58 protein-coding genes and 1 tRNA gene (2 of these 59 running past the window's edge) are annotated in these 54,693 nt (G+C 67.5%); 31 read left to right on the top strand and 28 right to left on the bottom strand.

Translation table 11 applies throughout. The annotated features are described in order from the left end of the window. A protein-coding gene (locus tag QZ814_RS06425) for a hypothetical protein (protein ID WP_294330305.1) crosses the window boundary here: on the bottom strand, window positions 1–432 show its 5' portion. It extends 123 nt beyond the left edge of the window; the window shows 432 of its 555 coding nt (coding positions 1–432); its start codon is at window positions 430–432; the stop codon falls past the left edge of the window. A 481-nt stretch (window positions 433–913) separates the two neighbouring features. Between QZ814_RS06425 and QZ814_RS06420 the strand changes: the two genes are divergently transcribed. The 3 genes from QZ814_RS06420 to QZ814_RS06410 are packed head-to-tail and all read left to right on the top strand — an operon-like array spanning window position 914 to window position 2,850. Further along, a complete protein-coding gene (locus tag QZ814_RS06420; protein ID WP_294330304.1) occupies window positions 914–1,648 on the top strand; it encodes a bacteriorhodopsin-like in 735 nt (244 codons plus the stop codon). Between the two features lie 6 nt (window positions 1,649–1,654). Then, entirely contained in the window at window positions 1,655–2,614 is a 960-nt protein-coding gene (locus tag QZ814_RS06415; protein WP_294330303.1) for a beta-carotene 15,15'-dioxygenase, Brp/Blh family, read from the top strand. An 8-nt stretch (window positions 2,615–2,622) separates the two neighbouring features. Further along, entirely contained in the window at window positions 2,623–2,850 is a 228-nt protein-coding gene (locus tag QZ814_RS06410) for a hypothetical protein (RefSeq protein ID WP_294330302.1), read from the top strand. Between the two features lie 6 nt (window positions 2,851–2,856). Here the strand turns inward: QZ814_RS06410 and lepA are convergent, their stop codons facing one another. Continuing rightward, on the bottom strand, window positions 2,857–4,665 hold the full coding sequence (gene lepA / locus QZ814_RS06405) for a translation elongation factor 4 (RefSeq protein ID WP_294330301.1): 1,809 nt from the start codon (window positions 4,663–4,665) through the stop codon (window positions 2,857–2,859). Between the two features lie 163 nt (window positions 4,666–4,828). Here lepA and QZ814_RS06400 point away from each other — a divergent pair, with 163 nt between their 5' ends. Next, window positions 4,829–5,791 carry a CsgG/HfaB family protein gene (locus tag QZ814_RS06400; RefSeq protein ID WP_294330300.1) on the top strand — a complete coding sequence of 321 codons (963 nt, stop codon included), beginning with the start codon at window positions 4,829–4,831 and terminating at the stop codon, window positions 5,789–5,791. A gap of 100 nt (window positions 5,792–5,891) precedes the next feature. Here the strand turns inward: QZ814_RS06400 and QZ814_RS06395 are convergent, their stop codons facing one another. From QZ814_RS06395 to pnuC, 3 genes are all read right to left on the bottom strand, one after another. Then, window positions 5,892–8,186: a TonB-dependent receptor gene (locus QZ814_RS06395; RefSeq protein ID WP_294330299.1), complete on the bottom strand. Its 2,295-nt coding sequence runs from the start codon at window positions 8,184–8,186 to the stop codon at window positions 5,892–5,894. A gap of 186 nt (window positions 8,187–8,372) precedes the next feature. Continuing rightward, window positions 8,373–8,897 carry an ATP-binding protein gene (locus QZ814_RS06390; RefSeq protein ID WP_294330298.1) on the bottom strand — a complete coding sequence of 175 codons (525 nt, stop codon included), beginning with the start codon at window positions 8,895–8,897 and terminating at the stop codon, window positions 8,373–8,375. Continuing rightward, complete coding sequence (gene pnuC / locus QZ814_RS06385; RefSeq protein ID WP_294330297.1) at window positions 8,894–9,448, bottom strand: nicotinamide riboside transporter PnuC; 555 nt, start codon at window positions 9,446–9,448, stop codon at window positions 8,894–8,896. Before pnuC ends, QZ814_RS06390 begins: the two co-directional genes overlap by 4 nt. Window positions 9,449–9,635: 187 nt before the next feature. Between pnuC and QZ814_RS06380 the strand changes: the two genes are divergently transcribed. Continuing rightward, window positions 9,636–9,712, top strand: a tRNA-Pro gene (locus tag QZ814_RS06380). A gap of 112 nt (window positions 9,713–9,824) precedes the next feature. On the opposite strand, the gene QZ814_RS06375 is transcribed toward QZ814_RS06380, so the two are convergent. The 4 genes from QZ814_RS06375 to QZ814_RS06360 all read right to left on the bottom strand — a co-directional run bounded on the left by QZ814_RS06375 (window position 9,825) and on the right by QZ814_RS06360 (window position 13,375). Next, on the bottom strand, window positions 9,825–10,607 hold the full coding sequence (locus QZ814_RS06375) for an IclR family transcriptional regulator (protein WP_294330296.1): 783 nt from the start codon (window positions 10,605–10,607) through the stop codon (window positions 9,825–9,827). A 154-nt stretch (window positions 10,608–10,761) separates the two neighbouring features. Continuing rightward, window positions 10,762–12,042, bottom strand: a complete 1,281-nt coding sequence (locus QZ814_RS06370) for an outer membrane protein transport protein (protein ID WP_294330493.1) — start codon at window positions 12,040–12,042, stop codon at window positions 10,762–10,764. Between the two features lie 56 nt (window positions 12,043–12,098). Continuing rightward, window positions 12,099–12,500 (bottom strand): DUF2147 domain-containing protein, encoded by a 402-nt coding sequence (locus QZ814_RS06365; RefSeq protein ID WP_294330295.1) that lies wholly within the window; start codon window positions 12,498–12,500, stop codon window positions 12,099–12,101. Window positions 12,501–12,652: 152 nt separating this feature from the next. Then, window positions 12,653–13,375: a S8/S53 family peptidase gene (locus QZ814_RS06360; protein WP_294330294.1), complete on the bottom strand. Its 723-nt coding sequence runs from the start codon at window positions 13,373–13,375 to the stop codon at window positions 12,653–12,655. A 138-nt stretch (window positions 13,376–13,513) separates the two neighbouring features. Between QZ814_RS06360 and ybaK the strand changes: the two genes are divergently transcribed. Further along, entirely contained in the window at window positions 13,514–13,987 is a 474-nt protein-coding gene (ybaK, locus tag QZ814_RS06355) for a Cys-tRNA(Pro) deacylase (protein ID WP_294330293.1), read from the top strand. A 3-nt stretch (window positions 13,988–13,990) separates the two neighbouring features. On the opposite strand, the gene QZ814_RS06350 is transcribed toward ybaK, so the two are convergent. The 4 genes from QZ814_RS06350 to QZ814_RS06335 form a co-directional block, all read right to left on the bottom strand. Then, on the bottom strand, window positions 13,991–14,575 hold the full coding sequence (locus QZ814_RS06350; RefSeq protein ID WP_294330492.1) for a hypothetical protein: 585 nt from the start codon (window positions 14,573–14,575) through the stop codon (window positions 13,991–13,993). 70 nt (window positions 14,576–14,645) lie between these two features. Beyond that, window positions 14,646–15,530, bottom strand: a complete 885-nt coding sequence (locus QZ814_RS06345) for a type II secretion system protein GspK (protein ID WP_294330292.1) — start codon at window positions 15,528–15,530, stop codon at window positions 14,646–14,648. Then, window positions 15,527–16,081, bottom strand: a complete 555-nt coding sequence (locus tag QZ814_RS06340) for a prepilin-type N-terminal cleavage/methylation domain-containing protein (protein ID WP_294330291.1) — start codon at window positions 16,079–16,081, stop codon at window positions 15,527–15,529. The genes QZ814_RS06345 and QZ814_RS06340 overlap by 4 nt, the downstream gene beginning before the upstream one ends. Next, window positions 16,078–17,112: an ABC transporter substrate-binding protein gene (locus QZ814_RS06335; protein ID WP_294330290.1), complete on the bottom strand. Its 1,035-nt coding sequence runs from the start codon at window positions 17,110–17,112 to the stop codon at window positions 16,078–16,080. Before QZ814_RS06335 ends, QZ814_RS06340 begins: the two co-directional genes overlap by 4 nt. An 83-nt stretch (window positions 17,113–17,195) precedes the next feature. Between QZ814_RS06335 and QZ814_RS06330 the strand changes: the two genes are divergently transcribed. Beyond that, the gene (locus tag QZ814_RS06330; RefSeq protein WP_294330287.1) at window positions 17,196–17,828 is read left to right on the top strand and encodes a hypothetical protein; all 633 of its coding nucleotides are present in this window, start codon (window positions 17,196–17,198) and stop codon (window positions 17,826–17,828) included. 45 nt (window positions 17,829–17,873) lie between these two features. Here QZ814_RS06330 and QZ814_RS06325 read toward each other — a convergent pair whose 3' ends face one another. From QZ814_RS06325 to gspL, 4 genes are all read right to left on the bottom strand, one after another. Beyond that, window positions 17,874–19,100 (bottom strand): type II secretion system F family protein, encoded by a 1,227-nt coding sequence (locus QZ814_RS06325; RefSeq protein WP_294330285.1) that lies wholly within the window; start codon window positions 19,098–19,100, stop codon window positions 17,874–17,876. A gap of 149 nt (window positions 19,101–19,249) precedes the next feature. After that, entirely contained in the window at window positions 19,250–20,716 is a 1,467-nt protein-coding gene (gene gspE / locus QZ814_RS06320) for a type II secretion system ATPase GspE (RefSeq protein ID WP_294330282.1), read from the bottom strand. Then, window positions 20,713–21,213, bottom strand: coding sequence for a type II secretion system protein GspM (gene gspM, locus QZ814_RS06315; protein WP_294330281.1), 501 nt, complete (start codon window positions 21,211–21,213; stop codon window positions 20,713–20,715). Before gspM ends, gspE begins: the two co-directional genes overlap by 4 nt. Continuing rightward, window positions 21,210–22,325, bottom strand: a complete 1,116-nt coding sequence (gene gspL / locus QZ814_RS06310) for a type II secretion system protein GspL (RefSeq protein WP_294330280.1) — start codon at window positions 22,323–22,325, stop codon at window positions 21,210–21,212. Before gspL ends, gspM begins: the two co-directional genes overlap by 4 nt. 33 nt (window positions 22,326–22,358) lie before the next feature. Between gspL and gspG the strand changes: the two genes are divergently transcribed. From gspG to gspD, 5 genes are read left to right on the top strand one after another with little or no spacing between them, the layout of a single operon-like run. After that, window positions 22,359–22,841 (top strand): type II secretion system major pseudopilin GspG, encoded by a 483-nt coding sequence (gspG, locus tag QZ814_RS06305; protein ID WP_294330278.1) that lies wholly within the window; start codon window positions 22,359–22,361, stop codon window positions 22,839–22,841. Then, complete coding sequence (locus QZ814_RS06300; RefSeq protein ID WP_294330276.1) at window positions 22,841–23,326, top strand: GspH/FimT family pseudopilin; 486 nt, start codon at window positions 22,841–22,843, stop codon at window positions 23,324–23,326. Before gspG ends, QZ814_RS06300 begins: the two co-directional genes overlap by 1 nt. Beyond that, the gene (gene gspI, locus QZ814_RS06295; RefSeq protein WP_294330275.1) at window positions 23,326–23,679 is read left to right on the top strand and encodes a type II secretion system minor pseudopilin GspI; all 354 of its coding nucleotides are present in this window, start codon (window positions 23,326–23,328) and stop codon (window positions 23,677–23,679) included. Before QZ814_RS06300 ends, gspI begins: the two co-directional genes overlap by 1 nt. After that, window positions 23,676–24,467 (top strand): type II secretion system protein N, encoded by a 792-nt coding sequence (locus QZ814_RS06290; protein WP_294330274.1) that lies wholly within the window; start codon window positions 23,676–23,678, stop codon window positions 24,465–24,467. The genes gspI and QZ814_RS06290 overlap by 4 nt, the downstream gene beginning before the upstream one ends. Before the next feature lie 16 nt (window positions 24,468–24,483). Then, window positions 24,484–26,583, top strand: a complete 2,100-nt coding sequence (gene gspD / locus QZ814_RS06285) for a type II secretion system secretin GspD (RefSeq protein ID WP_294330271.1) — start codon at window positions 24,484–24,486, stop codon at window positions 26,581–26,583. Here gspD and QZ814_RS06280 read toward each other — a convergent pair. From QZ814_RS06280 to QZ814_RS06270, 3 genes are read right to left on the bottom strand one after another with little or no spacing between them, the layout of a single operon-like run. After that, a complete protein-coding gene (locus tag QZ814_RS06280; protein WP_294330491.1) occupies window positions 26,577–26,999 on the bottom strand; it encodes a hypothetical protein in 423 nt (140 codons plus the stop codon). The genes gspD and QZ814_RS06280 overlap by 7 nt on opposite strands. Continuing rightward, window positions 26,999–27,454 carry a hypothetical protein gene (locus QZ814_RS06275; protein ID WP_294330269.1) on the bottom strand — a complete coding sequence of 152 codons (456 nt, stop codon included), beginning with the start codon at window positions 27,452–27,454 and terminating at the stop codon, window positions 26,999–27,001. Before QZ814_RS06275 ends, QZ814_RS06280 begins: the two co-directional genes overlap by 1 nt. Continuing rightward, window positions 27,451–27,996 (bottom strand): hypothetical protein, encoded by a 546-nt coding sequence (locus QZ814_RS06270; RefSeq protein ID WP_294330267.1) that lies wholly within the window; start codon window positions 27,994–27,996, stop codon window positions 27,451–27,453. The genes QZ814_RS06275 and QZ814_RS06270 overlap by 4 nt, the downstream gene beginning before the upstream one ends. A 131-nt stretch (window positions 27,997–28,127) precedes the next feature. Here QZ814_RS06270 and QZ814_RS06265 point away from each other — a divergent pair, with 131 nt between their 5' ends. Next, a complete protein-coding gene (locus QZ814_RS06265) occupies window positions 28,128–28,757 on the top strand; it encodes a DJ-1/PfpI family protein (protein WP_294330266.1) in 630 nt (209 codons plus the stop codon). On the opposite strand, the gene QZ814_RS06260 is transcribed toward QZ814_RS06265, so the two are convergent. From QZ814_RS06260 to QZ814_RS06250, 3 genes are all read right to left on the bottom strand, one after another. After that, window positions 28,738–29,106: a hypothetical protein gene (locus QZ814_RS06260; protein WP_294330265.1), complete on the bottom strand. Its 369-nt coding sequence runs from the start codon at window positions 29,104–29,106 to the stop codon at window positions 28,738–28,740. The genes QZ814_RS06265 and QZ814_RS06260 overlap by 20 nt on opposite strands. A 105-nt stretch (window positions 29,107–29,211) precedes the next feature. Next, window positions 29,212–30,522 (bottom strand): amidohydrolase family protein, encoded by a 1,311-nt coding sequence (locus tag QZ814_RS06255; protein ID WP_294330264.1) that lies wholly within the window; start codon window positions 30,520–30,522, stop codon window positions 29,212–29,214. Further along, window positions 30,519–31,922 carry an amidohydrolase gene (locus QZ814_RS06250; RefSeq protein ID WP_294330490.1) on the bottom strand — a complete coding sequence of 468 codons (1,404 nt, stop codon included), beginning with the start codon at window positions 31,920–31,922 and terminating at the stop codon, window positions 30,519–30,521. The genes QZ814_RS06255 and QZ814_RS06250 overlap by 4 nt, the downstream gene beginning before the upstream one ends. 344 nt (window positions 31,923–32,266) lie before the next feature. Here QZ814_RS06250 and QZ814_RS06245 point away from each other — a divergent pair, with 344 nt between their 5' ends. Together QZ814_RS06245 and QZ814_RS06240 are read left to right on the top strand one after the other, a co-directional pair. Further along, window positions 32,267–34,852 carry a PAS domain-containing sensor histidine kinase gene (locus QZ814_RS06245; protein WP_294330262.1) on the top strand — a complete coding sequence of 862 codons (2,586 nt, stop codon included), beginning with the start codon at window positions 32,267–32,269 and terminating at the stop codon, window positions 34,850–34,852. Then, window positions 34,852–35,466: a response regulator gene (locus QZ814_RS06240; protein ID WP_294330260.1), complete on the top strand. Its 615-nt coding sequence runs from the start codon at window positions 34,852–34,854 to the stop codon at window positions 35,464–35,466. Before QZ814_RS06245 ends, QZ814_RS06240 begins: the two co-directional genes overlap by 1 nt. Before the next feature lie 158 nt (window positions 35,467–35,624). Here the strand turns inward: QZ814_RS06240 and QZ814_RS06235 are convergent, their stop codons facing one another. Then, complete coding sequence (locus QZ814_RS06235) at window positions 35,625–35,960, bottom strand: hypothetical protein (RefSeq protein WP_294330489.1); 336 nt, start codon at window positions 35,958–35,960, stop codon at window positions 35,625–35,627. Between the two features lie 96 nt (window positions 35,961–36,056). Continuing rightward, window positions 36,057–37,448 carry an alginate export family protein gene (locus tag QZ814_RS06230; RefSeq protein WP_294330257.1) on the bottom strand — a complete coding sequence of 464 codons (1,392 nt, stop codon included), beginning with the start codon at window positions 37,446–37,448 and terminating at the stop codon, window positions 36,057–36,059. A 226-nt stretch (window positions 37,449–37,674) separates the two neighbouring features. Here QZ814_RS06230 and QZ814_RS06225 point away from each other — a divergent pair, with 226 nt between their 5' ends. Continuing rightward, complete coding sequence (locus QZ814_RS06225; RefSeq protein ID WP_294330256.1) at window positions 37,675–39,537, top strand: methyl-accepting chemotaxis protein; 1,863 nt, start codon at window positions 37,675–37,677, stop codon at window positions 39,535–39,537. A gap of 267 nt (window positions 39,538–39,804) precedes the next feature. Here QZ814_RS06225 and QZ814_RS06220 read toward each other — a convergent pair whose 3' ends face one another. After that, window positions 39,805–40,194, bottom strand: coding sequence for a flagellar biosynthesis regulator FlaF (locus QZ814_RS06220; RefSeq protein ID WP_294330255.1), 390 nt, complete (start codon window positions 40,192–40,194; stop codon window positions 39,805–39,807). A 113-nt stretch (window positions 40,195–40,307) separates the two neighbouring features. On the opposite strand from QZ814_RS06220, the gene QZ814_RS06215 reads away from it, so the two are divergent. From QZ814_RS06215 to QZ814_RS06150, 14 genes are all read left to right on the top strand, one after another. Then, a complete protein-coding gene (locus tag QZ814_RS06215; protein ID WP_294330254.1) occupies window positions 40,308–42,725 on the top strand; it encodes an HAD family hydrolase in 2,418 nt (805 codons plus the stop codon). A gap of 93 nt (window positions 42,726–42,818) precedes the next feature. Next, on the top strand, window positions 42,819–43,703 hold the full coding sequence (gene motA / locus QZ814_RS06210) for a flagellar motor stator protein MotA (RefSeq protein WP_294330253.1): 885 nt from the start codon (window positions 42,819–42,821) through the stop codon (window positions 43,701–43,703). After that, the gene (locus QZ814_RS06205) at window positions 43,678–43,992 is read left to right on the top strand and encodes an STAS domain-containing protein (RefSeq protein ID WP_294330252.1); all 315 of its coding nucleotides are present in this window, start codon (window positions 43,678–43,680) and stop codon (window positions 43,990–43,992) included. Before motA ends, QZ814_RS06205 begins: the two co-directional genes overlap by 26 nt. Beyond that, window positions 43,989–44,354, top strand: a complete 366-nt coding sequence (locus QZ814_RS06200; RefSeq protein WP_121078538.1) for a response regulator — start codon at window positions 43,989–43,991, stop codon at window positions 44,352–44,354. Before QZ814_RS06205 ends, QZ814_RS06200 begins: the two co-directional genes overlap by 4 nt. After that, window positions 44,351–46,624, top strand: coding sequence for a chemotaxis protein CheA (locus QZ814_RS06195; RefSeq protein ID WP_294330251.1), 2,274 nt, complete (start codon window positions 44,351–44,353; stop codon window positions 46,622–46,624). The genes QZ814_RS06200 and QZ814_RS06195 overlap by 4 nt, the downstream gene beginning before the upstream one ends. Beyond that, complete coding sequence (locus QZ814_RS06190; RefSeq protein ID WP_294330250.1) at window positions 46,621–47,115, top strand: chemotaxis protein CheW; 495 nt, start codon at window positions 46,621–46,623, stop codon at window positions 47,113–47,115. The genes QZ814_RS06195 and QZ814_RS06190 overlap by 4 nt, the downstream gene beginning before the upstream one ends. Further along, complete coding sequence (locus tag QZ814_RS06185) at window positions 47,112–47,999, top strand: protein-glutamate O-methyltransferase CheR (RefSeq protein WP_294330249.1); 888 nt, start codon at window positions 47,112–47,114, stop codon at window positions 47,997–47,999. The genes QZ814_RS06190 and QZ814_RS06185 overlap by 4 nt, the downstream gene beginning before the upstream one ends. Further along, window positions 47,996–49,042 (top strand): chemotaxis response regulator protein-glutamate methylesterase, encoded by a 1,047-nt coding sequence (locus tag QZ814_RS06180; protein ID WP_294330248.1) that lies wholly within the window; start codon window positions 47,996–47,998, stop codon window positions 49,040–49,042. The genes QZ814_RS06185 and QZ814_RS06180 overlap by 4 nt, the downstream gene beginning before the upstream one ends. A 2-nt stretch (window positions 49,043–49,044) precedes the next feature. Next, window positions 49,045–49,434: a response regulator gene (locus tag QZ814_RS06175; protein ID WP_064314002.1), complete on the top strand. Its 390-nt coding sequence runs from the start codon at window positions 49,045–49,047 to the stop codon at window positions 49,432–49,434. A gap of 1 nt (window position 49,435) precedes the next feature. After that, entirely contained in the window at window positions 49,436–49,960 is a 525-nt protein-coding gene (locus QZ814_RS06170; protein ID WP_294330247.1) for a chemotaxis protein CheD, read from the top strand. Continuing rightward, window positions 49,960–50,292, top strand: a complete 333-nt coding sequence (locus QZ814_RS06165; protein WP_294330246.1) for a hypothetical protein — start codon at window positions 49,960–49,962, stop codon at window positions 50,290–50,292. Before QZ814_RS06170 ends, QZ814_RS06165 begins: the two co-directional genes overlap by 1 nt. Window position 50,293: 1 nt before the next feature. Continuing rightward, window positions 50,294–51,139 (top strand): flagellar motor protein MotB, encoded by an 846-nt coding sequence (locus QZ814_RS06160; RefSeq protein ID WP_294330245.1) that lies wholly within the window; start codon window positions 50,294–50,296, stop codon window positions 51,137–51,139. 18 nt (window positions 51,140–51,157) lie between these two features. Next, window positions 51,158–51,601, top strand: a complete 444-nt coding sequence (locus QZ814_RS06155) for a hypothetical protein (RefSeq protein WP_365898285.1) — start codon at window positions 51,158–51,160, stop codon at window positions 51,599–51,601. Window positions 51,602–51,694: 93 nt separating this feature from the next. After that, window positions 51,695–52,336 carry a PilZ domain-containing protein gene (locus QZ814_RS06150; protein WP_294330243.1) on the top strand — a complete coding sequence of 214 codons (642 nt, stop codon included), beginning with the start codon at window positions 51,695–51,697 and terminating at the stop codon, window positions 52,334–52,336. Between the two features lie 24 nt (window positions 52,337–52,360). On the opposite strand, the gene QZ814_RS06145 is transcribed toward QZ814_RS06150, so the two are convergent. Together QZ814_RS06145 and QZ814_RS06140 are read right to left on the bottom strand one after the other, a co-directional pair. After that, complete coding sequence (locus QZ814_RS06145) at window positions 52,361–53,362, bottom strand: SGNH/GDSL hydrolase family protein (RefSeq protein ID WP_294330242.1); 1,002 nt, start codon at window positions 53,360–53,362, stop codon at window positions 52,361–52,363. Window positions 53,363–53,512: 150 nt separating this feature from the next. Then, window positions 53,513–53,929 carry a flagellar assembly protein FliX gene (locus tag QZ814_RS06140; protein ID WP_294330241.1) on the bottom strand — a complete coding sequence of 139 codons (417 nt, stop codon included), beginning with the start codon at window positions 53,927–53,929 and terminating at the stop codon, window positions 53,513–53,515. A gap of 84 nt (window positions 53,930–54,013) precedes the next feature. Here QZ814_RS06140 and QZ814_RS06135 point away from each other — a divergent pair, with 84 nt between their 5' ends. After that, on the top strand, window positions 54,014–54,693 hold the 5' portion of the coding sequence (locus QZ814_RS06135) for a flagellar basal body P-ring protein FlgI (protein WP_294330240.1). The gene runs 427 nt beyond the window's last position; the window shows 680 of its 1,107 coding nt (coding positions 1–680); its start codon is at window positions 54,014–54,016; its stop codon lies beyond the right edge, outside the window.

Here is a 54,693-nt window from a genome sequence, read left to right as displayed (position 1 = left end):
CGCGGCACCGCTGCCGTCGAGCGGCAGGCGCTCCACCGGCGTATCGCCGCGATCGATGTGGAGCGCCTTCGATCCGGCAAAGGCGGTGGGGAAACCGGCATCGAATGCCGCGACGAAGCCCTGCTTGCCGTCCGCGACGATGCCCACCGCGGCATGGTTGGGATAACCGCCCTGGCTCAGCTTGTAGGTGAGCTTCAGCCGGTCCTGCGGGCGGATCGACCAGTTTTCGTTGAGCACCGAGAAATGGTTGCTGCCGTCGCGGCCGAGCCCGAGCAGCACGCTGGTATGCCCCGGGCGATCATAGTCACGGCTGATGAAACACCCCGATCCGTCCTTGCTGGGCGCAATCGTCCAGTCGCCGAGCTGGCGGGCGGGATAGTCCTGCGCGAGGGCCGGTGCGGCGATCAGCAGTGCGACAACGGCACTTGCCACGCTGCGGCAGCGGAAGCGCGCCGACGAGGCTGACAGGAAGGGCAAGGCTGATCTCTGCACGCTCGCGACCATTGTAAAGGACGGCGCGATAACGTTCGGCTGCCGGAATGGTTCACAAGCCGCCGCTGCGGCACTCCCGCAACGGCGCGCAAGACGCTTGCCGAGTATACAAACCGCGCGCCCTACGGCCCGCCAAAGTTGCAGTTTTCACCACCCCAATGGACATATCGATCGTGTCACAAAACATTGTAGTGGTGTAGGCAGGGTTGTGGAAGAACGCACCCGGTGTCGTATAGGAAGCACTATACGGCATCGTCAAAACGTTCACCATACCCTTGTGCTTCTCGCGCCGTATCCGCGACAATAACTAGCCTTTCGTCACGGATGCCCAGCAGCTTCGGGCATTGCCCCAATGACGCTTAGGCAATACGATGGAGAGTCACCGATGGAAAACGCGATCGTTTCACCCTTTCAGTATTCGTTGATCTACAACGCATTCTCCTTCACCTTCGCGACGATGGCAGCCGCCACCATCTATCTTTGGTTCGGGCGATCCCAGGTCTCCTCGGCGTACAAGAATGCGGTGACGATCTCCGGCCTGGTCACGGCGATCGCGGCCTATCACTATTTCCGCATCTTCGAGAGCTGGGAATCCGCCTATCACTATGTGAACGGCACCGTCACGGCCACCGGCGTCGCCTTCAACGATGCCTATCGCTATGTCGATTGGCTGCTCACCGTGCCGCTGCTGCTGATCGAGCTGGTACTGGTGATGCGCCTGTCGCGGGAAGAAACCGTGTCCAAGGGCTGGCGCCTCGGTCTTGCCGCCGCTCTCATGATCATTCTCGGCTATCCGGGCGAGATCGCCGCCGACATTCCCACCCGCGCTTTGTGGGGCACGCTTTCGGCCATTCCGTTCGTCTACATCGTCTGGGAACTGTTCAGCGGCCTCGGCAAGTCGATCGACCGCCAGCCGGAAGCGGTGCGCGGCCTGGTGAAGCAGGCGCGCCTGCTGACCTTCGCCTCGTGGGGCTTCTACCCGATCGTCTACATGGCGCCCTACGCCCACCTCACCGGGCCGGACGTGACGACCGTGATCCAGATCGGCTACACGATCGCGGATCTCGTGGCGAAGGCCGGCGTCGGCCTGCTGATCTTCGCGATCGCCCAGCGCAAGTCCGAAGTCGAAGGCCACGGTACGCCGCACGCGGCCTGATCGGCGATGCGCGCCGGTACCTCCCTCCCCTTACCGGCCGCCATCGGCACCGCCCGGTCTTCTGCGCTCGCGCAGGACCGGGCGGTGCCTTGGCTATTCTGGCTCGGCGCCGTCCTGCTCGGCCTGGCGCTGATCGCCAGGATCGACCTCCATACCGCCGCGGCAACACAGGCCGGCATGCTGCTGATGCTCGTAGGCGGACTGCCGCATGGCGGGCACGACCTGCTGGTCGCAAAGCGGCGGTGGGGGATGAAGGGCAGCGCCCTCGCCCTGTTTCTCGCCGCCTACAGCGCGGTCGCAGCGGCGATGGCGCTCACCTGGTGGATCGCCCCCTTGCTGGCGCTGCTCGCCTTTCTGGGGCTGGCTGCCTGGCATTTCTCCGAAGACTGGGACGTGCCACAGGATGGATTGCTGCGCAGCGCTGCGGGCCTTGCGCCAATCGCCGCAGCCGTGCTGGGCCAACCGCGCGCCGTATCGGCCCTGTTCGCTGCGATGACCGATCCGCCTACCGCCCGGCACGCGGTCGCACTGGTCACCTTGGTCGCGCCGGTCGCGCTGTTGGTGGCGGCGGTGGCCATCGCCACGGCCTGGCAGACCGGATCGCGCCGCTGGGCCGCCGCACAGGGGACCGCGCTGGTGCTGCTCGCCACTGCACCGCCGACGATCGCCTTCCCGCTCTATTTCGCGCTGCTCCATTCGCGCCGGCACATTGTCGCGATTTTCGACGAGTTCGGCACCAGCGCCGTGGGGCACGGCCCGCCCGCCCTGCTCGCGGCAGCGCTCGCCGGCATTGCCTGCGCGGGCTGGGCGGCGTTCAGCCCGGGCTTCGTCGATCTGGCGCACGGGATCGACCCGGCACTCGCCTTCCAGTTGTTCTCGGTCGTCGCCGCGCCGCATCTGCTGTTCGAGGCGATGGGCACGCGGCTCCGCGCCGACATGGGAGACAGGGGAGCGCACGCGGCGTAAAAGGCGCCATGTCCAACGTCCTGACCCGCCCCGAAGCCGCGCCAAACCAGCACGGCGCCCACGCCTCGGTCCGCGTCGGCAATGCCGTCGTGTTGGAGGCCCGCATCAGCACGAAAGGGCTGCTCGCAGTTGCAGCGATCGTCACGAGCGCGGTGCTGGGATCGGCAGCGATCGTGTTGGCGGCACGGCACGGCCGCGATGCCCCCCGCCCCCTGCCGGACGACCGGCAGAGGTAAGCGGGCTTATTCCTCGCCCATCCGGAGCGCGGCGATAAAAGCCTCCTGCGGGATCTGCACGCTGCCGTACTCGCGCATCCTCTTCTTGCCTTCCTTCTGCTTGTCCAGCAGCTTGCGCTTGCGGCTGGCGTCGCCGCCATAGCATTTCGCGGTCACGTCCTTGCGCAGCGCGGCGATCGTCTCGCGGGCGATCACCTTGCCGCCGATCGCCGCCTGGATCGGGATCTTGAACAGATGGCGCGGGATCAGGTCCTTCAGCCGCTCGCACATGCCGCGGCCGCGGCTCTCGGCGGTCGAGCGGTGGACGATCATGCTCAGCGCGTCGACCGGCTCGTTGTTGACGAGGATGCTCATCTTGACGAGGTCGCCGGCGCGGTGGCCGATCTGCTCATAGTCGAAGCTCGCATAGCCGCGGCTGATCGACTTGAGGCGATCGTAGAAGTCGAACACCACTTCGTTGAGTGGCAGCTCATAGGTCACCTGGGCGCGGCCGCCGACATAGGTGAGGTTCTTCTGGATGCCGCGGCGGTCCTGGCAGAGCTTGAGGATGGGCCCGAGATATTCGTCGGGCACGTAGATCACCGCCTGGATCCACGGCTCCTCGATTTCCTCGATCCGGTTGGGATCGGGCATGTCGGCGGGGTTGTGGAGCTCGATTTCCTTGGCCTCGGCCTCGCCTGCCGCCTTGGTGAGGCGCATCTTGTAGACGACGCTCGGCGCGGTGGTGATGAGGTCGAGGTCATACTCGCGCATCAGCCGCTCCTGGATGATCTCCAGGTGCAACAGGCCGAGGAAGCCGCAGCGGAAGCCGAAGCCGAGCGCGGCCGAGGTTTCCATCTCGAAGCTGAACGACGCGTCGTTGAGGCGCAGCTTGGAGATGCTCTCGCGCAGCTTCTCGAAGTCCGCCGCGTCGACCGGGAACAGGCCGCAGAAGACGACCGGCTGGACTTCCTTGAAGCCCGGCAGCGCCTCGGCGGCGGGCTTCTTGGCGTCGGTCAGCGTGTCGCCGACGCGGGCTTGCGCCACTTCCTTGATCTGCGCGGTGATGAAGCCGATCTCGCCCGGACCGAGGTCGGGCAGCTGCTCGATCTTAGGGCGGAAGGCGCCGACGCGGTCGACCAGATGGGTCGTGCCGGTCTGCATGAACTTGACCTGCTGGCCCTTCTTGATCGACCCGTCGATGATGCGGACGAGGATGACGACGCCGAGATACGGATCGTACCAGCTGTCGACCAGCATCGCCTTGAGCGGCGCATCGGGATCGCCCTTGGGCGCCGGGATGCGCTCGACGATTGCGTCGAGGATCTCGTCGATGCCGATGCCGCTCTTCGCGCTGGCGAGCACGGCGTTCGAGGCGTCGAGACCGATCACGTCCTCGATCTCGGCGCGGACCTTTTCGGGCTCGGCCGAGGGCAGGTCGATCTTGTTGATCACGGGAATGATCTCGTGGTCGTGCTCGATCGACTGGTAGACATTGGCGAGCGTCTGCGCTTCCACGCCTTGCGCGGCGTCGACCACCAGCAGCGCACCCTCGCAGGCCGCGAGGCTGCGGCTCACCTCATAGGCGAAGTCGACATGGCCCGGCGTGTCCATCAGGTTGAGGACATGGCCCTTCCACTCCAGGCGCACGGTCTGCGCCTTGATGGTGATGCCGCGTTCCTTCTCGATGTCCATGTTGTCAAGGACTTGCTCGGACATCTCGCGGTCGGCCAGGCCGCCGGTGCGCTGGATCAACCGGTCGGCAAGGGTCGACTTGCCGTGGTCGATATGAGCGATAATGGAGAAATTGCGGATCTTGGTGATGTCGGTGGCCATGATTCCGCGCGCGATAGCAGGTGGCGCGCAAAAGCCAAAGTACCCGATTGTACGGTGATGCAAGGTCGCTAGGCCGCGGCGCCTCCTTCTGGTACGTCCGCGGCCGGGGTGCGGTCCCCTTCTTCGTGCGGGGCCGCGGTTAGTACAGGGAGGTTTCAGTACGATGATCAAGCAGTTGCTCGGCGCCGCCGGGGCGATGGCACTGTGCGTGGGCGCGGCGCCCGCGCTCGCCCAGAGCAAGCCGACCAAGACGCAGCGGAGCCAGGACCAGGCGGTGCAGGACGTGCCGCACTGCGCGCGCAAGCTCGGCACCCTTTCGATCGTCGATGGCGACGATCCCCGCGGCTGGACGCAATATTCGCTGGCGCCGCCGCAGAAGCTGCTCAAGGTGCTGGTGCAGCGCTCGGGCTGCTTCAATCTCGTCGATCGCGGCTCGGGGCTGCAGGCGGCGGAGAAGGAGCGCAACATCGGCGGCAATCTGGGCCTGCAGCGCGGCTCGAATGTCGGTCAGGGCCAGATCAAGGCGGCGGACTATGTGCTGGTTGCCGAGGTGCAGGCGTCCAATCGCAACGCGGCGGGCAGCGGCGTGGCCGGTGCCGCCGGCGGCGTGATCGGCGGCCCGATCGGCGGCCTTCTCGGCGGCATCAAGTCGCGCAAGATGGAGGCGAACACCGTCCTCTCGCTCACCAATGTCCGCACGACCGAGACGATCGCGACGCAGGACGGCTATGCTTCCAAGAACAGCGTCTCCTGGGGCGCAGGCGGTGGTGTCGGCTTCCTTGGCGGCGGCGTCGGCGCAGTCGGCGGCGGCTATGACAATACCGATATCGGTCGCGTCGTGACGCTCGCCTTCATCGACGCCTATTCGAAGATGGTCACCGAACTCGGTCTGGTCCGTCCGGGCGACGCCGGCACGGCGCAGGCGGCGCCCACCAAGACGTTCACCGCCCAGGCACCCGTGGCACTGCGCTCGGCGCCGAATGCGACCGGCAAGGTGCTCCGCACGCTCGCACCGGGCGCGATCGTCTACCCGACCGGCAACAAGGACGGCCTGTGGTGGGAAGTCGCCGACGAGAACGACAATGTCGGCTGGGTGCTGAACACCAAGCTCGCGCCGTCGAACTGATCGGACGATACCAACCAGAAGGGCCGCCGCGGAGGGATCCGCGACGGCCCTTTTCTTTTGGCTGCCGCACCTCTCCGAGGACAGGTGCGGCTGGCCGGTCTTACTTGAACTTGCCGCTCAGCGAGACGCCGAACACCCGCGGCTCGTTGAGCACGGCGGCGCGGTAGTTCTCGATCACGCCCTTCAGGTTCTTCTCGGCGGTGATGTTGCGGACGAAGCCGGCGATTTCCCACGCGTTGTTCGGCGCAGTGTAGCCGATCTTCAGGCCACCCTCGAAGTTGCCGTTCGAGGTGAACTCCTTCGTCTCGTAGAGCACGAAGTTGGTATAGCCTTGGACGTTCCAGTCCGTGGAGATGAACACGCGGCCATCGTTCGAGAACGGGATGTCGTAGCGCGCGGCGACGTTGAAGTTATATTCCGGCGCGTTCGGCAGCGGATTGCCGTCGATCTTCGCCAGGAACACCGATCCCTGCTTGCGCAGCGGATCGAGCACGGTGCAGGTGACCGCCCCGGCAAAGGCGCAGACCTGGGCCTCGACATTCTTGTCGTCGATCTCGCTGTGCAGCAGGCTGAGGCCCATCTGCATCGAGAAGTTGCGCGACGGGCGCCAGTCCAACTCGGCCTCGGCGCCGTACGCCTTGGCCTTCTTCGCGTTGAGCAGCACGCCGTTGCCATTGGCATCGTTGCCGTTCAGCTGGATGTCGTCGAGCGTGTAGTAGAAGCCCGACAGGTTGAAGCGCACGGTGCGATCCAGCTGCGTCTTGATGCCGGCTTCCCACGACAGGATCTTTTCCGAATTCGCGGTGGTGAAGTCGGAGTTGAACACCGCCGAACGGCCCTGGATCGTCGGACCGCGGAAGCCCTTGGCGACGCGGGCATAGACGCTGACGTCCGGGTTGAACTCATAGCGCGCGCTCACGTCCCAGCTGGGCTGGGTGTCGGACAGGCGAACGTGGCGACGTCCGGTATAGGTGACGACACCGGCCGCGGTGTCGGCGGTCTTCAGCAGGTCGGTGGTCTTGGTGTCCTGCGTCACGCGCGCGCCGGCGGTAAGCGTCAGCTTCGGCGCGATCTCATAGCTCGCCTGGCCGAACACCGCCCAGCTGGTGTTCATGTTGTGCAGCCGCACCCAGTTGTTCGGGTTGTTGGCGGTGCCGCTCAGGAAATAGGCGCGCTGGTAGAAATCGGTGATGTCGCGCGAATCGAAATAGAGGCCGCCGAACTGCCACTTGAGCGGGCCGGCAGCGTTGCTGGCGAGGCGCACTTCCTGGGTCCACTGGTCGAGGCCCTTCACGCGGCCCATCGATTCGCCGAAGCCCGCATTGCCGAAATCGGCAGCCGCGCCGCCATCGGTGTCGCCGCGGCTGCGGCCCGACAGCGTCTCGTAGCCGGTGATCGAAGTGAGCGTAACGCCGCCCAGCGTCCAGTTGAGGTGGAGCGAGCCACCGGCGGTGTTGTACTTCTGCGGGTTATCCGCGCCTTCGTCCCAACGCGCACTGGTGAACTGCACGTTGTTGATCACGTTCGAGCCAAGGTTCAGCGCGCCGCGACGGAACACGGTGGCGGTGCCGTCATACCAGCGGGCATGGCCCGAGGCGAGGATCGACAGGTTCTCGTTCGGCGTCGCGAGCAGCTGCAGGCGCACGTCGCGCTCGTTGAAGCCGCCGGCGGCGTTCTTGCGGCCGACGCGGGTGCCGTCGGCGCTCGGGCCGGTGTAGCTGTTGTCGATATAGTCGTCGCGGTGCTGGTAGAGCCCCGAGATCCGGAAGGCGAGCTTGTCCTGGATGATCGGACCGCCGACGCCGGCATCGACGTTCACGCTGTTATAGCTGCCATAGCTGGCGGTGCCGCGACCCTCGAACTGTTGGGTGGGGCGGATCGAATCGAACTTGATGATGCCGGCAGTGGTGTTGCGGCCGAACAGCGAGCCCTGCGGGCCGCGCAGCACTTCGATCTGGTTGACGTCGAACACCGGGTTCGACTTCATCACGACATGCTCGAGGACGATGTCGTCCTGGATGATCGAGACAGGCTGCGACGCGCCGAGGTAGAAGTCGACGTTGCCGAGGCCGCGAATGTAGAAGCGCGGGAAGATGCGGCCGGTCGAGGATTCGACGTACAGACCCGGCACCTTGCCCGAGAGGGCGAGCAGCGTGTCGTCGCCGCTGGCGGTGTAGTCGCGCGCCTGGGCGGCCGGCAGCACGGCGACCGAGAGCGGCACTTCCTGCTGGTTCTCCGGGCGACGCTCGGCGGTGACGACGATCTCGGCGAGACCGTCCTTGTCATTGGCGGCAGTGGCGGCGCTGTCCTGCGCAAAGGCCGACGGGCACGCGAACAGCGCGCCCATGGCGGCGCCGATCATCAGGCTGCGCTTGTCGCGCATGAGGTTCAACATGGTGGTTTCCCCGAAAGAGTTTTTGATCGTTTTTGTGTGAACGGCACGCGACGAAGCAGCGCGACCAAGGTCCCGCTGCACAGCGACGTGGCTGGTGGATCCCCCCGATGCCGTCGCGGTCGCGCTAGGCCCGGATTGTGAACTTCCTGTGACGAAATCTCGGCGGGTTATCGCAGCCGCGCCCGATCAGACCTGGGCAGCAAATGCCTGAATTGCCGCCATCGCCGATGCATAGCGCGCCTCGCCTTCGCCCCGCACCCGGGCCCAGCGCACGCCGCGGCGCTCCAGTTCCGCGCGCGACAAATCGAAGAAGCGCCGACGGGCCTCCGCAGTCCCGAAGAGCCGCGTGCCGTCCGCGACCCAAGGCAGGTCGATGTCGAACAGCAGGTAGAGGTCGGCGGTGTTGTCCCACGCGTCGAACCACGGATCGCGGGTGCCGAACAGCATATCCGCCCACACGGCCGTCATCAGCGGATCCGTATCGAGGATCAGCGGTGCCGCAGCGGTCGCCGCCATCATCTGCGTGCCGGCGTCGTGCGTCTTGGCGATTTCCACCAAGTCGCGCATCGAGAAGTCCGTGCCGCGCGTCTCGGCATATTCGCGGCCATATTCGTCGAGCACCGTCCCGCCCAGGGCTGCCGCCAGCCGCGGGGCGATGGTTGTCTTGCCGGTGCTTTCCGGGCCGTGGAGGCATATGGTGCGGGGAGTCATGCGCGGGCCTTGTTCCAGTCGATCGCCCCCCACACCGAAAGCGCGAGGAAAATACAATATAGGCCGGCGGTCAGCCAAAGCCCCTTCACCAGGAACAAGGGGATGGCGAGCAGGTCCACCGCGATCCACAAGGGCCAGCATTCCCAGGCGCGCCGTGACTGCAGGATCTGCGCGACGATGCTCAGCACCGCGATGGTACCGTCCCACCACGGATAGGCCGCATCGGTCGCGCGGTGCATCAGCGCGCCCCAGCCCAGCGCCGCGAGGGCGGCTGCGATGCCCCAGCCGAACCGTGCACGGGCGCCGAGCACCGTGACCGGCACCTCGCCTTCTGCCCGCTGCGCGCGCCGCCAGTTCCACCAGCCATAGCCGTTGACCGCGAAGTAGAAGCCCTGGAGCAGCGCGTCGCTGTACAGCCGCGCCTGGAGGAAAATCCACGCGTAGAGCGTGACCATCGCCAGCGCGAACGGGTAGTTCCACAGGCTGCGGCGCACGACGAGCGCGACATTGGCGAGACCCAGCAGGGTAGCGACGGCTTCGATTGGCGACACGGGAACCGTCTGTATCGGCCGCGCATGCGAGGGTCGAGCGCGCTGCGCTGGGGCATTGCAGAAAAAATGCATGCAATCGTCTTTTTGCTGCAACGAAGCGCTTGACGGCTCGGCCAACCCACCCTTATAGGCGCGCCTCCAAGCTCAAGCCGGTCTGCTCCCGAAAGCATCGTAGACCGGACTCCGTCGGGGAGTAGCTCAGCCTGGTAGAGCACTGTCTTCGGGAGGCAGGGGCCGGAGGTTCGAATCCTCTCTCCCCGACCACTTTCTAGTTATGGACGAGAAGCCGCGGTTTTCCGCGGCTTCTCCCATATCCTCGCCCCACCGCAGCGCCTCTACGCCATCCGGTTCCGTTGAAGACGCCGTCTCACGCCGGTCAGCCCGGCTGGTAGCCCAGCCGATCCGAAATCCGGGCGGTGGCGGCGCGCAGCTTCTCGCGCGCGGCGTCCAGGTCCATCACCTGCGAACCGTCGATCAGCTCGAGGAAGGGGATGGTGAGCGCCGCGATCACCCTGCGATCGAAGCCGAAGATCGGATAGCTGATGTCGGTTACGCCGAAGGTGACCGGGCTCTTGCGCGCGTCATGCCCCTGCCGCCGCACTGCTTCCAGCCGCTCGGCAAGCCAGCCGCGATCGACGGTCTCGCCGCGCTCCTCCTCGGCGCCGCGCACCATGCGTTCGGCCAGCTTGTCGCCCGAAAAGGCCAGCAGCACCTGGCCCGAACAACTCCGCACGAGATCGATCTGCGCGCCCACCTTGAGCGCGAACCCCCGGCTCGCCGGCGATTCCTCGCGCGCGACTACCAGCCCGTGCCCATGGCTGGGCACGACGAGATGGCAGGATTGCACCGTATCCCGCGCCAGCATCTGCATTTCGGGCAGCGCGGCGCGCACCAGGTCCTGCGATGGCGTGGCGCGCAGCGCGACATCGAGCAGCTTGTAGGCGACCGCATAGCGATCGGTAACCTCCGAGCGTCGCAGATAGCCGAGCTGCTCCATCACCACGACGATTCGAAACAGTTCGCCGACCGATCGACCGAGATCGGCCGCCATCTCGCTGACCAACGCCCCCTCCGAGCGGCCGGCAAGCAGTTCGATGATTTCAAAGGCCTTTTCGATCGCGGGTGCGGAATAGGTCTTCTTGCCCCCCTCGCGCGCCATGGTATCTCCCCGTCGGTTGCCACCCTCCCTCGCCCGAAAGCGCGATCCATGCAACCGGGCGCCAACATCCAGCTGGCGAGGACGGGCCCCGCACCGGCCGCGCTTGTCGGTCAGGACGACCGGCAGCCACGCGGCGGATGCGGGACCGCGTCGCTTAGAACTGCACGCGGCCGCCAAGCGAGAACACGAAGGCGCGGGCATTGCGCAGCTGGCCCTGGGTCAGGATCGTCGATCCCGCTGCGATCGTCGGCCGGTCGATCGGCGCATTGGCGAAGTCGACATAATTGGCCGCTGCATCGAGAACGATGTTCTTCGTGATCGAATAGGAACCGCCGGCACCGAAGTTCCAGCGGTTCGAGTCCGGCACGCGCGCGTCGCGGCCGCCGTCCTGGGTGGGGGTCGTTGCCCGCTGCACGCCGGCGCGCACCGTCAACGCCGGCGAGACCATGTAATCGACGCCGCCGGCATAGCTCCAGCTCTCGCGATAATTCTCCGGGAGCGCGGCATTGACCGGTGCGCCGAGACGGATCGCGTCGAACTTGTCCCAGTTGTAATGGACGATCTGGCCGTTGAGCGTCAGACGATCGGTCGCCTTCCAGCGCACGCCGGCGATTTCCTGTGCGGGGGTGTAGAAATCCGCCTCGACGTTCGACAGCGACAGGTTGTTCGGCGCGAGCGGCCCGACCAGCCCGCTGACGGTGAGGCTGCCCTTCAGCTTGTGGCGGATCGCCGACTTGTAGCTGAAGCCCGCGGTCACCCGGTCGCTGTGCATCTGGAAGCCGGCGCTCCACCCCACATCCCAGCCGTCACCCTTCAGCGTCTGCTGGCCATCGGGCAGGCTCGCCAGCACGTTGGGGAGCGCGTTGCCGAGCCGGGCATCGGTATATTCGACATTGGCGCCCGCACCGACACGCAACCAGTCGGTGACCGACACCGCGATCGACGGCTGGATGTCGACCGTGCGCAGCCGCGTCGTGGCGGCGCTGTAGCGGGCCCAGCTGCTCGCCGGATATTCGGTGGTGAAGCTGTACGGTGACGTTACCGCCAGCCCGATCGCCACCCGGTGACCCAGCGGCACCGCGATCGCGCCCGAGGGCAGCACCCCGTTGTTGATCGGGTTGCGGGTGGTGCTGTCGCCGCCTACCGGGGCGAAGGGCTGGCCGCCCGGGCGACGGATCAGCGTGCCGGTGTCGACGACTTCGCCGCGCGGCAAAATGGCCGCCACGTTGAGGTTCGCCTCGATCCGCTCGGCATCGGCGATTGCCGCCGGGTTCCACCACAATGAGGCGGCACCGGTATCGGCGACTTCGCCGGAAAAGGCACGACCGGCGCCGCGCGCCGACTGTTCCTGCAGATAGAAGGCCTGGGCATGGGCGGCGCCCGAAAAGCCGACACTGGCCGCCAGCGATGAGCCGGCGGCGAGGAGGAGATGCATCTTTTTCATGGTTTTTCTCACGCTACTGGGGTTCGCGAAAGCGGTTCTCGCTTCGCTCAGCGAACCCGGGTCCAGGTCTGGGTACGGCAGAAGGGCTTGAAGACGCAGCCGCGCAGCTTGAGCTGATCGGGGCCGGCCATGGTGATGTCGGCACTATAGGTCTTGCCGTCTTCGGCGTTGTAGATCTTGCCGCCGCTCCAGTTGACGCCGTCGGCGGTGAAGCCGCTGAGGATCTGCAGGCCCTTCAGCGGGCGGTTCCGCAGTTGCGCGTTCGAATTATGGGTATCGCGGGTGTCCGGATTGGTGCGAAGCGCATCCGAGGTCAGGATCCGCCCGCAGATCGAGGAACCGCAGCGCTGGATCTCGACGATCGCGTTGCGCGTTTGGGTTTTCCACCGACCCTCGACACCCTCTCCGGCTTGCGGTGCTGCTACCAGCATCGCGACAAGCAAACTCATCCACATACTTGTTTTTCCATTGTCTCATGTTCCCGTCGCAGATTCACCGCAACGAGGACAGACAAGGCGTATGTTTACGCTCCAGCCTCTCCTGGGCTGGAACCATACCCATTCCTCAAAGTTCCGCAATGCCGGGTATGTTTCCGCAAATTTCAGGCAAGCCGGTGGCGGCGGGCGATCCTGCGGGCGGTTTCGATGGGAGCAGCGAAGGAGGTGCCGGTGCCGGTCACCGCGCGGCCGTCCGCCAATGCGGTCGGCACGTCGACGCCGCGCTGCCACACATAGGTATAGCCCTGGATTTCCGGGTCGGGCCGGTTGGTGCCGGCCCAGGGCCTGCCGCCCGCATCGAGCGCGCCGACCAGCACGGCGTTAGGGAAGCCCTGCCGGGCCATGGCGAGGTTGCCGGGATGCGCAAGGCCATTGTTGCCGGCGGCAAGCACCACCACAATCCCGGCGGCCGCGGCATCGTGCACGGCAGCGGTGATCGCCGGATCGTCGGCCAGCGCCAGCGAGATGTTGATCGCATCCACCTTCAGCGCGGTCGCCTTGCGGATCGCCGCGACGATCGGGGCAGCACTAGGCTGGCAGGGCGGGTTGGCGCCGGGGCGGCAGCCCGCCGGATCGTCGATCCGCAGCGAGACGATCGCCACCTGCCCGGCTGCCGCACGCGCAAGGATGGTCGCGACCATCGTGCCATGGTCGTAGCGCGGGCGGAAGGCGGGGCGGCCGGGCCCTGCCATGTCATATTCGGCGATCAGCTTGCCGCGGAGCTCGGGGGTCTCGGCGACCCCGCTGTCGATGATCGCCACGCGCGGCACGGCGGCCGGCGAACTTCCCGCAACCGCTGCGAACAGCGCCATTCCCAGCAAGGGCATGCCCCGTCTCCGCTCACCCCGATAAACCCTCGGATACGCTAGAGAAAATCGGTTAACAAGTTCTTCAACTGCGCTCAGTGGTTGCAGGGAGGCGGAACCGATGCCACCGCGCTGGAATCAAGCGAGCAGGAGGAGACCATGTCCAAGGCGACCCGCGCGACGCGGATGCTGGAAACCGCGAAGATCGAGTTCACGGTGCACAGCTATGCCTATGATCCCGATGCCGACGCGATCGGTCTGCAAGCCGCCGAAGCACTCGGCGAGCCGCCCGCGCGCGTGCTCAAGACGCTGATGGCGAAGGTGGATGGCAAGCCCGTTCTCGCCATCCTGCCCTCGGACCGGCAGGTGGCGATGAAGAAGCTCGCCGCCGCGCTGGGCGGCAAATCGGCCGAAATGATGAAGCCGGTGGATGCCGAGCGGCTTTCGGGGTACAAGGTCGGCGGCATCAGCCCCTTCGGCCAGATTCGGGTGCTGCCCGCCGTGATCGAAGAAACCGCTGTCAGCGAGCCCTATGTCTTTCTGAACGGCGGACAACGCGGGTTGCAGCTACGGCTGGCACCCGGCGATGCGGCGCAGCTGCTCAAGGCAACGGTAACCGCTATCATCGCCTGAGCGTCAGAGCGGCTGGGCGTGGCGGGCCGCGTCGCGCAGCAGCTCGATGACATGTTCGAGCAGCGACGGCCGCCCCTTGGGGCCCTGCACTACCGTCGCATAGACATAGGCATGGACCTTGGCGCGCAGCCGGGCCTCGGCGCGAAGCCGCATCCAGTCGCCCGGCAGACCACGTCCCAACCCCGCGGTGATCGGCAAGCCGTTGGCGGCGCCGCGCACCAGCCCGGTCAGCGCCGCACCACCGGCGGCAGCCCAGTCACCGAGCTCCTCCATCATGTCGCGCATCAGGTTCGCATCGACCGGCAGCGGCTGCCATTGGAGATGGTGGAAGGCGATCGGCTGAAGCGCGCGGTCTGCCTCCTCGATCACCCGCCGTGCCAGCGGATCGGCGACCTGCCGCACCACCGGCGCGATCCGGGCGGCGACGAAGCGGGTCTGCTCGATCAGCCCGTCCTGCCAATCGGCCTGCGACAGATCGGCATCGAAGCTCTCGACCAGGTCGGCGGCGGCCTGCTGCAGCACCGCGCGCGCCATCGCGACATGCACGTCGCGCCAGCGGCGGATCTCGCCGCGGCCGAACAGGCGCATCAGCACCAAGGGAAACGCTCCGCGATCATGCGCCGGACCAGACCAGAAACAGCGCCCAAGCTCAACCGTTTCACCGCGCGCCGAACGCCGGCACGCCGGGAGGCACCGCGGCATTGCGCCAGCGCTCGACCGGCACCGTCTCCACCCGGCCCTCCTTGGTTCGCCGCCGCTGGATCAGCGTCGCTTCCTGCTGCGTGGTGCCGCCGATCCGTGCGCGGGTGCGCACCCAGAAGGTGCTGGAGCGGAAGGAGCAGCCCCAGGGCAAGGTCACATGCTGGTCGTTCAGGTCCTTGAGCGTCAGGAAGCCCTGCCGCGCCCGCACCTGCACCAGCCGGCTGGCGACCAGCGGATCCTTGAACAGGATGGCCATCAACGCAGGCTCGGCGGCGTTGAGGTTGATCGTCGTGTCGCCCGGCAGCGCCGTCACCACCTGCTCCAGCTGGTCGGCGACCTTGGGGTCGATGCCGGCCAGCCGCAACGGGCGCAGATCGGTGACCGGGCCCCGCTGCCGCACATATTCGATCGCCGCCACCACCTGTTCGGGCGGCATCTGGATCTGGTTGGCGATTTCCTGGAGCAGCACCACGGCGCCCGCCTCGCCGGTGCGCACCGCGTTGATGTTGAAGCGCCCCTCGGCATCGCCGATCGCCAGATCGAAGACACCCCCCTCGATCGGCGCAGCGTTGACCGCGATTTTGGCCCAGGCTTCGCCGGCATGATCGACGTCGCCGGCCGTCTCGCCGTCACGGCGCAGCGCCACCAGCGCGGAGAGCTCGCCGCCGCGCACGATCGCCTGCGCCCGCGCCGCCTCGCGCATCCTGAGACCGCGATCGAGCGCCAGTTCCTCGCGGTCGATCATCAGCAGCACGAGACCGCTGGCGATCGCGACGAACAGCAGCACGTTGACCAGGATCATGCCCTGCTCGTCGTCGCGGGGGCCGCGCGGGGGGGTCATTGTACCGTCTGGTCCCGGGCGCGGGCGGGCAAGGTCACCACGCGGTGCAGGATCACCGGTGCACCGCCGGGCCCTGCAGCCTGCACGTCGAGCGCTATTGCACGGGGCCAGCGCGCCTTGGCTTCGTCGCTGCCATCCACCGGCCAGTGATCGATCCAGCCGCCATCCCAGAAGCGCCACCGGGCGGTGAAGACGCCCGGCAGCAGCAGTTGCGGCGCCGGCGCCACGCGGACCAGCATGCCGCCGGCCACTGCGTAGCGCACCGGCGTGGCAAGCCCGCCGCTACCAGGTGCGCTGCGGGTGAAGGACAGGCGGTTACCGCGCCCCTCGATCGGGCCGCTGGCGATCTGGTCCAGATCGCTGGACAGCACGAACATCGTCCGCTGGAGCGCAGCGAGCCGATCGAGCCGCGCCTCGGTGCGCCCGTTCACCCGCAGGATTCCGTCGACCAGCGCCAGCCCCGCGACCGCGATCAGCGCGAACAGCCCCAGCGAGATCATCAGTTCGATCAGCGTGAAGCCGGAGTCGCCGGCTTCGGGGCGGTGGTTCACGAGCCCGAACTCACCGCCACGCTGACATAGCCGTCGCGCGAGGCGACCACGATCGCGAAGTCCCGCGCCACCGATCCGTCGGTACGGAAGCGCACCGGCCCGGTGACGCCGTGGAAGCCCTTGGCATCGACCAGCCCGTTCATGTTGAGCGCATTGGCCTCGCGCAGCGTGTTGGCGACGCCGGCGGCGTCATAGGCGAGCGCGGTGATCGTACCGGGGTCGCCGCCATTCTTGGCTGCGAAAGCCTGGGCGAAGGACGCGAAGGCGCCGGGATCGGGGCAGGCCAGCCACGCGCCGTCGAGCGCCTGGAGCGAGTCCGGCCGGTTATCGAGCCCCTGCAGCGTGCCCAGCAGTTGCACCCCGCTGCCCTTCAGCGCGCGGGCGGCGGCGAGCACCCCTTCCCCGCTGCCCGGCAGCAGCACCGCATCGGGCGCGTCGCCGGCCTGGGGCAAGGGTTCGCCCGGCTTCACCTGCAGGACGCGCAGGGTGATGCCGATCTCGCCTTCCATCCGCCCCGCGGCCAGGCTGGCGGCGGCGCACCAGGGCGAGCCGTCGTCGATCATCACCACCGATCGCACCCCCCGGGTACGGGCGTAGCGCAGGATCGCACTGGTCACCTGCGCGGCGGTGATCCCGAAGATCCACACGCCCGGCTGGCGCAGCACCGAATCGTTGCTGAACGCGATCACCGGCACACGACTGGCCACCGTGCTGCCCACGGCGGGCACTTCGGCCGCGCTGAGCGGCCCCAGGATCAGCGCGGGGTGCTGGCGCAGCGCCTCGCCCGCCGCCCGTGCCGCGCCTTCGGCGGTACCGCCGGTATCGAACCCCAGCACGAACGCGGCGTTTTCCGCGAGCAAGGCCGCCTGCCGCATGCTACGGCCAAGCTCCGCGCGCGGTCCCGTGAGCGGGAGCAACAGGGCGATGGGGCGCTTGTCCTTCTTCTCGCCCGCCCATGCGTTGGAGGAAAGCGATGCCGCGGACAGGACGAGGCCCGAGGGCAGCAGCCGCAGCAGGGACCGACGGTCCATTGCAAACTCCGGATTCAGCGAGGGAAGCACGCCGGCGTCTTACCGTCTTCGCCGGGCTGGGCATAGGGGCCTATGCGCTGGCGATGCTGGCCACCGCACCGGCAAGCCTGCTCGTCCGAAACGCAAGCTGGCGCAGCGGTGTCGCCGGGACGATCTGGCGCGGCGAGGTCGGCGTGGCCGGGGGCAGCAAGCTCGAATGGCAGCTGGCACCGCTGCGCTCGCTGACCAGCCTGGGGCTCGCGGCGGACTGGAAGGCAAGCGGGCCGGACACCGATCTGGGCGGGCAGGCGCTGGTGCATCTGGGCGGCCGGACGGTGCTCGACCATGTCAGCGGCGCGGCGGATGCCAGCCTGCTCCAGGCGATCCAGCCCGACCTGCCCTTTACCTGCCTGCTGGTGATGCAAGTGGAGATGGCGAAGATCGCGGTGCGCGGGGGCAGCCAGATGCTCGACGGCAAGGTGACGACCGATCCCGGCAGCTGCCGCCCCAAGGCCGGGGGCGGTTCGACTGCGGTTCCCGCCCTGCTGCTGACGGCAGAGCATATCGGCGCCCGCACGACGATCCGGCTGACGCCCGCGACGCAGCGCCGGCAGGTGCTGCTCGATGCCGTACTGGGCGAGGATGGCACGCTGGACCTGGGGGTAAGCAAGGACGGCGCGGCGACGCTGCCGTTCGTCGGCCTGCCCGGCGGCGCCCGCATTCAGGGGCAGATGTAAGTCCAACCAAGTCCTCCTTTTGGAAGGGGAGGATTTGCGCGTCCTTTACACCCCCACCAGATTATTCAGGTTGATGATCGGCAGCAGGATCGCGAGCACCATCAGCAGCACCAGCCCGCCCATGACGAGCAGCACCAGCGGCTCGACCAGCGCGACCAGCGTCGAGACCAGCGCGTCGAGCTCGCGCTCCAGCTCCCCCGAGGCGCGGCCGAGCGCGGGGGCGAGCTTGCCCGAGCTTTCCCCCGATGCGACGATCGCGACCAGCATGGAGGGGAAGATGTCCGCCTCCTGCATCGCCGCGCGCAGGCTGATGCCCTCGCGCACGCGCATCGCCACGCCCATCGCCTTCTGGCGGACGAAGTGGTTGGGCGTCACGGCCGCCGCCGCGTGCAATGCGTCGACCAGCGGCACCGCGCTGCCCACCAACGTCGCCAGGCTCCCGGCAAAGCGCGCAGCGTTCATCTGGCGACTGAAGCGACGAAACGGGCGGCGCTCGGCAAAGAAGCGATGGACGCGCAGCCGGTTGGCCGGCACGCGCAGCCATCGCCCGAATGCAACGATGCCGAGCCCGACCGCGATCAGCAGATAGAGGCCGAAGCTCTGCAGGAACGCACTGATCGCGATCAGCGCGCGGGTAAGCAGCGGCAGGTCGGCGCCGCGCGAGACGAACACCTTGACGATGTCCGGCACGACATAGACCAGCAGCAGCACCATCATGCCGAACGACACGCACGCCAGCAGCGCCGGGTACAGCAAGGCGAGCTGCAGCTTCTGGCCGTTCGCCTGGCGGTTCTCGACAAACTCGGCGAGGTGGTTGAGCACGTCCGGCAGCCGCCCCGAGGCCTCGCCCGCCGCCACGGACGCGCGGTAGAATTCGGGGAAAGCCTTCGGATGCTGGGCGAGCGCCGCGGCGAAGCTGCGCCCGTCCAGGATCGCCCCGCGCACGTCGAGCAGCAGCGAACTGACCGCCGGCTGCTCGGACTGGGTGGCGACGAGGCGCAGCGCCTCCTCGATCGCGATGTCCGAGCCGACCAGCGTGGAAATCTGCCGGGTGACGGTGGCGAGCCCGCGGGCGCTGATGCCGCTGCGGCCGAAGCGCGGGAGGGGGATGGCGCCGATCGAACGGCCGCGCTCGGCGGCGGGTTCGACCGAGAGCGGCAGCAGCGCCTGCTCGCGGAGCAGCGCGCGGGCGGCGGCGGGGCTGGACGCCTCGATCACGCCGCGCCTGGCGGCACCGGTGCGATCCGCTGCGCGATAGGCGAACGCGGGCATCTAAAATCCTCCCCGGCACGGGGAGGGGGACCATGCGCAGCATGGTGGAGGGGGGGCACCACACCGGACTCGCTTGGGGAGAGCCCCCTCCACCACGCGGCTGCGCCGCGCGGCCCCCCTCCCCGTACCGGGGAGGATCTTGGACCCGCTCACGCCTCGTCCCTCACGACGCGGGCGACTTCTTCCACCGTGGTCACCCCGGCCTGGAGCTTCGCGACACCGTCGTCGAGCAGGCTGGGGTTGTCCGCCCGCGCATGGCGCTCGATCTCCGCCTCGCTGGCACCGTCATGGATCAGCTTCTGGAACGCATCGTCCACCGCGACCACCTCGTACAGCCCGGCCCGGCCGCGATAGCCTTCGTCATGGCACTGGTCGCAGCCGACCGCGCGCCACAGCGGCACACCCACCGGCAGCGCCCCGCCGAGCAGCAGCGAATCCGCCTCGCTCGCCACGTCCTCGCGCCGGCAGACCGGGCATAGCCGCCGCACCAGCCGCTGCGCGCACAGGCCAACGACCATCGGCGCGAGCAGATAGCGCTCGACGCCCATGTCGATCAGCCGCGTCACCGATCCCACCGCGCTGTTGGTATGGAGCGTCGACAGCACGAAATGCCCGGTCATCGCGGAGCGTACCGCCACCTGCGCGGTCTCCTGGTCGCGGATCTCGCCGACCATGATCACGTCCGGGTCCTGGCGCAGGATCGCGCGCAGGCCGCGGGCGAAGGTCATCTCGGTGCGCGGATTGACCTGGGTCTGCGCCACCCCCGGCAGCTCGTACTCGATCGGGTCCTCGACCGTCATCACGTTGCGCTTGCGGTCGTTGAGGCGGGTAAGCGCGGTGTAGAGCGTCGTCGTCTTGCCCGAGCCGGTCGGCCCGGTAACGAGCAGAATGCCGTGCGGCCGCTCGAGCAACCGGCCGAACACCGCCTTGTCGCGGTCGCTCATGCCGAGGCCGGACAGGTCGAGCTTGAGCGAGCCCTTCTCCAGCAGGCGCAGCACCACCCGCTCGCCATGCTGGGTGGGGATGGTCGAGACGCGGGCGTCGACGTCATGGCCGCCGATGCGCAGCGTCACGCGGCCGTCCTGCGGCACGCGGCGCTCGGCAATGTCGAGCTTGGCCATCACCTTGATGCGGCTGACCAGCAGCGGCGCCAGCGCGCGCGGCGGCTCGATCATGTCGCGCAGCACGCCGTCGACGCGGAAGCGGACGACGAGACGCTTCTCCTGCGTCTCGACATGCACGTCCGACGCGCCTTCCTTCACCGCTTCCATCAGCAGCGCGTTGATCAGGCGGATGACCGGCGCGTCGTCGCGGGTGTCGAGCAGATCGTCGACGCTCGCGGCGCTGTCGGCGAGCGCGGCCAGGTCCATGTCGCCCAGGTCGATATCGGCGGCAGCGCCCCCCGCCCCGCCATAGGCCTCGCCGAGCGCGGTATCGAAGGCCGCCCCCTCCAGCCGCACGAAGCGCGCGCCGGGGGCCAGCCGCTGCACTTCCAGCAAGCCTTCCAGCGGCGCATCGGCGCGGTGGAGGCATTCGATTCCCGCGTCGCTCGTCCGCAGCAGGACGCCGTGGCGGCGGGCGAAGCCGTAAGGCAGCGTCGGCAGGTCGATGATCATCGGCCGAGTTCCACCTGCGCGGAGACATGGCCCGGCGCAGCCAGTCTCTGGATGGTGATGCGGCGAATCCGCAGGTCGCTGGTCGTCGTCACGTCCGCCAGCCAGTGAATAAGCGAGTCGTAGTTCGCATCGGCGACGGTCGCCTGGGTACCGCCCGCGCTGGGCGCGGTGGTGAGCGGGACCACGAACGCTGCCGCCGACTGGACCGCGATCGCTTCGGGCGCGCCGGTGCGGCGCTGCGGCTTGGCCGAACTCAGCGATCCCGCCGCGCGGATGCGGGCGTTCAGCGTCTCATAGGTGCGGATATCGGCCAGCGCCGCAGCGCGCGCGGCCTGTATCGGCTTCACCACGCCATACACCAGCAGGACGGCGCCGAGCAGCACCGCGAGCACCGCCAACAGCCTCCGCTCACGGACGGTGCGCGCGTGCCACCATGCGCCGGTGCGCGAAAGGCCGGCGTCGAGCGTCGGCAGCTGGGTGCGGATGAACGCTCTCATGCCGCGTTCGCCGTAATGCGAATGCTGCCGTCTGGCGAGGCCGTCGCCTGGCCGCGGATGCGCCCCGCCTTGAGCGCCTCGGCAATGCGCGCCGCCAGATCGGGCGCGCCGGGATCGCAGTCCATGGTCAGGACATCGCCTTCGTAGCGCACCGCCCGCACCGCAAGGCTTCCCGCCAGCGGCGTCAGCACCGTGGACAAGCGCGCCAGCAACGGCACGAAGCGATCGGGAGCGCGCCCGCCCCCGGACGGCAGCAGGTCGGTCACGGTCGCCTGGACGTCCCCGCTCAGGTCTGTGCCCGGCGACATGGTTGATACGAGCGCCCGCGTCTCCGCCGCGCGGCGATCGGCGATCACCCGCAGCATCAGCGCATCGCCGCCGGCGATCAGGATATGCGCGGCGACACCGATCCCCAGGATCCAGCCCAGTCGCCGCCAGCCGCTTGCGTCGCGCGCATGGCGGGCAGCGAACGCGCCCTGACGAAGATCGAGTTCCGCCGCGGCGATATCGGCCCGCGCGGCATCGTCGCGCAGATCGGGCGCCTGCCCCTGCACCACCATGTCGCCAGGCAGCGACTCGCCCAGATGGTGGAGTTGCGGCCGCCCGGCCGCTTCCCACGCCGAACCGAGCAGCGCCGCGGGTAGCGCAAAGCCGGTGCCGTCCGCCGCGAGCACCAGCGCGCGGCCCTCGCGCACCTCGACCGTCCAGCCCTGCGCCGGGCGCGGCAGCAGCAGGACGTCGGGCACCATCGGCGCGCTGCCCAGCCCATGCGCCTCGGCCAGGGCGACCCAATCGGCCATCGTCTCGGCCCGCACCGCGCCTACGAGATAGCGGTGCGGCGCCTCGGCGGGATCGGTCCGCGCCCCCAGGGCGAGGTGCAGCGTCTCCACCGGCTCCGCCACCAGGTCCTCGATGGCGAAGGGCAACGCCGCCAGCCGCCGGGCGCGATTCGGCAACGGCAGGTCGACGGCGAGCAGCCGCACCCGCTCGGTCGGCACGAGGATGGTTGCGGGTCCCTCCGCGGAGACTATGATCAGCCGGTCGCCCGCCAGCGTCCACACCCCCCCGGCGTGCGGCGGCGGCAGGTCCGACGGTCGGGCACCGCCTGTCATAGTAGCTTCACGGGTGGGACGCATGAGCCAGGGATGCGCATAGGATTGAAACCATTTTGTGACATCGCATCGCAGCGCGCCCCGCGCAAGCTCCGCCAGATCGGCGAGCATGAAGCCGGGCTGACGCTGATCGAGATGCTGATCGTGCTCGTGATCATCGCCGTGGTCGCGGGCCTGGTAACCATGAACGTGATCAACCGGCCCGACGAGGCCCGCGTCACCACCACCAAGGCCAACATCTCCAGCATAGGCGTGGCGTTGAAGACCTACCGGCTCGACAATGGGGAATATCCCACGACCGAGCAGGGGCTGAAGGCACTGGCGGAAAAGCCGACGATTCCGCCGGTCCCCGCCAACTGGCCCCAGGGCGGCTATCTGTCCGAGCCGCCGCTCGATGCCTGGGGCAAGCCCTATGACTACAAGTCCGACGGCAGCGCCTATACGATCCGCTCGCTCGGCAAGGATGGCAAGCCCGGCGGCGAGGGCGTGAACGCCGACCTCGAAGGCAAGGGCTGATGCCGGACGGGGGGGCCGGCAGCGATGCGCGTAGCGCCTCCCAGGCCGGCATGACGCTGATCGAGATGCTGATCGTCCTCGCGATCATCGGCGTCGCCGCGGGTGCGGTGACGCTGGGCATCGGCGCCGCCACGCGCAAGCCCAGCGTCGAGGCCGAGGCCCGTCGGCTCGCCTCGCGGCTGCAGGCGGCGGCGGACGACGCCATGCTGGGCGATCGGCTGGTCGCCTTCACGGCCCAGCCGCATGGCTATGGTTTCGCGACGGTCGCCCCGAGCGGGAAGCTCGCCGCCCGCACCGACGACGCCTTTGCCCCGCACACGCTGCCCGCGGGCATCACCCTCACGCTCGATACTCGCCCGCCGGTCGTGCTGGGCGTCGACGGATCGGGCAAGCCGATGGCCGCGACGATCGACAATGGCAGCCAGCGCTGGGTGGTCCGCTATGACGGGCTGACCGCCACCGCCGTGCCGGCACCCACCTCCTGATGCGCGACGACGAACAGGGCTTTTCGCTGATCGAAGCGCTGGTGGCCCTCGCGGTGCTGGCGATCGCGACGGTGGGGCTGATGCGCACCGTCCAGACGCATATCGACTCCACCCGCGGGCTCGAGCGCCGCGCCGCCGCCATGTGGGTCGCCGAGAACCGCCTCGCCGAACTGGAAGCCGGCATCGCCAGCGATACGCAGGTGGAGATGCTCGGCGAGCGCTGGCGGATCGCGGTCGACAAACGCGGTACCGACGATCCGGAGATTCTTCGCGTGCGTATCCGTGTGTTTCCCGCCGGAGACAAGACGCCGCTTGCATCGCTCGACGGCTTCGTGGACGGACGCACGGGATGACCCGCTTCGCCCTCACCCCGCGCCAGACGCGCACTGCGCTGGACCTGCTGACCGGCGCGATGGTCGTCTCGGTCGCCGTGGCGCTGGCCGGGCTCACTTGGCGGATCGCCGGCCATGCCGGCACCGGCGCGATCCTGGTGCCGTCTGGCCGCACCGCGCCCGATGCCCAGCCCGACCTGACCTCGGTGATAGGGCTGGCGCCCTTCGGCAAGGCGGTGACCGCCGATGCGCCGCAGCCGACCGCGCTGCCGCTGGAGCTGAAAGGCGTGGTCGCGGCGATCCCGGCCGAGCTTTCCACGGCCTTCATCGCGGTCAGCGGCGCACCGCCCACGGCCTTCCATGTCGGCCAGGCGGTGAACGGTGCCACCATCGCGGCGATCCAGCGCGATCGTGTGCTGCTGGACAATGGCGGGCGCCGCGAGTTCCTCGCCTTCCCCGATCCGCGCCTTTCCCCCGAGCAGCGCCAGGCCGCCGCCGCCGCACCGCCCCAGGGCGCCCCTTCTGCCCCTGGTGTGCCGTCGGCGCCGCCTGCGGGCCCGCTGCCGGGCAACAGCGCGGCGGTTCTCCAGAAGCTGGGCGCCACCCAGACGGCCGACGGCTTCCGTATCGGTGCCAACGGCCCGCCGGGGATGCAGCCGGGCGACGTGATCACCTCGGTCAACGGCACTGCGCTGACCGATACCCAGGCCGCCAACGCCGCCTTTGCCGCCGCCCAGCAAAGCGGCGCGGCCCAGGTCCAGATTTTGCGCGACGGACGGCGGATGATGCTGACCGTCCCGCTGCACTAGAAGAGAGAGTTCCCGCGTGAAGATTCGCCCCACCCTCGCCTGCCTCGCGCTCGCGCCGCTGCTGCTGGATCCGGTGCTGGTCGCCGCCCAGACCGCGGCCGCGCCGCAGGACGCCGCCGATGTGGTGATCAACATGCGCGGGGTGGAAATCGCCGATGTCGCCGATCAGATCTCCCGGATCACCGGCCGCACGCTGATCCTCGATCCCGCCGTGAAGGGCGTGGTGACGGTCACCTCGTCCAGCCCGCTGACGCCCACGGGTGTGTGGGACCTGTTCCAGTCGGTACTGCGCGCCAATGGCTATGCGGCGGTGCGTTCGGGCAGGGCGTGGCGGGTCGTGCCGGCCGCCAATGCGGTGCGCGACGGCGGGCTGCCCGCACGCGGTGCCGCCGGGCAGGAGTTGATGACGCGCATGGTGCGGCTGGCCAATGTCCCCGCCGCCGACGCTGCCCGCATCGCGCGCCCGCTGGTCGCGCAGTTCGGGAGCGTCGAGCCGCTGACCGCGCCCAACGCGATCGTCATCACCGACTATGCCGACAATGTCCGCCGGATCGAGGCGATCGTCCGCCAGCTGGACGGCGGCGGCGGCGCGACCTTCGCCGCGATCGCACTCCGGAACGGCAGCGCGCCCGCCGTCGCCCAGTCCGTGCAGAATGTGCTGGGCGGGGATGCCGGATCCGGCACCCGTGTGGCCGCCGACGAACGCAGCAACACCGTGATCATCCGCGGCACCCCTGCCGCCGTGGCCGAGGGCCGTCGCATCGTCGCCTCGCTCGACCTGCCCGGCGGCTCCACGCCGATCACCCGCATGTTCCGGCTGAACTATGCCGATGCCGAAACCGTGACCGACGTGCTGCGCGGCGTGCTCGGCCTGGCCGAGAGCAGCGACAATGCGGTCGCGAACAGCCTGTCGAGCACCGCCGCCAACCCTTTCGCCCGGCTGGCCTCGCAGAGCAGCCTGTCCGGTTCGACGAGCGGCGGGACCGGGCTCTCGGCGGGGACCACGGGCCTGTCGAACGGCACCAGCGCGAGCGGTGTGCAGGCCGCGACCGGCACGACCACGCCGATCATGCAATCGACGACGCCGAAGACGCCCAAGGGCTTTTCGACCCCCGACCTCACCGTGCAGCCGGCGCCCGAACTCAACGCCATCGTCATCCGCGGTGCGCCGAGCGCCATCGCCTCGATCGAGCCGCTGATCCGCGACCTCGACGTGCGCCGCCCGCAGGTCCTGATCGAGGCGGCGATCGCCGAGATCACCGGCGACGATGCCGAAGCGCTGGCCGTGCAGCTCGGCAGCAGCGGGGCGGTGCTGAACAAGGTCACCGGGGCTGCCACCTCGTTCAACGCCGGCGGCACTTCGCTGGGCGCGATCCTCACCGCGCTGGGCGTGCCCGCCGGATCGTTGCTCGGCACGGGCGCGAGCGGCTTTACCGGCGCCTTCAAGGTCGGGGATGATTTTTCGGTGCTGCTCCAGGCACTGGGCACCTCCACTCGGGCCAATCTGCTGTCGACACCGCAGATCACGGTGCTGGACAATGTCGCCGGCGAGTTCATCGCCGGACAAAACGTGCCGTTCGTCACCGGCTCGATCCTCACCAACTCCAGCTCGGCGACGCCCTACACGACGATCGACCGCAAGGACGTGGGCATCACGCTCCGCGTGCTGCCGCGGATCAACGCGGGCGATACCATCCGCCTGCAGGTCAACCAGGAAGCCTCGGCGATCGCCAGCACCACCGTGTCGCAGGCCTCCGACATCATCACCAACAAGCGTGCGATCAACACCACGGTGCTGGCCGACAACGGCTCGACCATCGTGCTGGGCGGCCTAACTGCCGACGATTACCAGGACACCCGCCAGCAGGTGCCGGTGCTGGGCGACATCCCGCTGATCGGCGAGCTGTTCAAGAGTCGCAAGGAACAGCACCAGAAGCGCACCCTGTTCATCTTCCTCAAGCCGACGATCCTGCGCGACGGCGCCGATGCCAGCGCGGCCGCCAAGGATCGCTACGCCCGGCTGCGCGCCGACGAGAGCGAGAACGCCAAGCGCAACAGCCTGTTGCTGGCGCCGCCGCCGGCACGGCTGAAGGTGGAGATTGACGGGATCTACTGAGCCGCGGGCGCGCCTTCGGCGGTCGGCAGCGGCACCCGCACGCGCTGGCCGCCGCGACTGAACAGCGCTGCGTCGATCGAGAGCGATTCCAGCCGCCAGCCATCGACGCTGTCGCCGATCGCCAATGTGCGACTGGGTCCCTGCGCGGTGCGCACCAGCGCCACCGCATCGCTGCCGAGCCGGCCGACGATGCCGGTAAGCTGCGGCGCGTCCGGCGGCGGGGCGGCCTCCACGGCGGGTGCGAACAGCGGGCGATCGAACAGATGCGCGAGCGGCGGCGCGAGCGGCGCGACGAGCGGGGCTAGCACCGGCGCGGGCTTCGGCGGCGGGGTCGCACCGGGCGCGAGCAGCAGCACGGGCAGCAGCACCGCGACACCGGCGGCCGTCGCCAGCGCGATCTTCTGGGCACGCGGCATCACCGCGTCGCCCCTACCAGCACGCCGCTCAGCCGTACGCCGCTGCCCTCGGCAGGCTCGATCCGCCAGCTGCGGAAGCGGAGCAATGGCCGCTCGCGCTCGATCGCATCGGCCAGCGCGAGCACTGCCTTTTCGGGGCCCGACACGCGCAGCGACAGCGCCATCAGCGGCGCCGGGCTGTCGAGCGGTGCGATTGCCTCGACCAGCACGCCGCCGCCCCGCGCCAGCCGCTCCACCCGCTGTTGGGCGACGCTGGGCCCGCCGGATGCCGGGAAGGCGAGGTCCGGCCGTAGCGGCGGCATGGTCACCGCCGGCGCGGCCGGCGCCGCCGCGGCCGCGCTGCGCGTCGCCCGCGCCCGGGCAAGGTCGCCGAGCGCGGTACCGGTCCACGGTGCGAGCAGCGCCGCGAGCAGCAACCCCGCGCCGGTGCCCCACAGGATCGGCCGCGCGCTCATGGCAGCACCCCGCGCAGCAGCACGCGGGTCCGCCCCTCGCCTTCGCGCTGGCGCACGTCGCGCAGCGGTGCGAGGGCGGGCACCCGGCGGAGCGCGCTGCGCAGCGCATCCGGGTCGCTGGTCACCACCTCCAGTTCAAGCGTGCCGTCCTCGCGCAGCGCCGCACGGGCAAGCATGTCCTCCTTGGGCAGCGCCGCTGCGGCCCCATCGAGCAAGGTCGCTGGGCCGGGCCGCGCCAGCGCAGCACCAAGCACGTCGCGCGCCTGCATCCTTGCCCGTTCCGCTTCTCGGCGGAGCGCCTGCTGCGCGTCCAGCCGGGCAGCGTCGCGCCGGGCGATCGCGCCGAGCCACTTCGCCCCGACCAGGGTTGCGAGGGGACCAGCGACGATCAGCAACGCGAGCAGCGGCGCAACCCAGGGCCGCGCTGCCGTCGCCGCCGGCGTCGGCGATACAGGTTTATCCCGACGGAATCGCGCCGCCATCTGGGCAGCGAGGCTGGGCCGATTGGACTCGTGCTGGGGATCGGAAGGCTCCGAAGTCATGCCTCGCGATTAACCGGAAGGGCCGCCTTGGCAAGGCCGTTGCGGCGACAAGACCGGGCTCCCTCCACCCGGCAAGGCCTTCCGCGCGACGCTGAGCTCCTCTACACCGACATGCGAAAGGAAAGCTTCCGATGCAGATCGCGGTGTTGACGTTCGACGGGTTCAACGAACTGGATTCGTTCGTCGCCGCGGCGATACTCAACCGGCTGCGTGCGCAGGGCTGGGCTGCGCACATCACGTCACCCACCGAGGAAGTGACCTCGATGAACGGCATCACCATCCGGCGACAGAAGCCGCTCGCCTTCGCGACGGAGGCCGACGCGGTGCTGATCGGCAGCGGGATCAAGACGCGGGAGATCGCCGCCGATGCAGAATTGCTCGGGCAGATCCGGCTCGATCCGGCGCGCCAGCTGATCGGCGCGCAGTGCTCCGGCACGCTGCTGCTGGCCAGGCTGGGGCTGATCGGCACCCTGCCCGCCTGCACGGACCTCACCACCAAGCCCTGGGTGATCGAGGCCGGGGTCGAGGTGCTCGATACGCCCTTCGTCGCGCATGGTAATGTCGCGACCACGGGCGGCTGCCTCGCCTCGCAATATCTTGCCGCCTGGATGATCGCGCGGGGCGCGGGCGTCGCGGCGGCGCGCGAGGCGATCCACTATGTCGCGCCGGTCGGCGAGAAGGAGGAGACGGTGGCGCGCGCGCTGCGCGCGGTGTCGCCCTTCCTCCTCGCCGAGGCCGAGTTCAGCGATCGGTGCGGCTGACGATATTCGCCGTCCCGTCGGGGGTGATGGTGATCATGTGGCTGCCCGCGCCCTTGCAGTTGGCACGCCACAGCGGCAGCCCGTTCATGTCCGGGAGGCGCTGCGAGCTGTCGACATGCTCGCACGGCAGCCCCGCGTCGCGGATCGCGCGGATGAACACGACGTTGCGCACCTGCTCGGTCATCGCCACCACCTGCGCGGCGACATTGTTGCCGTCGTCGCCATTGTCGACCACCGCATTGCTCTCCGCCGCCGTGTCGGCCGCGGCATTGCCGGTCGCCTCATTGCCCTTGTTGCAGCCCGCCAGCGCCACCAGGGCGAGGCCGGCAAGAAGGATGCGCGTCGTCATGATCCCAGTCTCCTGATCACCTGGCGCGGGGAGCTGCGCCGGGCATGTTCCAGCATTCCGCCAAAGCGTATGCGATCGTGAAGGTTCCGGAGGGAACCGCCGCCATCAGCGCTGATAGGCCTTGGGCAGCGCACCTTCCTCGGGCTTCCAGTAGCGATCGCGCAAGCGGGTCTGCCGGCTGGTGAGCGACTGCTCGATCCCGTCGACATAGAGCCGCACCGGCGCACTGCCGATCTCGAGCGGATCGCCGTCCCACACCACCACGTCACCAGCACGGCCTGGGCGCAGCGAGCCGAACGCCTCGCCCAGCCCCAGCGCCTCGGCGGGCTTGGAACTGATCGCCGCGAAGGCCGCATTCCAGTCAAGCCCGGTGGCGCCAGGCACGCGGGTGAGCGCAACCAGATTGCCGGCATACTGCTTCTCCAGCCGCGCCTGGCGGGCTTCGTCGTCGTTGATCGTGCCGACGCCGACCAGTACGCCCGCCGCCTTAAGCCGGCCGATGTTCGACTGGGTAGCGGCCAGCTGCTCGAAGCTCGCCGGCAGGTCGTTGAGCGGCGAGGCGATCACCGGCACACCGGCGGCGGCGATGTCCTTGGCCACCGTCCAGCCCTCGGTCGCACCGACCAGCACCAGCTTCAGCCCCGGCGTCTCGCGCTTGAGCTGGAGCAGCACCAGAATGTCCGACGCGCGCTCGACATGGACGAGCAGCGGCACCTTGCCCTGCACCACCGGCGCCAGCGCCTCGGCATCGGCACGGGTGAGCAGCACGTCCTTGCCGCGATCCGAGAAGCTCGCCGGATTGCGGACATAGGCGCGGACCTCGGCAAAGGTGTTGTGCAACAGCGCGATCGCCCCCGCACGGCTGCCACCGCCGGCGCGCGCGCCGCTCTCGCCATATTCCATGAACTGGAAGGCGCGCGGACGGGCGACGGCGTGGAAGTCGCTGCGGGTGTCGATCACCGCACCCTGGCCCGCGAACACCGAACCGCGGCCCACTTCGGGGGCGACGACAGCGCGGGTGACGCCGTCGGCGCGGTTGATCGCGATCGGCGTTGCACGCGGGTTGACCGCGGGGCTGACGTCCAGCGCGGCGTTGAACGGCGAGTTCTCGGTCCCCGCGTCGTTGGTGACCGAGACGCCATCGACCTCGACGATGCCGAGGCGGGTGAATCCGGCGAAGATGCCCGGCGTCACATAGCGCCCGGCGGCATCGACCACCTGCACGCCCGCCGGCACCGCGACACCGCGACCGGCCGCGACGACCTTGCCGCCGCGCACGACGACGGTGCCGCCTTCGACCGGCGCCGCCCCGTCGCCGATCACCAGCTTGGCGTTGGTGATCGCCACATCCTGCGCCATCGCAGGGGCCGCGAGCGCCGCAAGGGCCGCCGCGGCGAGAAACAGGGTCTTGCTCACTTCACATCCCCCTCGCCCGGCTGGCCGAGCTCGAAATCGGAAACCGGACGGCGCTTGGGATCCTTGGCGTCGTAGAGCAGCGCGCCATCGACCCACACCATTTCCGGCCGCGTGTAGACGCTGAACGGATTGCCGTTCCACAGCACCACATCGGCCATCTTGCCGGCGCGCAGGCTGCCGGTCTTGTCCGAGATGCCAAGCGCGATCGCCGGGTTGATAGACAGCCACTTCCAGGCAGTCGCCTCCGAGACGTCGAAGCCCGCGCGGATCGCCGAGGCGCGCGCCTTGGCCACTTCCTGGTTGAGCCGCTGGATGCCATTGGCGTCGTCCGAATGGATCATCGCGCAGGCGTCTTCCTTCTCGAGGATGGCGAGGTTTTCCGGCACCGCGTCGTAGGATTCCATCTTGAAGCCGTACCAATCGGCCCAGACCGCGGCGCAGGTGCTGTTCGCCTTCAGCAGATCGGCGATCTTGTACGCTTCCACCGCGTGGTGGAAGGCCGAGACGTGGTAGCCGAACTCCTTGGCCATATCGAGGACATTGGCCATTTCGTCGGCGCGGTAGCAGTGGTTCTGCACCCGGATCTCGCCCTCGAGCACGCCGCGCAGCGTGTCCATTGCGATGTCGCGGCCAGGCGCCTCGCCGCCATCCTTCTCGTACTTGTCCCAGCGACGCTTGTATTCGACGGCGCGCGCCCAGGTCTGGCGATCGACGGCGATGTTGCCCATCCGCGTGGAGGGCTCGCGGCCGCGGCTGCCATAGACCCGCTTGGGATTCTCGCCGCATGCCATCTTGAGGCCATAGGGCGCACCGGGGAACTTCATGCCCTGCATGGTGCGGGCATAGACGTTCTTCAGGACCACCGATCGGCCGCCGAACAAGTTCGCCGAGCCGGGCAGGATCTGCAGCGTGGTGACGCCGCCATTGACCAGCGCGCGGCTGAAGCCCGGGTCCTGCGGCCAGACGCTGTGCTCGGCCCAGACATCGGCGGTGACCGGCGAGGTCGCTTCGTTGCCGTCCGACAGCGCGTCGACGCCGGGCGAGGGATAGTCGCCGAGGTGGCTGTGGATGTCGATCACGCCGGGGGTGACATACTTGCCCTGCCCGTCGATCACCGTCACGCCGGCATCGGCGGTGAGGTTCTGGCCGACGGCGACGATCTTGCCGTCGCGGAACAGCACCGCACCCTTGTCGATCCGGCCGCCTTCACCGTCGAGGACGGTGACGTTGGTCAGCAGCGTCGGCACGCCCGGATAGGGGCGATAGGTCGACGGATAGGGATCGTGGTTATAGCCCTTGCCGAGGCCCGGCCCCTTGGGTGCGGGTGGCGTGCTGGATGCGGTGGCGGGCTTCCCCCCGGTACCCCCGCACGCGGTTAGGGCGACGCAGGCGGCCGCCATGGCGAAGCTTCGGATCAAGCGTGACTCCCTCGGATTGTTCTGGATGTCCCCGCCACGATTGATCGCGGCCCGGATCGCATTTGGCAAGCACCTGACCGAAGAGGATGCGGGAATCGGCGGAAATCCGTGCATCTCCCTATGGCTTTTCGCGAAAAATTAATCGATGCTGAGCAAATCGAAGCTCGGCTTCGACCTGTGCAGGGGCAGGTGGTTTGCGCGTTGAAAGAATTGACATCGCCGCGACGGCACGTGACCCGTCGTCTGCAAACGGTAGCCTGGCCCGTGCGCTGACGCTATTCGCACTGGCCTGCACCCTTGCCGTGCTGGCGGGATGGGCTTTTGACGTGCCGCTCCTTCAGCGGTTTCTTCCCCGCCTCTATCCGATGTGGCCGATCAATGCGCTGGGCTATTCCCTTGTCGCGATCGGCCTGCTGATCAGCCAAACCGGCCGCGACCGCCGGGCGGCGCCGTTCCATGGGGCCGCCCTGCTGATCGGCGTGCTGGCGATGGCACATCCGTTGATCGCCCCCTGGTTCGATCTCGGCACCCTGCTGTTTCACGATAGCGTCGCAGCGTCGGGCATGGCGAATGCGGGGCGCCCAGGGGTCAATGCGATCGTGTATCTGCTGATGCTGCCGATCGCGGCCTATGCCGCGCGCAGCCGCTGGCACTTGCTCCGCGAAGTGGCCCCGCTGATCGCGATCGCCCCCCTGTCACTGGCGCTGGCCTCCGGCACGGCCATGATGCTCGCGTCCAGCGCATCCATCGTCAACGCCGAGCTTCGTGCCTCGGTGCCGGGCACCCTGGCGGCGATGGCACTCACCGCGGCCATGCTGCTGGACCAGGGCAGGCATCGCCGACATCTGCCGACGCGCGTCGAGGGATCCGGCCCGCGCGGAATCCAGACGCTGGTGGCGGGCGCCATCCTCTTGCCCGCCCTGCCGGCCACGTTCGAGCTGCTGGTCGAGCGCGCCGCCAACGGCTCGCCGGCGCCGGGACATCTCGTGCTTGCCATGTTCAACGTGCTGGCGGTGGGATTGATCGCCTATTGGGCAGTCTACCGAGTCGGTCAGGAGCAAAGCGCTCGGGCAGAACTGAGCCTCGCGCTGGGCGGCGCCACCGTGGTGATGACGGATGCGCGGGGCCAGGTCATCCACTGGTCGCCGGGGTGCAAGCAATTGTACGGCTTTAGCGAGACGGAAGCGGTCGGCCAGAACCTCTACATGCTGCTCCGCGCCCGCTGCCCCAGCTGGAACAGCAGCTATGCGCTTCCGGACGCCGACGGCGCGCAGGAACTGATCGAGGAGCGCAAGGACGGCCGCGAGATCCACGTGATCGAGCGGCTGCTGCGCTACGCAACGCCGAGCCGCGGCGCGGTGACCGTCCACAGCATCCTGGACATTTCCGAACGCGTCTCGGCGCTGCGCGCGCTGCGGGCGAGCGAGGAGCGGCTTGCCCAGGCGACGGCAGCCCATGAACTCGGCATCTTCGACTGGGACATGAGCGGCGACCATATCGAATGGTCGCCTGGCACCGAGCAGCGGCTGGGCCTGCCGCCGGGATCGCTCTCCAGCTTCGCCAACTGGCGGCAACTGATCGATCAGAACGACCTGGAGGATCTGCGCGCTACCGTGATGCGTGCGGTGGAACAGCGCGCCGACCGATTTTCGTTCCGCTATCGCCTGACGATCGGCGGGGGTGCAGGCCGAACGCTCGAAGGCTCGTCCCGGTGCTTCTACGACGCGAAGGGCGAGCTGATCCGCGTGGTGGGCGCCGTACTCGACATCACCGAGCGCGACGAGCGGGAAGCCGCTCTCCGCCGCCGGGAGGCGCAGCTGCGCACCGTGCTCGAAACCGTGCCGGACGCGATGATCGTCGTGACCGGCGGCGGCGCGATCATGCAGTTCAGCGCCGCAGCGGAAGAATTGTGGGGCTATCGGGCGTCCGATGTCGTCGGCAGGCACTTCTCGATGCTGATGCCATCGGACGAAGTGGACGCGAGCCAGACCGTGCTGCAGCGCTTCCTCGAGACCGGCGAAGGCCTGGCCGGCGAAGTGCTCGTCGGCACCGCGCTTACCGCGGACGGCCGCAGATTCCCCGCCGAGATGCGCGCGGGCGCGGCGCGGAGCGACGATCACCTGCTGATCACCGTCTTCATCCGCGATCTCAGCGAGCGCGTCGCCAGCGAGCTGCGCCTGAGCGAGCTCAACAACGAAATCGCCCATGTCTCCCGCCAGAGCGCGATGAGCGAAATGGCGGCGGATCTGGCGCATGAACTCAACCAGCCGCTCAGCGCCACCGCCAATTTCCTCGCCGCCGCCCGCATGCTGATCGAGCGCGGCGAAGGCGGGACTCGCGTGACCGATCTGCTTCGCATGGGGTCGGAACAGACCCAGCGCGCCGGCGAGATCATCCGCCGCCTCCGCGCCTTCGTCGCACGCGGCGAGGTGGAGATGCGCGTGGAGTCGGTCGAACGCACGATCCGCGATGCGGTGGAACTCGTCCTGGTCGGGACCGGCCACTTCAACCTACGGGTCAGCTTCAACCTCGATCCCGCCGCGCGGTTCATCCTGGCCGACCGAATCCAGGTGCAGCAAGTGCTGGTGAACCTGTTGCGCAACGCGGTCCAGGCCCTAAAACTCGTCGAGCCCGACGAGCGACAAATAACCATAACATCCGAAAAGCAACCAGATCAGATGATTGCGATCACGGTAACCGACAGTGGCCCTGGTCTTCCTGCCCATGTCTTGGAAACACTGTTTTCGCGATTCACCACAACAAAAGGGGGAGCAGGTGGAATGGGGATTGGACTTTCGATCAGCAAACGCATTATCGAAGGCCATGGCGGTACATTGAGTGCGGAAAACGCGCCTGGGGCTGGCGCGTCGTTCCGTTTCACATTGCCCGGCATCGAAGAAGGTGAAGAATAATGACCCGAACGATCTACATCGTCGACGACGACGACGCCGTCCGCGCCTCGTTGCACAGCCTGCTTTCCGTTCGCCCGGATCTGATCGTCCGCGGCTATCGCTCGGGGGACGCCTTCCTGGAGCAGGAAGCCGAACTCGACCCCGGCGTGGTGCTGCTCGACTTTCACATGCCCGGATCCAGCGGACTGGATGTGCTGACCAAGCTGGATCGGGCGCCCAAATTCGTCGCGATCGTATTGACGGGTCAAGGCAATGTCGGGCTCGCAGTGCAGGCGATGAAGGCAGGCGCGCTCGATTTCATCGAGAAGCCCTATGAGGCCGAGTTCCTGCTCAAGGTGATCGACCAGGCCTTTTCCAAGCTGGAAGAGGACAGCGAAGCCGCCGCGCGCACGGCAACGGCCGAATCGAAAATCGCCAAGCTGTCGCCGCGCGAAACCGATGTCCTGAAGGGTCTGATCGAGGGACGATCGAACAAGATCATCGCCTATGAACTCGACATCAGCCCCCGCACGGTCGAGATCTATCGCGCGAACCTGATGGAAAAGCTTGAAGTGCGCAGCCTTTCCGAAGCGCTGCGCATCGCGTTCGCCGCAGGGCTTTTCCCCAAGGGGTGACATAGCAAATCGCCTGAGAATGGCCCGAAATGGGGCGTTCTCAGGCGACACTCACATACGCACCGCCTGGAGATCTTCGAACGTCGCGCCCGGAAACATGGTTGAGGCACGCTGGCAGTGTCTGCGACACGGCCGCAAAGGCGCAGGGGTGCGCGCGCTTATCGCTGGCGCAGCAGCAAGGCGATGGCGGCGCCGGGATCTTCCCGGCCGACGTGATGGATGTGCGGCGATGCGGAATCGCCATCGGCACCGATGATCAGCAAGCGCTCCCACATGGGATCGCCGCCCAGCGCAGCCAGACCGCCGGGGTGGGCGGAGGCAGCATCGACATCAGCGACCAGGACCGGAGACACCCCGCCCAGCCGGCCGATCCGCACGGAATCGACCTGCTCCATGCTCACCACGTCCATGCCGGACAGCGCGAGCCGGGCGGCCAGCGCACTGCGCAAGCCGGACTCGCGTACCATCAGGATAACCAGCATGTTCAGAACCATCACGATCGCTTGGAGAGCCTGCCTGTTTGGGCGATCATACCGTGTTTCTCGCAGGTTTCTAGACTGGTATCGCTTTGGTTTGCTCGTGTCGTCGCATCAGAACTTCAGGACCAGGTCCGCATAGCCGTAGCGGGCGTCGCCGGTGTGCGGGGCGTTGGGCGCCTGGGTGAGGAAGCGGCCCTTCGCGAGATAGGCGGCGCCCAGTTCGAAGCGCAGCCGGTTGGGGATCAGCGAGCGGCGCACGCGCACTTCCACCTCGGTGCCGGCGTGGCGGCCCGAGGCGCCGGTCTTGTCGCGCACGCTGGTGAAGGCGAAGGTATCGGTGCGATCGGCCAGCCATAGCCCGCGCACCGCCCCCATCAGGTCCAGCCGCTTGGAAGGCGTGGCTTCGATCCGCACGCCCGGCGAGACGAGATTGGCCAGCCCGACCGGGCCGAACAACGATGTCGGGCCGTAATCGGCGCGACGCGCGCCGAAGAGGGAGTCGAAGCGGCGATAGGTCCCGTTGGCGCCGCCGCCGCCGCTTGCATAGTCGAAGAAGCCCGACACCCGCGGCGTCCAGCGTTTCGAGAAGGTGTAGCCAGCCTCGGCGTGGAGGAACCCCGCGCGCACTTCGAAATCGGCACGATCGGTGGCGGTCGTCGTCAGGCGCGCGGTCCCGCGCTGCAGGGCCGCCTCCGCCTCGACGTCGAACTTGCCCTTGGCGGGCGTGCGACGAAGGCGCAAACCGAAGGTCACCATGCGGCGATCGCGCGTCTGGTAGCCGGGCCGGTCCTGCTCGGCGAGCCGATAGACATAGCCGCCGACGCTCAGCTTGTGGCCGACATCGGCAAGGTTTCCGTCGGCGCCGTAGAAGACGGTACCGGTATTGACGTGATCGAGCTGGAACTTGTTGTTGTAGATCCCGTCGCCCCCGTTCGGCAGCGCATCCATGGGGTGCGACCAGAAAAGGACGAGTTCGTCCTTGTTCTTGCTCTTGTAGTCGGCCCGGACGCCCAGATAGGAGGGAAAGGTATTGCCGAAATCGGCGCGGGCGACCAGGCGCTGGGCGCCGAACGTCATCGTGAAGCGCCCGGCCGTCGCCGTCAGGCTGTCCTTCTTGCCAAGCACATTGCGGAACTTGTAGCTCGCATAGGCCTGGAGCGGCTCGATGGTGTTCACATCGCTGGCTCGGACCGAGCTGTTATGCCCTTCCCCATAGCCACGCGCCTCCATCAGTTCGCCGCCGATCGTGAGGCTGTCCCACTGCAGCTTCGCCGCCACCAGCGTGCGGAAGGATATAAAGGCGATACTGTCGTCGACTTTCGGGCGGAACTGGCCGTCAATGCCCTCCAGGCGAGTACGAAAACTGCCTTCGATACTCAGTTTGGGACCAGCCGGCGGAGCCGCGGCTTCGGGCTTGGTCTGCGCCTCGGCCGCGCCCGCGGCGAGCAGCAGCGCCAGCCCTGCGCCACGAACGATCCAAGCCCTGTTCCTACCTTCGTGCACGCGTCCCTACCTTCGGCGGTTATTCCTTGCCCTTATAGAAAGGAAGTCCGCGTGTTCGGTCAGTTAGCGCCGCCCTAGGGGTTTCCCCGATCTCCTCGGATACCGTTACGTAAATCGCGATCCGCTAGCAGTACCGCGACGCCTCTATAATGAGCAGCACATCGCCCTTTTTTGGGCATCGAAATCTGCTCCGACCTGCGATCGGAGCTTGCGGGTGGATCGCTACATGCTTGCATTTCTCGACGACTGGCCCCTCACTAAAAAGATGCTGGCGGCGTTCAGCTTTCTCGGGATTTTGCTGATCGGCCTGGCGATCAACGGGTGGGTATCCAACCGCGACCTCACCGGCATCGCGCGACGGCACGTCGAGGTCAGCGTCGCGGGCATGTCGAACATGACGGACGTTATCAGCGACATCAAAGAGATGCGGATCATCGTCTACAGCCACTACAACGCGCTGACCGACGACGAACGCGCCAAGCTGCAAAAGCGCCTCGACACGGCTTCGGAGGAACTGGACCGCGACATCAAGGCCTTCGCGGCAGTGGCGGATCCCGCAATGGCTGCCGACGTCACCCGCCTGACCGCGATCAAGGGACAGCTGGACGACACCAATCGCCGGATCTTCGACGCCGACGTCACCAACAAAGAGGGTGGCCTCAAGCTGATCAAGGGCGAGGGCAAGGAGCGTTCGCACGACGCGCTGGATCAGGCCCAGAAGATACTGGACGCGCTGCGCAAGGCCTCCGAGGACGCCAATGCGCGCGGCAACGCATCGTCCGCCACGGCGCTGGTCCTCACCATCGGCCTCTCGGTCCTCTCGTTCGTTGCGCTGGGCGGCGTGTGGCTGGTGATCAATCGCACCGTCGCCCAGCCGATGGCGCGCCTCGCTCAGGCGACCAAGACGCTGGCCGAAGGCGGTGTCGCCGACGTGCCGAGCCTCGGTCGCGGCGACGAGCTGGGCGAGATCGCCCGCGCCGTCGAGCAGTTTCGTATCGCTGCCGCGGAACGCGCGCAGATCGATGCGCGCGCCGCCGCCGAGCAGGCGATGGTGACCAACACCGTGCGCGAGAGCCTGGTCCGGGTCGCCGCCGGCGACCTGACCGCCAACGTCACCGCCGACTTCCCGCCCGCCTATGCCGAGCTCAAGAGCAACCTCAACGAGGCGCTGGTCGCGCTCCGCGAACTGATCGGCTCGGTGATGGAATCGACGCAGAACATCCGCACCGGATCCAGCGAGATCGCGCAGGCCAGCGAAGACCTGGCCCGGCGCACCGAGGCCAATGCCTCGGCGCTGGAGCAGACCGCCGCCGCCATCACCCAGATGGACCAGCGGCTCAAGGCGACCGCCACCGCCGCCAACGGCACCGTGCAGCGCGCCGACCAGACGATCACCGTCGTCTCTTCGGGCCGCAGCACGGCCGACGAAGCGATGCAGGCGATGAACCGCGTGTCGGAAAGCGCCAAGGGTATCGACAGCGTGATTGAAGGCCTCGACAAGATCGCCTTCCAGACCCGCGTTCTCGCGATGAACGCCGCGGTCGAAGCCGGACGCGCGGGTGAAGCAGGGCGCGGCTTCGCCGTGGTTGCCGATCTCGTCTCCGCGCTCGCGATGCGCGCGGAAGAGGAAGCGGGCCGCGCCCGCGACCAGTTGACCGCGACGCAGGCCGACATCGTGACGGCGGTAGGCATGGTCGAGAAGGTCGATGGCGCGCTGTCGAACATCTCGAGCGATGTCGGCGAGGTGCACCAGCTGCTCGGTCGCATCGCCACCGACAACCAGGCCCAGTCGTCCGCGATCTCGGAAATTTCGCAGACGATCGGGACGATGGACCAGTCGACCCAGCAGAATGCGGCGATGGTCGAACAGACCTCGGCTGCCGCGCGCAACCTCACGTCCGAAGTCGCAGCCATGGCCGATCGGGCCCAGCAGTTCAACATCGGCAGCGGCGGCGGCGGCGGCAGCGTTCGCAAGCCCGCGCGCATGCCGCACGCTGCCGCATCGAGCGGCGGCTATGTCTCGCCGGTCAAGCCGATGGCGGCGGCGGTACCCGTCTCGGCAGGCGGGGACGACTGGGCGTCGTTCTGATCCCCTGCCCCACCGCTCCGAAACACGGGCGCCCGGCGATGCCGCGGCGCCCGTTTTCGTAGGTGTACGGTTCGGTCCACCGCCCACTGAAGGCGGGCGCGACGCTCGGAGCGACGGGGCCATGGACGGAAGGTCCTCCGGCAGCACGGGGCGCGCGATCTGGAAACGGCAGCCGCGGCGAAGCGCCTTGGCGCCGGTCGGCGCAGACACGAAAAAGCCCCGGGGGGCTGCCCCGGGGCTTTTTCGGTATCAGGCAGAAGAACCGGTTCAGGCGGCGGCGGCGGCAGCCGGCAGACCCTCGGTCGCGACATTCGGCCCGCCGAGGCCTTCCATGATCGTGCGGTTGACCGTGATCAGTTCGATGATGGACTCGCGGCCGGCAACCACGTCGCTGGTGAAACGATCGACCCACAGGCCGAGCGAGATGATCTTGGCCCGCAGCTCGACCGGCAGATTGTTGCCGCGCGCACCGCAATCGGTGACGAAGGCCGTCCACATCTCGCGGTTTCGATACAGCGACGGCATCAACAACGCGCCCTTCAGGCCGGCTTCATGTGCGGTCAACATTTCGCCGGTGATCTCGCGCATCAGCCGCAATTCCGCAGCGCGCGGCGTTTCGGCCCGGCTCCGGGCCGCCTGATAAGCATTGATCGTCATTGTCGCTCCTTTGCTCCTGGAGCCATTGTAGGAAGATTTTGCCGGGTCGGTCCGCGGCCTTCCTATAAGATTCCTGCGTCCCCTCGGTGCGGGCGCTTTCCAGGGACAGTACCGTGACCGATTTCATTCTTCCGCATGCGCTGCCGTCTGCGCTCGACGGGCGGGAAGGCATCCAGCTGCTTTCGCTCGACTGTTTCGACACGCTGCTCTGGCGCGACACCCATGCACCGGGAGACATTTTCCAGGCGCTGCCCGGCACCAACGGGCTGCAGCGGCAATGGGCGGAATTGCGCGCGCGCCAGGCGGCCATCGTCCAGCATCTGCGCAAGGAAGTGACGATCGGCGAAATCTATCGCCAGCTGCTGCCGAACGGTTCGAAAGAGGCGGTGAAGGCCGGGGTACAGGCGGAACTCGATGCCGAAGCGCGGCACTGTTTCGCCTTCCCGCCCACGGTTGCGCTGATGCAGGAGGCCAAGAAGCGCGGCCTGGGCATCATCCTCGTCTCGGACACCTATCTCGATCCCGATCAGTTGCGCGGACTTATTGTCCGTGCCGCGGGCGACGAGGTGGCCGCGCTGATCGACCGGATCTTCTGTTCGTCGACCTATGGCCGCTCGAAGAGCGAAGGCTTGTACGAGGACGTGCTCAAGGCACTCAAATGCGCGCCGGGAAAGATCCTGCACATCGGCGACAATCCGATTGCCGATGTCCGCGGCGTCGCGCCGTTCGGCGTCCAGACGCTGCACCTCAAGCAGTTTACGGAAACCACCGAGCAACGGCTCCGGCTGGAAGCGTCGATCGGCGCGATGCTGAATCCGACGGTGCCCGGCACCATCGCCGCGCAGCAGCCGCACCGCGCCACGATCGCGGCAGGCGAGCCGCAGATCGAGGATGCGGCCGAGGCGCTGGGCTATACGGTAATCGGCCCCGTCTTCCACGCCTTTGAACGCTGGCTCGAGCGGGAAGCCGCGACGCTGCAGGCTGCGCATGGCGGCACCGTGCACTGGCTGTTTCTGATGCGGGATGGCTATCTGCCGATGCGCTTCCACGCGCACGCCGGTAGCGACACCCCGGGCCACCCGGTCGAGATCAGCCGCTTCACCGCCACCGCCGCGTCGTTCACCACCGAAGCCGCAGTCCGGCGCTATCTTGAGTTCGAAGTCGGGCATGAGGTGGAAAAGCTGGCCAACCAGCTGCTGTCCCCGGCCGAGGCCAAGATCGTGCTCAAGCAGCTGCCGGCGCAGCGCGGCCGGACGCCGGCCTTCCTTCGCGAGGTCTACAAGCCGCAGCGGATGAAGCAGATCCTGAAGGCAGGTCGCGACGCGAGCGACCGGCTGATCGCGCATGTCCGCGCCGCCGCCGATCCGCAGCCCGGCGACACGCTGATGCTGGTCGACCTCGGCTACAACGGCTCGGTGCAGAACGAGGTCGACGCCTTGCTGCGCGCACGGCTGAACGTCCATGTCGCCGGCCGCTATCTGCTGCTGCGCGAGCAGTTCCAGACCGGCTTGGACAAGAAGGGGCTACTCGACGAAACGCAGTTCGAGCCGCGCACGCTGGAGGCCCTGTCCACCAACGTGGCCGTGTTCGAGCAGATCTGCGCCGCCTCGCAGGGCTCCACAGTCGGCTATCGCGACGACGGCACGCCGATCCGAAAGCAGGACAGCATCAAGGAACGCCAGAGCGCCATCCGCGAACGGATCCAGGCCGGGGCGCTTCGTTTCCAGCAGGCGACGGCTGCCGCTTCGATCCGCGCCAATCCAACCGACGACCTGCCGCTATGGCGCAGTGCCGCGGCCTCGGTGCTGGGCCGGATGATGTTCCTCCCGATGGCGCATGAACTGGCGGTGCTGACCGACTTCGAGCACGATCTGAACCAGGGCGTCGACGATACGGTGGCGCTGTTCGATCCGGCGGTCGCCAGCCGCGGACTGCGCCAGCGCGGCCTGTTCTACCTGCGCGGTGCCGAACGCATGTATCTGCCGGCCGAACTGCATGGCGAGGGGCTTCCGGTGAAGCTGGCGCTGCTGGCGCAGAAGCGCTTCGGGCTGCCGATCAAATATGCCGATTTCGTCGACAGCACGATCGCGCTGCCGCTGATCGTCGCGGACGGCGTCCACGCCTCAACCGGCGCGGTCACCGCCACACCCACGCATGACGGCTATTACATGGCGCCGATCCCCATCGAGGATTGCCGTTTCTCCGTCGGCATCCAGTTCGGCCAGTTGTTCGATTGGGTCCAGATCGAAAGCGCGACCTTCCTGCCCGTCGACCGCTTCCTTGCCGAGCTGCAGCGATCGGGCGCGGAGGAAGTGGTCGCTCGGCCTTCGCTGGAAGGGATGCACCAGGTCGCCCCGAACCTGTTCCATTGCGACAACGAATTCGCCTTCATGATGGTCCCGCCGCCGCCCAGGGTCGACGATCGCCCGATGGTACTGCAGCTGGTCTTCCGGCCGATTGCACGCCGCGAAACCGCCGTCTTGGAAACGGTTCCGCAACCCTCGCTGGTGCATGCTCCCGGCGTGCGGTGAACGGGGACCTAAGCATTATCCCCGAAGCACCCGGTGGGAACGGAAACCATCCTATAATTCTGGAAACATCCAGGGAAAGAATTTAGGCTCGTCATGCTGAACGCCGTTGGTTTCGTCATCATTCTCGGTTGCGTGTTCGGCAGTTTCATCATGTCGGGCGGCAAGTTCGGGATTATTGCCGAGGCGCTGCCGCACGAGCTGATGGCCATCGGCGGCGCCGCGATCGGCGCCTTCATCGTCGGCAATTCGATGCCGACGGTGAAGAAGGCCGGCGCCGGCCTGATGCGCGCGTTCAAGGGCGGCCGCTGGAAGGCCAGCGACTATACCGACCTGCTGACGCTGATGTTCACCCTGCTCTCGCTGTTCAAGAAGAGCGGCGCGACCGGCATCGAACCGCACCTCGACAAGCCCGAGGAAAGCGACATCTTCAAGCCCTATCCGCGGCTGCTCGCCGATCACCATCTGATCGAGTTTCTCTGCGACTATCTGCGGATGATGACGGTGAACTTCGAGGATCCGCACCAGCTGGAAGCAGCGATGGAAGCGGACATCGAGAAGCACCACCATGAAGAAACCCATCCGCAGCACGCCCTGCAGCTGATGGCCGACGGCCTTCCCGCCATCGGCATCGTCGCCGCGGTGCTCGGCGTCATCAAGACCATGGGCTCGATCGATCAGCCGACCGAAATCCTCGGCGCGATGATCGGCGGCGCGCTGGTCGGTACCTTCATGGGCGTGCTGCTCTCCTACTGCGTGGTCGCGCCGCTCGCCACCAAGCTGCTGGAGACCATCGAGGGCGACTCCAAGCCCTTCACCATCATCAAGACCGCGATCGTCGCCTACGCCCAGAACCAGCCGGTGCAGGTCGCGATCGAGATCGCCCGTCGCATGACGCCTTCCGCGTACGCGCCGACCTTCCAGCAACTCGAATCCGCTCTCGACGAGGCCAAGAATGGAAATTCCCCTGCAACCGCTTGAGGCCGAGGGCGCTGTCGCGCTCCCCGCGCACGGTTCGACCGTGACGGCCGCGGATCTTCAGACCCGCCTGATCCAGGCGGTCGACGGCGACGGCCCGGTCGAGGTGGATGCCTCGCAGGTCGAAAGCGTTGGCCAGGCGGTCCTCCAGTTGCTCGTCGCAGCCAAGGCGGAAGCCGAAAAGCTCGGCAAGGCCTTCACCATCCTCAACCCCAGCACTGCCTTCACCGATCGTGTGAACCGTTGCCAGCTCGCAGCGGCGGTCGGCATTGATACCGGAGACCTTCTGTGACCAAGCTGATCCTTACCGTCGATGACTCCGCGAGCATGCGCATGCTGCTCAAGACGTCGCTGACCGCGCAGGGCTTTCGCATCGAAAGCGCGAACGATGGTCAGCATGGCCTGGAGCGCATGCACGAGGTCAAGCCCGACCTGCTCATCACCGACATCAACATGCCGAAGATGGACGGGTTCGAGCTGATCGAGGCAGTACGCCAGGTGCCTGAGTTCAAGGGCGTGCCGATCCTCGTGCTCTCGACCGAATTCTCGGACGAGAAGAAGCAGCGCGCCCGCTCCGCCGGTGCCACCGGCTGGATCACCAAGCCGTTCGAGGCCACCAAGCTGGGGGCGGCGATCCGCCGCGTCTGCCCGTGAGCGACGAATTCGACGATATCCAGGCAATCTTCTTCGAAGAGTGCACTGAAGGCCTCACGACGGCCGAGGAAGGCCTGTCGGCGATGCAGGCGGGCGACCTGTCCGGCGAGACCATCGCCGGCGTGTTCCGCGCGATCCACTCGATCAAGGGTGGCGCCGGCGCCTTCGGCCATTCGGACCTGACCGCCTTCGCGCACAAGTTCGAGAACGTGCTCGACGAAGTGCGTGCCGGGAAAATCGTCCCTACGCCCGGCGTGATCCGGGTGATGCTGAGCTCGTTCGACGTGCTGTCGGACCATGTCGAGGCGGCCAAGGGCAACGCCTCGCGGCCGAACGACGGCGCTGCGCTGAGCGCGCTCGAGCAAGTGCTCGCCAACAAGGGCGTGCCCGATGGCGACGCCCCGGCTGCTGCCGCGCCCGCCCCTGCCCCCGCAGCGCCTGCCCCCGCGCCGGCGCCCGCGATGGAGGAAGAGGAAGACGAGTTCGGCTTCCGCCCGGTCGGCGTTTCGCTTGCCGATCTGGATGGTCCGGGTGATGACGAGGCTGCCGGCTGGCAAGTCCGCTTCAAGCCGTCACGCGCCGCGCTGGCCAATGCCGGCGAGCCGTTGCTGACGGTCCGCGAACTCGAAGGTCTGGGCGCGCGTGTCGCATCCGTCGACACCAGCACCATCCCGTCCCTGCGCGAGATCGATCCGGAAGACAGCTACGTCACCTGGGTCATACACGCCCCGGCCGAGCTGCCCGAGAGCGACCTTTCCGACTGCTTCGATTTCGTCGCACCGGACTCGATCATCGAGATCAAGCGGATGGGCGAGGCGACCCCGCCCGCAGGCGCACCGGAAGCGGCGCTGGACGGCGACGAGATTCCGTTCGTGCCCGTCACTGCGACGGTCGACGACTTCATGGACCTGGGCGCACCTCCGGCGTCCGAGCCTGCCCCCGCACCTGTGGCTGCGCCGGCACCGGTTGCGATTGCGCCGGAACCCGCCGCGGCGTCGGGAAGTCCGCCCGCCGGTGGCGGCGGTACCGGTGGTCCTGGTGGTGGTGGCGGCGCAGGCGGTGGCGCCGGCGGCCCGGCCAAGCCTGTCAACGAAGCCGCGCAGACCATCCGCGTCGACCTGGTCAAGCTCGACCTGCTGCTCAACCTGGTCGGCGAGCTGGTGATCCGCAACTCGATTCTGGCCGACCGGCTGTCGCCGGCCGATCGCCAGCGCGTCGAACTGCCCGAACTGGCCCGCCTCACCCGGCAGATCCAGGACAACGTCATGTCGCTGCGCGCCCAGCCGATCCGGCAGGCCTTCAGCCGCGTGCCGCGCATGCTCCGCGACCTTTCGGTGGAAACCGGCAAGCAGATCAACCTCGAGACGATCGGTGAGACGACCGAAGTCGACAAGGGCGTGATCGAGAAGATCGGCGATCCGCTGACCCACATGATCCGCAACGCCGCGGACCATGGCCTGGAAAGCGCCGAGGAGCGGATCGCCGCCGGCAAGGAGCCGGCGGGCACGATCAAGCTTTCGGCCGAGCAGAAGGGCGCCCGGATCTTCGTGCGCGTCGCGGACAATGGCCGCGGCATCAACCGCGAACGCGTCCGCGCCAAGGCAGTCGAAAAGGGCATCATCAGCGCCGATGCGGTGCTGACGAACGAGGAAATCGACCAGCTGATCTGCGCGCCGGGCTTCTCCACCGCGGAGAAGATCTCGAACATCTCGGGTCGCGGCGTCGGCATGGACGTGGTGCGGTCGAACGTGGAAGCCCTGGGCGGCCGCGTCGAGATCCACTCGGTGCCGGGCGAAGGCACGACCTTCACGATGATCCTGCCGCTCACGCTGGCCATTCTGGACGGCATGATCGTGCGGCTCGCCGGCCAGCGCTTCGTGCTGCCGCTGACGCACGTGCTGGAGACGATCCAGCCCGAGCCGGGCCAGGTGAAGCGTACCGCACCCGACCACGAAGTGATCGACATGCGCGGCGAATATCTGCCGGTGAAGCGTGCGACCGAGATCTTCGGCCTCAACGACGACCGCGCCATCGAGGACTCGCTGGTGGTGATCGTCGAGAGCGAAAGCTCGGGCAAGGTCGGCCTGGTCGTCGACACCATCGATGACCGCCGCGAAGTCGTGATCAAGAGCCTCGATCAGAACCTGCATCCGATCCGCGGCCTGGGTGGCGCGACCATCCTCGGCGACGGCTCGATCGCGCTGATCCTCGATATCGAGGCGCTGGTTTCCTCGCCTACCCGTTTCACGCCCAAAGGACTGGCAGCATGAGCACCCCCGACACCGCCAATGATCGTAAGATCGTTACCTTCTCGCTCGCCAAGCAGATTTTCGGGATCGACATGAGCGCGCTCATCGAAATCCGCGAATGGGACGAGCCGACGCCGCTTCCCAACGTGCCCAGCTTCATCAAGGGCGTGACCAACCTGCGCGGCAACGTGATCCCGGTGGTCGGCCTGGCCGAGCGGCTGGGCTGGGAGCCGAGCCAGCTGCACGCCCGCTCGTGCATCCTGGTCGTCAACATCATGGGCAAGCAGGCGGGCTTCCTGGTGGACGAGGTGAACGACATCGTCGGCATCAACGTCAACGAGATCCAGCCGGCGCCCGCGGTGGAGACGGCGCTTGAGGAAAGCGTGATCGCGGGCCTCGTCCGCATCGCAACCCGCGCCAAGGACGGCACGCGGGACGAGAATGGCAGCATGGTGCTGCTGCTCGACCTGAACGCGCTGAGCCTTACCAAGCATCTGGATCTGGCCGCATGAGCGCCGCCGGGGGCGCCAGCGCGGCGTCCGCCGGCGCCGCGACCGCGATGGCCCCGGGTCAGACGGCGGATCTCACGCCGCGCGACTTCCAGGCCATTGCCGCGATCATGTACCAGGATGCGCGTATCTCGCTCAGCGAGGCGAAGACGACGCTCGTCCAGTCGCGTCTCGCTCGCCGGCTGCGCAAGTTCGGTCTCACCCGGTTCTGCGATTATGTCGACCTGGTGCACAACGATGCCGAGGAACGCCATGCGATGGTGGTGGCGCTGACCACCAACCACACGCATTTCTTCCGCGAGCCGCACCATTTCGACCATTTCCGCGAGACCGTGATCCCCACGCTCCAGCGCAAGCAGGGGCCGATCCGGATCTGGTCGGCAGGCTGCTCGTCGGGGGAAGAAGTCTACACGATCGCGATGTGCCTGCTCGGGCCGAACCGCAGCCATGCATCGTGGTTGCGCAACGCCGACGTGCGACTGCTGGCAACGGACATCGCGCCGCATGTGGTCGAATCCGTGCAGCGGGGCGTCTATGCCGAGAACGTCGCAGCGGGCGTGCCGGAACCGTATCGCTCGAGCTGGATGAAGCCCACGCAAGGTGGCTTCATCATGGCCGACGAGGCGCGCCAGCTGGTCACCGCAAAGGTACTCAACCTGTTTGAACCGTGGCCGCTGAAAGCCGCCTATGATGTGATTTTCTGCCGTAACGTCATGATCTATTTCGGGGATCCCGCGAAGGAAGAGCTGGAGCATCGCTTCGTCGAGCAGCTCGCCCCGGGGAGTTTCCTCTATATCGGTCATTCGGAACGGCTGATCGGCCCCGCGGCGAGCAAGATGCGCTCGTGCGGGCACACTATTTACCAAAAGCCGGAGTCCAGGGCATGAAACCAGTTCGCACGCTCATCGTCGACGATAGCGCATCCATGCGCGCGACGTTGAAGCGGATGCTCTCGGCCGACCCCGAGATTGAAGTGGTCGGCATGGCGCCGGAGCCGTTTGCGGCCCGCGACATGATCAAGGCGCTCAACCCCGACGTGCTGACGCTCGACGTCGAGATGCCGGGGATGGATGGCCTGTCGTTCCTCGAGCGCATCATGCGCCTCCGGCCGATGCCGGTGGTGATGTGCTCCACCCTCACCGCGCGCGGCGCGGAAGTGACGATCGAGGCGCTTCGCCTCGGCGCGGTCGACTATGTCACCAAGCCGAGCGGCACGCCCGAAGATATCGAGCGCGATGCCGGCCTGTTGTGCGAGAAGGTGAAGAGCGCGGCACGCTCGGTCGCCCGCGCCGGACCGCAGCGCCTGCCCGCACAGCCCAGCGTCGGCGCCAGCGGCGGCACTGCCGGCCAGTTGATCGCGATCGGATCGTCCACGGGCGGCGTGGAAGCGTTGTTCTCGCTGCTGCCCTCGCTGCCGGAGGATTCGCCGCCGATCCTGATCGTGCAGCACATGCCGGCCAGCTTCACGCGCAGCTTCGCGCAGCGCCTGAACGCCGAATGCCGCGTCAACGTCGTGGAAGCTACGGATGGCGCCCAGGTGGCCCCGGGAACCGTCTATATTGCTCCTGGAGGCGAACGACACATGGAGCTTTCGGGCGGGGCCAATGGCCGGATCAAGCTGCTTGCCGGCGACCCCGTCACCGGCCACCGCCCGTCGGTGGACGTGCTGTTCCGGTCGGTCGCCAAGCTGGGCGCCGGTGCCGTGGGGGTGATCCTCACCGGCATGGGCAGCGACGGCGCACAGGGCCTGCTGGCGATGCGCCGGGCCGGTGCCCGGACGCTGGGCCAGACCAAGGAGACCTGCGTGGTTTGGGGCATGCCCCGCGCCGCCAAGGAAGCGGGTGCAGTAGAGAAGGAAGTCGGCCTGTCGGCGATGCCGGAGGCCATCCTGAAGGCTTGTCGAGAAACGGTTAAGGTTGGGAGCGCATAACAATGCCCGCTGCATCACAAATCAAGGTGATGGTCGTTGATGATCAGACCAGTATGCGGGCGATGATCCGTCGTGCGCTGCAGGACCTGGGGTTCAAGGACGTTCGCGACAAGGCCAGCGCCCCCGAGGCGCTGTCCGCCATCAAGAGCGACCGCGTCCATCTGGTGATCTCCGACTACAACATGCCCGAGATGGACGGGCTGCAGTTCCTGGAGGCGGTTCGCGCCGACCCGGTGATCGGCAAGACCGTGTTCATCATGCTCACCGGCTCGTCCGACCGCGAGGTCGTGCAGAAGGCGGCGGCGCTGGGCGTGAACAACTATGTCGTCAAGCCCTTCGCGCCGGCGGCGCTGAAGGAAAAGATCGAACGCGTCTTTGGCGAGCTGACCTGATATGCGCAGAGTGTCCATCGTACAGGGCGAAAACGCGGTCATCGCGGAGCCCCATGTCCTGATTTCGACCCTGCTCGGAAGCTGCGTCGCCGCATGCCTCTACGACCCGGTCGCCAAGGTGGGAGGAATGAACCACTTCCTGCTCGGGGAACCGGGCGCGGACCACAAGGTGTCGAGCTCGGACATGGCACGCTACGGCGTGCATGCGATGGAACTGCTGATCAACAGCATGATGGCCAAGGGCGCCTCGCGCCCGCGGCTGCAGGCCCATCTTTATGGTGGCGCCAACATCATCTCCGGCCTGGGGGGCATCGGCTCGTCCAACGCAGCCTTTGCCCGCCGGTTCATGGAGACCGAGGGAATAACGATCGCGCATTGCGATCTCGGTGGCACGCTCGCCCGCAAGGTCGAGTTCCTGCCGCACGAGGGCAAGAGCCGCTGCACCAAGGTGGCGGAGCGCGTTCAGGAACGTCCGGTCGCCCCCCTGCCTGTTGCCGCCCCCGACGGAGAATTGGAGCTTTTCTGATGTCGTGCCTGCCAATGTCGGAACCGTCCCACGCCCAGCCCCTGCCCGGTTACGATCCGTTCGCGGGCGTGCTGCACAGCGTCATGGCGGGCGAAATCCGCGAAATCAGCAAGAAGCTGGAAGGCTTGGCAGAAGTCCTCGTCTGCGACGAGCATTTCGCGGCCAACTATCTCGAACAGCTCCAGGCGTTCGATTATCTGATCCAGCACGCCGATGAATGCGTCAACCTGCTGGAACGGATTGCGGGCGGCGAGGATTCGCTCTCGGCGATCAGCCATGTGCGTCTGGGGGCCGTCCAGGATCGCCTGCGCTCCGCGTTGAAGGGGCAGTAACATGGCCCGCGGGGGGGATACGCGACCGATCATCGTCAAGAAGGTCAAGAAAAGTGCCGCCGCGCATCACGGCGGCGCCTGGAAGGTGGCCTATGCCGACTTCGTGACCGCGATGATGGCATTCTTCATGCTGCTGTGGCTGCTCGCCAATCCGGACAAGGACCGGCTGAAGGGCCTGGCCAAATATTTCTCGCCCACCATCGCCGACAGCGCGCCTTCCACCCCGGTGAGCAACACCGCGCCCGGCGCCGGCGGCCCTACCCGCCGATCCGAAGCCGATCCCAGCGCGGCAAAGGGCAAGCCCACCTTCGAGGTCACCACCAACGGTTCGGCGCGCGGCGGCACCGCCGATGTGCCGGCGACGATGCGCGTGATGGCGTCCGAACTGATGGTGGCGCTGGAAGCGACGCCGCAGGCGCAGGGCAAGAAGAACACCGACGTCAAGCAGGACCGCGAGGGCGTCCGCATCACGCTGATGGACACCGACCAACAGCCGATGTTCAAGTCGAACACCGCCGAGCTCAATCCCTATGCGCGGATGCTGCTTACCAAGATCGCGTCGAAGATCGCCACCGTTGGCGCGCAGATCGCGATCGAGGGGCATACCGACGGCGCGGGCGGCCAGAGCGATGCCAATTGGGAGCTTTCCGGCCAGCGCGCGCTCGCTGCACGATCGGCACTGATCGCCGGCGGCGTGACTCCGGACCGCTTCGCCGAAGTGGTCGCGATGGGTGCCACCCAACCGGTCTATCCCGACCAGCCCAACCGTCCGGAAAACCGCCGCATCAGCATCGTGCTCAAGGGCCAGACGTCGGCCCTGCCGAGCGATGCCAGCTTCAAGTTTTAAGGGTTTCCCGTGAAGAAGATGCTGTTCCTCATCGTCGCGCTGATCGCCGGCCTCGCCGCCGGCGGGGGCACTGCCTATGCGATGGTGAAGATGCTGGGCATCGGCGGCGGTGCCACCAAGCAGGAGACGAAGAAGGAAGAGAAGGACGAAGGCGGCAAGTTCGTGCCCACCGGCAAGGTGCTGGTGCCGCTCGTCTTCCCGGACGGCCGGCTGGCGGGCTATGCCTCGATGGAAGTGCAACTCCAGGTCGAGGAGGCCAAGGCCGATTTCGTCAGCCAGCGCATGCCGCTGCTGCTCCACGCGATCAACATGCGCACCTATCGCACGCCGATGGCAGCCGGCCCGGACGGGATGCTCCCCGACCTGGAAGGGTTCCGCAAGGTCGTCGATGCCGCCGCCACGGAAGCGTTCGGGCCGAAGATTGTCCACAAGATTGCGGTGACCAACGCCAACCCGGCGTGAGCACTGTAACACTACCGATGCCAAGCTGAACGGTCATTCATCCTATAATATGCGTAGAGGCCGCAGGTACGCGGCCAGTGGGAGACCAACGCCGTGGGCGCAGCCGAGCATAATTTCGACCCCAGCACCGAAGGCGGCGACGCCTGGGCGGAACGCGCGCCGCGTACCGTGACGACGCTGATGGTCGGAAAGCTGGTGCGGGAAGGCGGCGGCGAACAGCTTTGCCGGGTGCGCAACATCTCCGCCAGCGGCATGATGCTCGACAGCCCCCTGCCCTTGCGTGACGGTGATCGGATCACCGTCGAACTGCGCGGCGGACCGGCGCTGACCGGCAAGATCGTCTGGGTCAGCGATGGCCGGGCGGGCGTGCAGTTCGAGGCGCGGATCGACGTCGAGGACGTGCTCGCCACCGCGAAGGGCAGTTCGCCTGCCGCCCGCCTGCGTCGCGCCGTTCCGCGCGCGCCCCGCTTCCAGGTCTGCGGTCCGGCCCGGCTGGTCTGCAACGGTGTCTCGAACGCCGTACGGCTCGAGAACATCTCGCAGAGCGGCGCGCGGATCCTCCTGCCCAGCCATCTCGATCTCGACCGGGTGATGACGTTGGTCGTCCCCGGCCTCAAGCCGCACAGTTGCACGGTCCGCTGGAGCGATGCGGAAGCCGCCGGCATCGCCTTTATCGACATGATCCCCTATGCCGAACTGGCTGCGTGGCTCGGAGAGGTCCAGGCGGCGGAGTAAACCCGCCGCCCGGACCTCGCGTCTTCAGGCAGGCACGGCATGCGCGCGGCGACGGCGCAGCGATGCGCCGGCCATGCCCACGCCGAGGATCAGCATCACCCAGATCTGCGTTTCCGGCACCGCGCGGATGCCGAGTTGCCCGGCAATCGCGGTAGCAATGGCCTTGTGCACCTGCGTCGTGGGATGAATGGCATCGAAGTACAGCGCGTTGCTGCAATTGACGAGTTGCGGCGATCCGGCGCCCGGAATCTGGCAGGGTGTCGTCGTATTCAGCGTGCTCGGCAGGCCATAGGCCGCCGGGTTGGCGAGAAGGTCATGTTCGTATCCGAACAGATCGAAATAGCCTGCGGTCACGCCCGGCACCGTGTTGGCCAGCCCGGCAAGTGCAGCCAATTGCGTGTTGAGCGCCTGCGATCGTGCGGTCAGTTCCGCCAGTCGCCCCGGCACGCCGCCGGCGAGAAGGGCCGATGCCGGCAGCAGGCCGATGTCGGGCGACCCGACGATGAGCAGATTGCGCGCGCCCTGCTGATAAAGTTCGCTCAGCCCGTACGCGAGGGCCTGGACCGAGGCGGAGAAATCTACCGCGCCGCCCGTGCCGATCGTGTCGCGCACGTCGTTGCCGCCGAAGGTGACCAGCACCAGGGCGTTCGGATCGATAGGTTTGCCGTTCAGCTTGTCATAATAGCCGATCTGGCTGAGGAAGCTGGGGCTCGTCTCGGCGGGGTCATAGGCCGCCGTCGCACCGCCCACTGCGGCATTCAGCCCTCCGGCCAACAGCGCCGTGGTCGGCTTGCCCGAAATCATGAAGCTCAGATAATCGGCGAAGTTGAACCCGTTGGAGAAGCGACCGGCGAAATAGCCGTTCGCCGGGCTCGGCTCGGCGCCAAGCGTGCCGATATAGGCATTACCGGAATCGACCAGACTGTCTCCGAAGACGTACAGCCCGGAATAGCTACCGTTCGCCGCCCAGGCCGAAGGCGCCAGCATCAGCGCAATCAGGGCGAACCACCGCGCAAGCATCCTCATCGCATCTCCCCACTTGTCAACAAGACGTTAACCAAGAAGACCGAGTCGGGATAGCGGTTCATTTAGGGAACGTCCGCTCGATTTCACCCGCACGACAATGCAGGTTCGAACATCCAGCCGACGGAGATCAGTGGCGCGCTGCGAGAACGATTAGACCTGGATGTCCAGCTTGGCGAGTTCGACGCGCACCCGCAGGTCGATGTCGCGTATCAACTGGGCCAGCGTCGGCTCTTCAGGCGTCGGTACCGCCTGCGACCATTGCGCGATTTCGCGGAGCCGCGCGACATTGGGGGTGCCTGCCACCAGTTCCTTGTGCAGGCGATCAAGCGCGTCGATCCCCCGCTCGGCATCACGCGCCTGCTTGCGGCGCCGCTCGGCGATCGGATTGTTGACCGCGATCGCGATCAGCGCTTGTACGCTGGTAGCCGGAACCGCGCCGGGCACCGCGAGCGGCTGCTGCGGCTGCGTGCCCGCTTCCTGGGTCGAAACAACCGCGCCCGACATCGATTTGGGCAGCGCCGCCAGCAGGTTGCGTGCCATGATCGGTGACAGGCTGTCGATACGCACGAAATCAGGCCCTCTCAAGCCGTGTTGGCTCTCCTCTTCCTATAAGACGAGTAGCGTTAATTTTCCACTTGGCCCGAGAGGTTTATGTATCGTCTCTCCGCATCGTTCCTGGCGCTCGCGCTGGCCTTCGTCGGCGCACCCCAGGCGATGGCCCAGACACGGATCAAGGACATTGTCGACGTCGAGAATGTCCGCGAGAACCAGCTGGTAGGCTATGGCCTGGTGGTCGGTCTCGCCGGTACCGGCGACCGGATCCGCAACGCGCCCTTCACCGAGGAATCGATGCAGTCGATGCTCGAGCGGATGGGCGTAAACATTCGCGGCACGCAGATGCGCACGCAGAATGTCGCCGCCGTCTCGATCACCGCGACGATGCCGCCCTTCTCGCGCTCCGGCTCGCGGATCGACGTCCAGGTGTCCGCACTTGGCGACGCGACCAGCCTGCAGGGCGGTACGCTGATCGCCTCGTCGCTGCGCGCGCTGGACGGCGAGATCTACGCGGTGGCGCAAGGGCCGGTCGCGGTCTCCGGCTTCAAGGGCCAGGGGGCCGCCGCCAGCGTCAGCCGCGGCGTCACCACCTCGGCGCGGATCGCCGGCGGCGCGATCGTCGAACGCGAAGTGCCCTATCAGCTGCGCTCGGCGAACAGCCTGAAGCTCGCGCTGAAGAACCCCGATTTCAGCACGGCGGACCGCATCACCCGGGCGATCAACGGCCGCTATCCGGGCTCGGCGCAGATGCTCGACCCGGCCACCGTCGAGGTGCG

Origin of the sequence: uncultured Sphingomonas sp., assembly GCF_913777625.1 — a bacterium.
In the GTDB taxonomy this organism is placed as follows: Bacteria; Pseudomonadota; Alphaproteobacteria; order Sphingomonadales; family Sphingomonadaceae; genus Sphingomonas.
This window is presented reverse-complemented; position numbering and strand designations above follow the sequence as displayed.

Excerpts from the sequence above, each read along its gene's own strand:
- QZ814_RS06365 (WP_294330295.1), bottom strand. The coding sequence starts at position 12,500 with ATGAGTTTGCTTGTCGCGATGCTGGTAGCAGCACCGCAAGCCGGAGAG.
- motA (WP_294330253.1), top strand. The coding sequence starts at position 42,819 with ATGCTGAACGCCGTTGGTTTCGTCATCATTCTCGGTTGCGTGTTCGGC.
- QZ814_RS06265 (WP_294330266.1), top strand. The coding sequence starts at position 28,128 with ATGCAGATCGCGGTGTTGACGTTCGACGGGTTCAACGAACTGGATTCG.
- QZ814_RS06390 (WP_294330298.1), bottom strand. The coding sequence starts at position 8,897 with ATGACTCCCCGCACCATATGCCTCCACGGCCCGGAAAGCACCGGCAAG.
- QZ814_RS06180 (WP_294330248.1), top strand. The coding sequence starts at position 47,996 with ATGAAACCAGTTCGCACGCTCATCGTCGACGATAGCGCATCCATGCGC.
- QZ814_RS06170 (WP_294330247.1), top strand. The coding sequence starts at position 49,436 with ATGCGCAGAGTGTCCATCGTACAGGGCGAAAACGCGGTCATCGCGGAG.
- QZ814_RS06175 (WP_064314002.1), top strand. The coding sequence starts at position 49,045 with ATGCCCGCTGCATCACAAATCAAGGTGATGGTCGTTGATGATCAGACC.
- QZ814_RS06370 (WP_294330493.1), bottom strand. The coding sequence starts at position 12,042 with ATGCATCTCCTCCTCGCCGCCGGCTCATCGCTGGCGGCCAGTGTCGGC.
- QZ814_RS06325 (WP_294330285.1), bottom strand. The coding sequence starts at position 19,100 with ATGCCCGCGTTCGCCTATCGCGCAGCGGATCGCACCGGTGCCGCCAGG.
- QZ814_RS06395 (WP_294330299.1), bottom strand. The coding sequence starts at position 8,186 with ATGTTGAACCTCATGCGCGACAAGCGCAGCCTGATGATCGGCGCCGCC.
- QZ814_RS06360 (WP_294330294.1), bottom strand. The coding sequence starts at position 13,375 with ATGCCCTTGCTGGGAATGGCGCTGTTCGCAGCGGTTGCGGGAAGTTCG.
- lepA (WP_294330301.1), bottom strand. The coding sequence starts at position 4,665 with ATGGCCACCGACATCACCAAGATCCGCAATTTCTCCATTATCGCTCAT.
- QZ814_RS06335 (WP_294330290.1), bottom strand. The coding sequence starts at position 17,112 with ATGGACCGTCGGTCCCTGCTGCGGCTGCTGCCCTCGGGCCTCGTCCTG.
- gspG (WP_294330278.1), top strand. The coding sequence starts at position 22,359 with ATGCGCATAGGATTGAAACCATTTTGTGACATCGCATCGCAGCGCGCC.
- QZ814_RS06270 (WP_294330267.1), bottom strand. The coding sequence starts at position 27,996 with ATGACTTCGGAGCCTTCCGATCCCCAGCACGAGTCCAATCGGCCCAGC.
- QZ814_RS06155 (WP_365898285.1), top strand. The coding sequence starts at position 51,158 with ATGCTGTTCCTCATCGTCGCGCTGATCGCCGGCCTCGCCGCCGGCGGG.
- QZ814_RS06165 (WP_294330246.1), top strand. The coding sequence starts at position 49,960 with ATGTCGTGCCTGCCAATGTCGGAACCGTCCCACGCCCAGCCCCTGCCC.
- gspE (WP_294330282.1), bottom strand. The coding sequence starts at position 20,716 with ATGATCATCGACCTGCCGACGCTGCCTTACGGCTTCGCCCGCCGCCAC.
- QZ814_RS06350 (WP_294330492.1), bottom strand. The coding sequence starts at position 14,575 with ATGCGCCTGTTCGGCCGCGGCGAGATCCGCCGCTGGCGCGACGTGCAT.
- QZ814_RS06235 (WP_294330489.1), bottom strand. The coding sequence starts at position 35,960 with ATGGTTCTGAACATGCTGGTTATCCTGATGGTACGCGAGTCCGGCTTG.
- ybaK (WP_294330293.1), top strand. The coding sequence starts at position 13,514 with ATGTCCAAGGCGACCCGCGCGACGCGGATGCTGGAAACCGCGAAGATC.
- QZ814_RS06250 (WP_294330490.1), bottom strand. The coding sequence starts at position 31,922 with ATGGCGGCCGCCTGCGTCGCCCTAACCGCGTGCGGGGGTACCGGGGGG.
- QZ814_RS06225 (WP_294330256.1), top strand. The coding sequence starts at position 37,675 with ATGCTTGCATTTCTCGACGACTGGCCCCTCACTAAAAAGATGCTGGCG.
- gspL (WP_294330280.1), bottom strand. The coding sequence starts at position 22,325 with ATGACAGGCGGTGCCCGACCGTCGGACCTGCCGCCGCCGCACGCCGGG.
- QZ814_RS06145 (WP_294330242.1), bottom strand. The coding sequence starts at position 53,362 with ATGAGGATGCTTGCGCGGTGGTTCGCCCTGATTGCGCTGATGCTGGCG.
- QZ814_RS06345 (WP_294330292.1), bottom strand. The coding sequence starts at position 15,530 with ATGACCCCCCCGCGCGGCCCCCGCGACGACGAGCAGGGCATGATCCTG.
- QZ814_RS06240 (WP_294330260.1), top strand. The coding sequence starts at position 34,852 with ATGACCCGAACGATCTACATCGTCGACGACGACGACGCCGTCCGCGCC.
- QZ814_RS06330 (WP_294330287.1), top strand. The coding sequence starts at position 17,196 with ATGCTGGCCACCGCACCGGCAAGCCTGCTCGTCCGAAACGCAAGCTGG.
- QZ814_RS06375 (WP_294330296.1), bottom strand. The coding sequence starts at position 10,607 with ATGGCGCGCGAGGGGGGCAAGAAGACCTATTCCGCACCCGCGATCGAA.
- QZ814_RS06415 (WP_294330303.1), top strand. The coding sequence starts at position 1,655 with ATGCGCGCCGGTACCTCCCTCCCCTTACCGGCCGCCATCGGCACCGCC.
- QZ814_RS06290 (WP_294330274.1), top strand. The coding sequence starts at position 23,676 with ATGACCCGCTTCGCCCTCACCCCGCGCCAGACGCGCACTGCGCTGGAC.
- QZ814_RS06160 (WP_294330245.1), top strand. The coding sequence starts at position 50,294 with ATGGCCCGCGGGGGGGATACGCGACCGATCATCGTCAAGAAGGTCAAG.
- gspM (WP_294330281.1), bottom strand. The coding sequence starts at position 21,213 with ATGAGAGCGTTCATCCGCACCCAGCTGCCGACGCTCGACGCCGGCCTT.
- QZ814_RS06275 (WP_294330269.1), bottom strand. The coding sequence starts at position 27,454 with ATGAGCGCGCGGCCGATCCTGTGGGGCACCGGCGCGGGGTTGCTGCTC.
- QZ814_RS06260 (WP_294330265.1), bottom strand. The coding sequence starts at position 29,106 with ATGACGACGCGCATCCTTCTTGCCGGCCTCGCCCTGGTGGCGCTGGCG.
- QZ814_RS06280 (WP_294330491.1), bottom strand. The coding sequence starts at position 26,999 with ATGCCGCGTGCCCAGAAGATCGCGCTGGCGACGGCCGCCGGTGTCGCG.
- gspI (WP_294330275.1), top strand. The coding sequence starts at position 23,326 with ATGCGCGACGACGAACAGGGCTTTTCGCTGATCGAAGCGCTGGTGGCC.
- QZ814_RS06400 (WP_294330300.1), top strand. The coding sequence starts at position 4,829 with ATGATCAAGCAGTTGCTCGGCGCCGCCGGGGCGATGGCACTGTGCGTG.
- QZ814_RS06410 (WP_294330302.1), top strand. The coding sequence starts at position 2,623 with ATGTCCAACGTCCTGACCCGCCCCGAAGCCGCGCCAAACCAGCACGGC.
- QZ814_RS06205 (WP_294330252.1), top strand. The coding sequence starts at position 43,678 with ATGGAAATTCCCCTGCAACCGCTTGAGGCCGAGGGCGCTGTCGCGCTC.
- QZ814_RS06220 (WP_294330255.1), bottom strand. The coding sequence starts at position 40,194 with ATGACGATCAATGCTTATCAGGCGGCCCGGAGCCGGGCCGAAACGCCG.
- QZ814_RS06185 (WP_294330249.1), top strand. The coding sequence starts at position 47,112 with ATGAGCGCCGCCGGGGGCGCCAGCGCGGCGTCCGCCGGCGCCGCGACC.
- QZ814_RS06300 (WP_294330276.1), top strand. The coding sequence starts at position 22,841 with ATGCCGGACGGGGGGGCCGGCAGCGATGCGCGTAGCGCCTCCCAGGCC.
- QZ814_RS06190 (WP_294330250.1), top strand. The coding sequence starts at position 46,621 with ATGAGCACCCCCGACACCGCCAATGATCGTAAGATCGTTACCTTCTCG.